The following is a 42,738-nucleotide window of genomic DNA, read 5'->3' on the forward strand; positions in this document are numbered from 1 at the left end:
CGCTTCCGGGCGGTCGCGCCGATATCAGGCAATCCGGATGCCTATGCCTTCTTTGGTCGCTATCCGCAGGACATCCGATTCAACACCAGGAACCCGCGCGAATACCAGATGCGCTCGCCTCTCTGCTATGCGCACAGCTTCAAGAGCCCTGTAAAGCTGTTCCACGGGACCGAAGAGGCGCATTTCGATTCGCGCTTGGCATTGCTTTCGAAGCGAGCGACAGCAGCAGGCGTGAAAATGGAAATGGCGACCGTGCCGGGCAGCCATAATTCGGCTTTGCCGGGCGAAATCGCTCAAAGTATCGAGTTCTTCAAGAGCGTAGCCGTCTAGACCAGCTCCCGTAAGAGCGGCACCGGAGATAAGCCACACCGCTCTGCTACTCGATGCTTACGCCATCAGCTTCTCGATCAGTGCCGCCGCCGCTTCCGCAATCACGGTTCCGGGCGGGAAGATCGCGTCGGCGCCGGCTGCCTCCAGCGCCGCAAAATCCTGCGGCGGGATGACGCCACCGACTGCGATCAGAATATTGCGGGCATGACGCCGGGTGAGCGCCTCCTTCAATTCCGGCACCAGCGTCAGATGGCCGGCGGCAAGCGACGATGCGCCGACGATATCGACGCCTTCGCGAACGGCGACGTCGGCGACTTCCTCAGGCGTCTGGAACATGGCGCCGACGACGACATCGAAGCCGAGATCGGCAAAGGCCGTAGCGATCACCTTTTGCCCGCGGTCGTGCCCATCCTGGCCCATCTTGGCGATGAGGATGCGGGGCTTTTCGCCGCGCACCGTGCGGAGGGCCTCGACCTTGGCGACAGCCTTGTTGAAAGCGGGATCGGCGTCGCCGACTTCTTGACGGTAGACGCCTGAGATGGTCCTGATCTCGGCGACATGCCGGCCATAGGCCTTTTCCAACGCGAGCGAGATTTCGCCGACGGTCGCTCTTGCCCTTGCTGCCTTCACGGCGAAGTCGAGCAGATTGCCGGTGCCGTTTCGCGCGGCATCCGTTAAGGCATCCAGGGCTGTTTCGACGGCTGTCGTCTCGCGCGTGCCCTTCAATTGCTGCAGCTTGGAAAGCTGGCGTGCCCGCACCTCGGAATTGTCGATCTTCAGAACGTCGACCTCGATATCTTTTTCCGGCCTGGAAAAATTGATGCCGACGAGGGTTTGATGGCCGCTGTCGATGCGTGCTTGCGTGCGGGCCGCCGCTTCCTCGATGCGAAGCTTGGGGATGCCTTTCTCGATCGCCTTTGCCATGCCGCCAAGTGCCTCGACTTCCTCGATATGGGCAAGGGCGCGCGCGGCGAGATCATGGGTCAGCCGTTCGACATAGGCCGAGCCGCCCCAGGGATCGATGATGCCTGTCGTTCCCGATTCCTTCTGCAGCAGGATCTGCGTGTTGCGGGCGATGCGGGCGGAATGATCCGTCGGCAGCGCCAGCGCCTCGTCGAAGGAATTGGTATGGAGCGACTGCGTGTGTCCCTGTGTGGCAGCCATCGCCTCGACCATAGTGCGGATGATGTTGTTCATCGGGTCCTGCGCCGTCAGCGACCAGCCGGAGGTCTGGCTGTGGGTTCTGAGCGCCAGGGATTTCTGGTCCTTCGGTGCGAAATTCTTCTGCATCAGCGCGGCCCAGATCAGCCGCCCCGCGCGCATCTTGGCGACTTCCATGAAGAAGTTCATGCCGACGGCCCAGAAGAAGGACAGGCGAGGCGCGAAGCTGTCTACATCGAGCCCGGCTGCGACGCCTGCCCGCGCATATTCGATGCCGTCGGCGATGGTGTAGGCGAGTTCCAGATCCGCCGTCGCGCCGGCCTCCTGCATGTGGTAGCCGGAGATCGAGATGGAGTTGAACTTCGGCATACGCTGGCTGGTATAGCTGAAAATGTCCGAAACGATCCGCATTGAGGGTTGGGGCGGATAGATATAGGTGTTTCGAACCATGAACTCCTTGAGGATGTCGTTCTGGATCGTGCCGGACAGCTTGTCCTCGGAAACACCCTGTTCCTCCGCCGCGACGATATAGAGCGCCATGATCGGCAGCACCGCGCCATTCATGGTCATCGAGACGCTCATCTCATCGAGTGGAATGCCATCGAAGAGCTGGCGCATATCGAGGATGGAATCGATCGCGACACCCGCCATGCCGACATCGCCTGATACCCTCGGATGATCGCTGTCATAGCCGCGATGCGTGGCAAGATCGAAGGCGACGGAGAGCCCTTTCTGGCCGGCGGCGAGATTGCGGCGATAGAAGGCGTTGGATTCTTCCGCCGTGGAGAAGCCGGCATATTGGCGTATAGTCCAGGGCTGCTGGACATACATGGTCGGGTAGGGGCCGCGCACAAATGGCGCAGCACCGGGATAGGTTTCAAGGAAGTTCAGGCCGGCGAGGTCGTTTTCGTCGTAAGCGCGCTTGACGCTGATGCCTTCGGGGGTTTCCCACGCACGGGCGGTGGTCGTTGGTGCCGTTGCTTGTAGCTTGGCCCAGGGGATGGTGGCGAAGTTGGGGATCTTGGTCATGGAGCGGATGCCTCCGTGGACGTCGAAAGTACGGCACCCCCCTCTGTCACTTCGTGACATCTCCCCCACAAGGGGGGAGATTGGCAGCTTGCTGTGCGTGTCTGCCCTAAAAATTCTTGCGCCTTGGTGACGTGGCATAGGGTTATGCCGTGAGGTGTGCGACACTCTCCGAACGATCTCCCCCCTTGTGGGGGAGATGTCGCGAAAGCGACAGAGGGGGGTATCGCACTTGTCTCGAACGCGATCTCCATTCTCATCCCTCCATCCCCTCATCCAGCCGCATCGGCACCAACCCCGTCCCGCCAGCAATCGGACTCAAAGGGCCCAAAACCGTCACTGGCCGCTCGGTCTTCATGGCAAACAGCGTCGTCCCTACGATCGGCTTGGCGATGCGGCTCTCGCGTGCCTCGGCAACCATCGCCGCCAACTCACCGCTGGGAATGACCCTCGCCAATCCGCCCTTGCTTTCGATCTCGACAAAGATATCCCAGGCCCGCTCACAAAGTGCATCGGTCAGCGTCTCGATTCCGCCGGCTCCGGCGGCAGGATCGACGACATGATCGAGGTGGCTTTCGGCAATCAAAATCGTCTGCATGTTGCGCGCCAGCCGCCGCGCCAGCGGGTCGGGTATGCCGTGCGTCAGGCTGTGCGGCAGGACGGAAATCTCGTCAGCGCCGCCGACGCCGGCTGAAAAGACCGCGATCGTGTTGCGCAGGATGTTCGTCTCCGGATCGAGGCGGGTCAGCATGCGATAGCTCGTCTCCGCAAAGAGATGCGCCGGTCGTGGGTCGGTGACTCCGCAGGCCTCGGCGATCCGGGTGAAGATCAGCCGTGCGGCGCGCATCTTCGCGGTTGTGACGAACTGGTTCTGATCGGCTGAAAGGCAGAGGCTGGTTGCCGCAAGCGCTGCTTCCGGCGACAGTCCCGCCTCCTCAAGCAGTCGTAAATGGCCGACGAGGCTTGCGGCCATGACCGCCAGTTCCTGCGCCTCGGTCCCGCCGGCGTTATGCACGGCACGGCCGTCTGCATTGACGATCGTATCTATCGACTTCAACTCTTTGAAGTATTTGATGTCGTTGGTAAAATTGGCGAAATGCACGGCTGTCAAGAAAGCGTCGAGCCCAAGGTGCAATCTCTGGGCACCACCGTCCGCAACCGAGGCCGCAACCATTTTGGCGATGCTGGAAGAAAAGCCATCGAGGCGCAGAGTTGTCGTCTTGGCGGATGCTGCTGCCAGCACTTCGGAAAAGGTTGGCGACTGAGCATCCATGCCGATGCCGAAAGCCGAAGCGGAACCGCTGGAAATCAAGCTGATACCACTTGCGCCGTTGGCAAGATCGTCACCGAGTTGCACGATCGCCCGCTCGGTGTCGGGATCGTCCATGCGCTGCGTCACCGTCCAGGGCAGCTCGGCCCGCTGACGAAATAGCGGCTTGCCGTCGCGCCGTCGCTCGTAAAGCGGCTCTATCGTGATGCCGTCATCGGTTCGCGAGACCAGTGCTTCCTGGAAATCCTTGCCTTTCAGCGCCCGTTCCACCAGCTTCAGCCAAGTCTTGTGGTCGGTCTGGCCGAAGATGCCCGGGTCGAGACTGTCGATATTCATGCGCTCCTCCGTACTGCATTGGTCTAGCCCATGATGCCGCAAGGGAAAACAGGAGTTTGGCTGATCGGTGCAATATCTTCGTTGGAACCGTCTGGCGATCGACGCCAGCCTCGCTCCAGCCGCGGCATTCATTATGCGGCCGATCCGATGTGTCCCAACTGGTTTCCGATAATGGCCGACCTGCTGCCTGTTTCCCGTCACCTGTTTGTCGCTGCCGCGCTGACGACATTGTCCGCCTGCAGCATCATTCCTGATACGGGCGCCACCGATCCGGATCGCTTTGTGCAGGAGACGACGCCCGTCTTCTATCGTCCGGAGGGTATCGAGCCGAACAGGGTAAGGCGCCTGCCGGTGCAGCCCGTGCCGCAATCACGCGATCTCTTCCGCACCCAATTCCATCAGACCTATGGCCTACCGACCTTCAATCCAGTGCATCAGGCCATGTATGCGCAGCGCAGCGAGGATGATTTCACGTTGCCGGCCATTCCCTACAAGCGCATCGATCCGCGCTTCCTGCGGCAGGAAGTGGACTACCAGACCAGGGAGCGCCCCGGCACTATCGTTGTCGATACGCGCGAACACTTCCTCTATTTCATCGAACCGGGCGGCAAGGCGATGCGCTATGGAGTCGGCCTCGGTGCGGCGGGATATGCCTGGCACGGAAGGGGCCTGATCCAATGGAAGCAGAAATGGCCGCGCTGGACCCCGCCCGCCGAAATGGTCGCGCGCGAACCGCAGATCAGGCCGCTATCGGCCGAGCGCGGCGGCATGAATCCGGGGCCGACCAACCCGCTCGGCGCGCGTGCGCTCTATATCTATCAGAACGGCCGGGATACGCTTTATCGGGTTCACGGCACGCCGGATTGGCAGTCGATCGGCAAGGCCGCATCTTCCGGATGTGTTCGGATGCTCAATCAAGATGTAATAGATCTCTACAGCCGGGTGCCCGATAAGGCAGAAATCGTCGTTCTGTAGCGGTATTTTACCACAAATTTTCGTGATGTTGCATAAGTGCGATAGTCGGGGTGGTTTGCGCTCTTTAGTTTTGCGTCTGTCTCTGCGAACCTCTCGGGGAGCCGAATCAGCCTGTTGTTACGGGTTTTCGCTTCCTCCACAAAAGGAACTATGCTGTCGACATGAGCCTTCCTTCATCCCTATCCCGACGTAACTTCCTCGCTCTAGCTGGTCTCGGCGCCGTTTCGACGCTTGCCAGCTGCGCCTCCACCATCGACAACGGCCCCGTCGTCAGTCCGGTTCAATATACCGGCTCCCCCCGGCCGTTCCGAACCTGGTTCTCCAGCTATGATGGCGAGCAGCCCGATCCGGCCGTAATCTATGCCTCCGTCGAGGATGGGGGCTTCATCATTCCGGCGGTTCCCTACCAGCAGATCGATCCACGCTTCTACCGTCAGCGGGTGGTCGACCCAACAGGCGAGGCACCCGGCAGCGTGATCGTCAATACAACGCAGCGCATGCTCTATGTGACCGAGCAGGGCGGAACGGCAATGCGCTATGGCATCGGCGTCGGCCGCGAAGGATTTGCCTGGCAGGGCCGCGGCGTCATTCAGTGGCGCAAGAAATGGCCGCGCTGGAATCCTCCGGATGAAATGGTCGCCCGTCAGCCGGAACTCGTGAAATATTCCATCGCCAACGGCGGCATGGACCCGGGCCTGAAGAACCCGCTGGGGGCGCGTGCTCTCTATATTTTCGAGGACAAGCAGGATTCGCTTTACCGCCTGCACGGCAACCCCGACTGGCGCTCCATCGGCAAGGCCGTTTCCTCTGGCTGTGTCCGCTTGCTGAACCAGGATGTCATCGATCTCTATGATCGTGTTCCCGAGCGAGCGCCGATCCTGGTCACGGCCTGATACCGTATCATTGAAAAAAGGGCGTCACTGGCGCCCTTTTTTGTTTGCGGTCCTGACCGGAAGTAGCCGGCATCCTGAAACCGATTTCAAACCATTGCCAACCTGACCTTCGGCTGTGGGCGCTGGTCGCGCGGATTGGCTATTAGCTCACATCGCGGGCCGTTGCCATCTTCCTATTGCCGGCATTGTCTCAATTCATTTTCCTAATCAAACCGCGAAATCTATATTGTGCGCGATTAAATCGTGATGTATATAAAGTTCATCCAAACCGAAGGAGACATGACATGCCTATTCTCTATACGACCAAAGCTTCCGCCACCGGTGGCCGCGCCGGCCATGCAGTTTCCGAAAATGGCGTCCTTGATGTCACGCTGACTGTTCCGAAGGAGCTCGGCGGCGATGGCGCTACCGGCACCAATCCGGAGCAGCTCTTTGCAGCCGGCTATTCCGCCTGCTTCTTGGGCGCTTTGAAATTTGTCGCAGGCCAGCAGAAGGTCAAGATTCCGGAAGACGCAAAGGTCACGGCAACCGTCGGCATCGGCCCGCGCGCGGATGGCACCGGTTTCGGCATCGAAGTGTCCCTAGCCGTCCACATTCCCGGCATGGACAAGGCCGAGGCTGAAAAGCTCGCCGCCGCCGCCCATATCGTGTGCCCCTACAGCCACGCCCTGCGCACTTCGACCGAAGTGCCGGTTGCTGTTGTCTGACGCGCCACCGCGCCGCCAGCCGATTGAAGGCCGGAAATACGGAATATATTGAAAAGGAGCGACAGTTTGATCTGTTGCTCCTTTTCTTTTGCAAGAAAAATGCTATATCTTTTCTTAGGAAAGGAAGTAGTCATGATAAAAGCCCAGGCAATAGGCCAGACGATGCCCGGCGAAGCACTCGTCATGACAAAGGCCGTCGTCAACGCTGCTGAAAGACTGGGATTGAACGCGCGTATCCTGGCGGCCATCATCGGCGTGTCGGAGGCGACGGTATCGCGCATGAAGCGGCAGGATCATCTGTTGGAGCGCGATAGCAAGCCTTTCGAACTTGCCGTGCTTCTCGTTCGTCTCTTCCGTTCGCTCGACGCTATCGTCGGCGGCGACGAGGCTGTGGCGCGGCAATGGCTGCGTAACGGCAATATCGCCTTTGGCGCAGCACCTATCGACAAGATCATCTCGATTTCTGGTTTGACCGATGTCCTTGCCTATCTGGACGCCCGCCGCGCTCTCGTCTGAGACAAGGGCCATTTCCGGCCAATATTGGCGGCTGGTGGAATCGCAGCATCAGGTCTCAACGCTAAAGCTTGTCGATACGCTGGAAGAGCAGGCGCTTCTTGAAAGCATCCTGGAAGAAAGCAAGCCGGTTCTGCCGCCGGAATGCGCAGGGCTCGACTATCTCCTTGCTACACCCTTCCGCTATGGCGCGATCTATCCCCACGGTTCCCGTTTTCGTCGCGCCGGCCGCACGCTTGGAGTCTTCTATGCCTCGGAGCAGGTGGAGACGGCACTGGCTGAAATGAGCTTCTATCGGTTGCTCTTTTTCCGTGATTCCCCCGATACGCCGTTGCCCACCAATGCCGCCGAATATACCGCCTTTGCTGCTGCGATTACGACGAAGGCGGCGATCGATCTGACCGCGTCTCCCTTGGATCGCGATCGGAAACTCTGGACCGATCCAATCAACTACGAGGCCTGCCAATCGCTTGCAGAGGCGGCGCGAACTGGCGGCATCGAGGCAATCCTCTATCGTTCCGTCCGCGATCCCAGTGGAGGCATGAACATAGCGCTGCTCACGGCCAGAGCCTTCTCCGCCCGCGAACCCGTTGAGCGCCAGACATGGCGTATCCGGCTGTCGCGGGTCGGCGTCCAGGCGCTGTGCGAATTCCCACGGCGCCGCATCGGCTTCGAAAGAAAGGATTTCGAGGGTGATGCGCGACTATCTGAGGCGCAGTTCAGAGCAGAATAGCAAGATCGCTGCGCAGACGGTCGCCATTGCCGTCGGGCAGCCGCTCTTCGAGGGCGGCGTGCGTCGTCTTCCAGATCGGCACGGCGGCGGCGAGCGCCGCCTTTCCCGATGGTGTGAGGCTGAGCAGGCGGGCGCGGCGATCTTTTGGATTGGGCACGATGCTCACCCATCCCCGCCGTTCCAGCGGCTTTAAGGCCGCCGTCAGCGTCGTCTGGTCTATTGCCAGGAGTGCCGTGACCGATCCCATGGATGCCGGCACGGGCCGGTTCAGGGACATCATCAGGGAGAACTGGCCGTTGGTAAGGCCGAACGGCCGCAGCGCCTCGTCAAAGCGACGGGCAAGAGCGCGCGCTGCTCGCTGAACATGCAGGCATAGGCAGGTGTCGCGCACTAACAGCGTGGTTTCAAAGGGGATTTCGACGGCGTTTGACATGATTCATTAATATTGATATCAATATATTTGTCAAGATTTGGAAATGAAAACGCCGGAGGAGGGCGCGGACAATGAACCAGGTCGTTTCCAGGGAAGTGTGGCTGGAGGCTCGCCGTCAACTGCTCGCCAGGGAAAAGGAGGCTACGCATCTTCGCGATCGCGTCAATGCGGAACGCCTGGCCTTGCCTTGGGTAAAGGTCGAGAAGGACTATGTTTTCGACACGCCGGCCGGCAAGAGGACGCTTGCCGATCTCTTCGACGGCCGCAGTCAGCTGATCATCTATCATTTCATGCTCGGTCCGGACTGGGATGCCGGATGCACCGGCTGCTCCTTCCTTGCCGATCATTTCGATGGAACGCTTCCCCATCTCAACCATCACGATGTCACGCTGGTCGCCGTTGCCCGCGCGCCAATCGAAAAGATAGAGGCCTATAAGAAACGCATGGGCTGGAAGTTCCCATGGGTGTCGTCCTTCTCCAACGATTTCAATTTCGACTATCACGTCTCTTTCACCAAAGAGCAGCTTGCCGGTGAAAAGGTGTTCTATAATTTCAGCGATATGGACGCCGCCAACGGCAATGACGAGTTGCCTGGTCTCAGCGCCTTCTACAAGGATGAAGCCGGCAATATCTTCCACACCTATTCCAGCTATGCCCGTGGAGGCGAGGAAATGATCGGTACGCTGATGATCCTCGACAATGCGCCGAAGGGCCGGAATGAAGGCCAGACCATGGATTTCGTGCGCCGTCACGACGAATATCAAGACGCGGCGAAGGCGGGCTCCTGCTGCCATTGAAGCATGACGAGACTGTCAAATTTACGTCATGCGGCGCAAGGGGTCGAATTATTACGTCTTGCGCCTAGTTAAGACCTGGAGCCTGCTCGCCGGGGAGCGACGGATCAACCGATTGACCATCGTTCGGCCGTCACCTTCATCGGCCATGATATACTTGCGCCGACATCAGGCTCAGGATGAGACGGATGACCGTCACAATCACAATAGGGAGAGAGATCATGGCAGAGAAGGGATATTTTGTCTGGTACGAGCTAATGACGACGGACATGAAGGCGGCGGAAGCTTTCTATACCAAGGTCGTCGGCTGGGATGCGGCGGATGCCGGCATGCCTGATGTCGGCATGGACTATACGCTGTTCAGCGCAGGCGCGGGCCCCGTTGCCGGTTTGATGATCCTGCCTGACGAGGCGAAGGCCATGGGGACGCCGCCTTGCTGGACCGGCTATATCGGCGTTCCCAATGTCGACGAAGCCACCAAGACCGTTGCCGGGAAGGGCGGCAAGACCTATCGCGAGCCTACGGATATTCCAGGCGTGGGCCGATTCTCCGTCGTCTCCGATCCCTACGGTGCAGCCTTCTGCCTGTTCACGCCGCTGCCGGGCCAGGATTGGGAGCCGCCTGCTCCTGCGACACCGGGCTATTTCGGCTGGCACGAGCTCTATTCCAACGACGGACCGAAGGCCTTCGATTTCTATAGCGAGATGTTCGGCTGGGAGCTAAGCTCCGATTTCGACATGGGGCCCATGGGCAAGTACAAGATCTTCAAGATCGGCGACCGCGACTTCGGCGGTATCATGACCAAGCCGGCGGAAATACCCGTGGCTGCCTGGAACTTTTATATCAACGTCCCGGCGATCGACGCCGCGATCACTCGCATCACGGAAGGCGGCGGCAGGATCGTCAATGGCCCGATGGAGGTTCCCGGCGGCAGCTGGATCGTGCAGGCGACCGATCCTCAGGGCGCGTTCTTCTCGCTCGTCGCGCCGGTGCGCTGATCTTTACCTCCCCTTGAGGGAAGGTCGCCGCAAAGCGGCGGGTGGGGGTGACACTCTGAGCTATAAAGAGTGTCGCAGATCACCCCACCCCGGATCTGCGGTCCGACCCTCCCCCTCAAAGGGAGGGTAAAACTTCTACCTTTTCAAACTGCCGAGAATACCCCGCACCAGTGCCCGCCCGACCTGCGTTGCCACCGTGCGCGCCATGCTTTTCATCGTCGCTTCGAGGATTGTCTCGCGCTGATAGCCCGAACGGCCGCGGCTTGCCGGCTTGCTGCTGTCGCCGCCGAAGCCGGGTAGGGTCCAGCCATCGCCAGCACTCTCGCTCTGCGGCGCAGCCGCCTTGCGTGCCCGCTCCGTCAGGATTTCATAGGCGGATTCGCGGTCGATCGTCTGATCATAGACGCCGGCAACCGGACTGCCGTTGATGATGGCTTGACGCTCGCCATCCGTGACGGGGCCGATACGGCCGGATGGCGGGCGGATCAGCGTGCGTTCGACGATGGAAGGCGCACCCTTGCCCTCGAGCATCGATACCAGCGCCTCGCCGGTGCCGAGCGTGGTAATGACGGTGGCGCAATCGAAAGCGGGATTGGGGCGGAAGGTCGAGGCCGCCGTCTGCACGGCCTTCTGCTCGCGCGGCGTATAGGCGCGAAGCGCATGCTGCACGCGATTGCCAAGCTGTGCCAGCACCGTTTCCGGCACGTCGAGCGGGTTCTGGGTGACGAAATAGACGCCGACTCCCTTGGAGCGGATCAGGCGCACCACCTGTTCGACGCGCTCGATCAGCACCTTCGGCGCGTCGTTGAAGAGCAGATGCGCCTCATCGAAGAAGAAGACCAGCTTCGGCTTTTCCGGATCACCGACTTCGGGCAATTCCTCGAACAGTTCTGAGAGCAGCCACAGCAGGAAGGTGGCATAGAGGCGCGGGTTCATCATCAGCTTGTCGGCTGCAAGCACCGAGACCTGCCCGTAGCCGTCATTGCTGACGCGCATGATGTCGGAGATTTTCAGCGCCGGTTCGCCGAAAAAGTTTTCCGCGCCCTGCTGCTCCAGCACGAGCATTGCCCGCTGGATCGAGCCGACGGACGATTTCGAGATCAGGCCGTATTTGCTGGAAAGCTCGCTGGCATTGTCGCTCATATAGTTCAGCAGCGCCTGCAGGTCCTTGAGGTCGAGCAGCGCCAGGCCGTTTTCATCGGCGATCTTGAAGGCGATGTTGAGCACGCCTTCCTGCGCCTCGGACGCATCCATCAAGCGTGCCAACAACAGTGGTCCCATCTCGGCGATGGTAGTGCGCACGCGGTGGCCCTTTTCGCCATAGAGGTCCCAGAAGATGACTGGGAACTGATCGAATTCATAGGGTGAGAGACCGATTTCCTCGGCGCGCTTCAGCAGGAAATCCTTGGGCTCGCCCTTGACGGCGATACCCGAAAGATCGCCCTTGATGTCGGCACAGAAGACAGGCACGCCGGCCTTGGAAAATCCTTCCGCCAGCACCTGCAGCGTCACCGTCTTGCCGGTGCCCGTCGCGCCGGTGACGAGACCATGACGGTTGCCGAATTTCAGCGTCAGGAACTCGTCCTTATTGATGCTTTCATCGGGGTTGCGGCTCGCGCCGACGAAAATCTGTCCATCCTGCTGCGGCATGGTGTCGTCTCCCTTTGGGCGGCGGCACAGCAGCTTTTAAGGCTGCCAGGGCCATTCATCGATTTGTCCTGACACTGTTATAAGAACTCACAGGACGGGGGACAACCATTCGCGTGGAGGTTCCGCTTCTGGTAGTATAACGAAGTCCGGCGCGGCTTGTGTCGGTTGCTCCATTCAGTTACGTTGACGTTAACGTTATAAAGGCAGGAGGCCACAGTGAACGAAGTTATTGATCAAATCGCGACCAAAGCCGGCATCGCTCCCGACCTTGCGGAAAAGGCCGTCGGCATGATTCTCGGCTTCCTGCAGCGCGAAGCTCCGGATGGTCCTGTCACCAAGATGATCGAATCCATCCCCGGCGCCTCCGATCTGGTTGCACAATATAACGGCGAGGAAACGGGTGGCGGCGGCCTGCTCGGCGGCCTGCTCAGCGCAGTTGGCGGTGGTGGCGGCCTGATGGCACTCGGCCAGCAGCTGATGAGCAGTGGTCTCAGCATGGGTGAAATCAGCTCGCTCGCCAAGGAGACGATTGCAACCGCCCGCCAGCATGCCGGCGACGAGGTCGTCGACCAGGTCGTCAATTCCGTTCCGGGCCTGCACCAATTCATTTAAGGCTGCTATGCCTTGATAAGAAAGCCGCCGGCCAAATCCCGGCGGCTTTTTGTTGTTCAGAAGGCAGGCCGACCTCGCCAAGTTGCGCCCTGTTAGAACGCAACAGCTGGCCTCTATCGGCTGATCTTCTTCAGGATCAGATCTTCCTGCCCTTCGGCGTCCCGTCGATCTCATGCCATTTGCGGCCGTCGCGTTCGATGAGTTCGTCGGCGCAGGCCGGGCCGGTGCTGCCGGGAGCGTAAGGATCGGGTTTGCCGCCCTCTGCCCAGAGGTCTAGGAAGGGCTGCACCGCCGCCCAGCCGGCTTCGATGCCGTCGGCGCGCTGGAAGAGCGTCTGGTCGCCGACGAAGAGTTCGTAGAACAGGCTTTCGTAACCGGTCTGCTTGCCGATATCGAAACTGTCGGCATAGCGGAAGTCGAGCGAAACCGGCGCTGTTTTCAGCACCAGCCCCGGCGATTTGATCGAGATTTCCATATCGAGGCCTTCGTCGGGCTGCACCTGGATAATAAGCCTGTTCGGTGGCAGCTCGGGGCGGGATTCGTGGCGCGGGAACTGGGCGAAGGGAACCGGCCGGAAGGTGATGACCACTTCCGTATCCCGCGCCTTCATCGCCTTGCCCGTGCGCAGATAGAAGGGCACACCAGCCCAGCGCCATGTATCGACCAGGAGTTTCAACGCCACGAAGGTTTCGGTGTTGCTGTCGGGCGCGACATCGGGTGTCTGGGTAAAGGCCGGCAGATCCCTGCCGGCAATAGGCCCGGCCGTATAGGCGCCGCGCACGCCGTTCTTGATTGCCTCCTCCCGCGAGTAGACGCGCAGGGCCTTCAGCACCTTGCCCTTTTCATTGCGGATGGATTCGGCATCGAAGCTGTTCGGCGGCTCCATCGCCACCATTGCCAGCAGCTGGAAGAGATGGTTCGGCACCATGTCGCGAAGCGCGCCGGTCGCATCGTAGAATTTGCCGCGCGTGCCGACGTCCACAAGCTCGGCCGCCGTGATCTGCACGTGGTCGATATAGTTGTTGTTCCATAATGCCTCGATCATCATGTTGGCGAAGCGTGTCGTCATGATGTTCTGCACGGTTTCCTTGCCGAGGAAATGGTCGATGCGATAGATCTGACTTTCGGACACATGGTTCAGCAACCGCGCATTCAAAGCCTGTGCCGAGGCAAGATCGTGGCCAAAGGGTTTTTCGATCGCGATGCGGCGGAAAGCCCCGGTGGCCTCGTTCATCAGCCCGTTTTCGGAGAGTTTCTCGGCGATATCGCCGAAGAAGCGGGGTGGCACGGCGAAATAAAAGGCCGCGTTGGCGCTCGGCGCATGCGAGAGATAATCCGAAATTTCCTTGTAGACGCCGTTCTGGGTGAAATCGCCGGAGATGTAGCTGATGCGCTTGCGCAGGCTCTGCCATGCCGCCTGCCGCTCAGAATCGTCCATGTCCCCCGATGTCTTCAGGAACGATTCCAGGCGATCTAGCAGCATCTCGACACCGCCGGTTTCGATGCCGATGCCGAGGATATGCAAGTCCTCGCCGATAAGCCCGCTGCGGGTCATGTTGATGAGCGTCGGGATCAGCAGGCGCCGGGTGAGATCGCCCGCGGCGCCGAAGATCACGAATGTCAGCGGCGGGGCCGGTGCGACGTCAGGGGTGGTCATGCGCGGATCTCCTTCTGACGGCCATATTCGGGGCTTCTGGACGACATCGACTATCTCCTCGGAGCTATTGCTGTTTCAGCTTTGGCTATGGATGTTCTAGCGCGGGCCGGCGCCGGTTGTCGATGGGATCGACGCATCGCCATCAGCCGGCATTTCGGGCTGATAAATGACTTATTTCTTCACCGCGACCAGGAAGAGCCGCGGGAAACGCAGCAACACCTTGCCGTCGACAAGCGGCGGATAGGCCCGCTCGATATGCTTCAAATATTTGGCGGTGAAGGCATCGCGATGCTCGGCACCGGCATGGTCAAGATAGGGGCGCAGGCCTGTGCCCTTCACCCATTCGACAATGGCTGCTGTGTTTTCCAGCGCGTGATTATAGTTCGTGTGCCAGATATCGACGCGAGCCGACTTGCCGATCAGCCTGTTGTAATAGACCGAGGGCGCGGGCAGGGGATTACGGCGCACGCTCTTCTTCGCAAAGGCATCGCTCCAAGGACCATTCTTGGCCGTCTCCTCCATCATCAGATGGCTCTGTTCGGTCAGATTGTCGGGCATCTGCACGGCAAGCACGCCGCCAGGCTTCAGCCCGTCCATCAGGTGGTCGAGGATGTCGAGATGATTGGGCAGCCACTGAAACACGGCATTGGCAAAGAGCAGATCCACGGGCTCTTCCGGCCGCCATGCGGCGAGATCAGCCTTGACGAAGCTTGTGCCCGGCAGGCGCTTGCGCGCCGCCTCCAGCATATTGTCGTCGCTGTCGAGGCCGGAAACGCCGGCGACGCCGTATCGTTCGACGATAAGTTCCGTCGAATTGCCTGGGCCGCAACCGAGGTCGATCGCGCGTTCGATACGCTCCAGCGGCACCTGTGCCAGCAGATCGCGCGCCGGGCGCGTGCGTTCATCCTCGAATTTCACATATTGGCCGGCAGACCATGCCATGAGCGTTTCCTCTTTCTGGATTGCCGTTTCTTCCGATGCGCATAGCACCGGGATATATCAAAACCGTGTAATGACGCTGATGCCCTTGCCCTCGGCCTTATCAAGCGACATCAGCGCCGGAACGGCTTCTTCCAGGGTGATTCTGCGGCCGATGAGCTTCTGCGGCGCGATTTTGCCGGCGGCGAGCATGTCGAGCATGGCATCATAGCGCCAGGCCTGCATGCCGTGGCTGCCATAGATTTCCAGCTCATGGCCGATGACCTGCGCCATAGGGATCTGCGGCGTCGCATAGTCACCGAGCATGAGGCCGACCTGCACATGCCGGCCGCGCCGGCGCAGGTTCTTGATAGAGTTGAAGCAGGTCGTGGGATGGCCGAGCGCATCGATCGAGACATGGGCGCCACCCTTGGTGATCTCGCGCACCGCCTCGGGCACATCGGCGACCTCAGCCGCATTGATCGTCGCCACCGCGCCGCATTCGCGGGCGAAGGCGAGCTTCTCGTCGGAAATGTCGATGGCAATGGCATTGGCGCCAAGGGCGCTGGCAATCATGATCGCCGACAGGCCGACGCCGCCGCAGCCATGCACGGCGATCCATTCGCCCGGCCGCGTCTTCGCCTGGTCGGCAACGGCGCGGAAGGAAGTAGCGAAGCGGCAGCCGAGGCTTGCCGCCGTCGCATCGTCGACCGTCTCTGGCAGGTGGACGAGATTGGTGTCGGCATAGTCGATCGCGACATATTCGGCGAAGGAACCCCAATGGGTGAAGCCCGGCTGGAACTGACTGGGGCAGACCTGCTGGTTGCCGGAGTGGCACTCGGCGCAGTGGCCACAGCCGGAGACGAAGGGAACGGTGACGCGATCACCGACTTTGAAGCGGACGACGCCGCGCCCGGTCGCCACCACCTTGCCGGCGAGCTCATGACCCGGCACATGCGGCAGCCTGATATCGGGATCATGACCCATCCAGCCGTGCCAGTCGCTACGGCAAAGGCCGGTGGCGCCGACGGCGATAACGACGCCATCTTCGCCGGGTGTCGGGTCGGGCAGGGTACGGATTTCGGGTGTTGCCTCGAAGGCCTCGTAATACATCGCTTTCATGGGAGTGCTCCCTCTCTCCTGACGATCCCTATGGTCCATCACTTCTGGTGATGGACCCATTCGTCAAGCTGTTGTTTCGACGCATGAAAATTGCGCTATGAATGCGATATCGGGCGCTTTGTTGCAAATGGATTTTGCCGCGCAGTTTCTGCTTGACCCTTAGGTTACGCGGTTATTTGTTCGTCGCCATCTCAAGCAATTCCGCCAAAGCGCGGTCACGGCTTTCCGTCCGGAGTTGCGAGAAAACAAAGAGATGGAGCGGTTCCGCAATCCCGCGAAAGCTGAACCGCTCAAAGGGAGGAAATACCATGTCCGTCGATACATCGCCCCGTACTGCCACCTGGACCTATGTCGAAGGAGAATGGCTCTCCGGCAATCCGCCGCTGATCGGACCGACCTCGCACGCCATGTGGCTCGGCTCGACCGTGTTCGACGGCGCGCGCTGGTTCGATGGCATTGCACCCGATCTCGACCTCCATTGCCAACGCATCAATCGTTCGGCCGTGGCCATGGGGCTGAAGCCAATCAAGACTGCTGGGGAGATCGAGGCGCTCGCCTGGGAAGGCATCAGGAAATTCGACGGCAAGACGCCGATCTACATCAAGCCGATGTATTGGGGCGAGCATGGCTCCCCGGGCAGCGTCGTTGCCGTCGACGCGGAATCGACGCGTTTCGCGCTCTGCCTGTTCGAAGCGCCGCTTGGCGGCAACGGCGGCATTATGCTCACGGTCTCGCCCTTCCGGCGCCCCTCTCCGGAAACGGCGATGACCGACGCCAAGGCCGGCTCGCTCTATCCGAACAGCGGCCGCATGATCCTGGAGGCGAGGGGGCGCGGTTTCAACAATGCGCTCGTCCGCGACATGAACGGCAATGTCGTCGAGACAGCGTCGTCCAACGTCTTCATGGTCAAGGACGGCATCGTTTATACGCCGGTCGCCAACCGCACCTTCCTTGCCGGCATCACTCGTGCCCGCGTCATCGGCCTGCTGCGCCAGGAAGGCTTCGATGTGCGTGAGGAAACCCTGTCCGTCGAGCAGTTCATGGGCGCCGACGAGATCTTCACGACCGGCAACTATTCCAAAGTCGTCAGCGTCAACCGACTGGACGACCGCGAATTCCAGGAGGGGCCGGTCGCCCGCAAGGCGCTGGAACTTTACATGGATTGGGCTCACGGCCGTAGCGCTAGCGAAGAGTGAGCTTCTGAGGTCCCCGGGCAATCCCTGTCTAAGGATTGCCCAGGCAAAAGGCCATGGACCGAGGTTTGCCCCCGATCAGCCTATGGATTCCGCCTGCTTCTTCGGGCTGACCCACCAGCAATAGATCGCGCCGATCGCCAGCAGCACGCAGGTTCCGAGGAACACGGCACGCATACCGATATGGCCGCCGACGAAGCCACCCATCACGGGACCCGCCACCTGGCCGACATATTGCGAGGAGATGGAGAGCCCGAGAATGCTGCCCGTCGCCGCATCGGGAACGTTGTGCCTGATAACGGCGGTGATGCAGGGTAGAAGGCCGCCAAGCGCCACACCCATCAGGAAGCGTAAGCCGATCAATTGCCAGGCCGAGGTCACGAAAGCCTGCGGTATCAACAGCAGCGCTGCGATGGCAAGCGCCGCCATGATGACGCTCCAGTAGCCGATGCGGTCGGCGAGCTTGCCGAGCCATGAGGATGACAGGATGCTGCCGAGCGCCGCAGCCGCCATGACGACGCCCGAGACCATCGTCACCTTGGCGTCCGTGACGAACTGCGCGACATAGACAGTGATGATCGGCTCGATTGACATATTGGCCAGCATCAGCAGCAGGCCGAGCGACAGCATGGCGAGGACGGGGCGTTTGTCCGGAATGGAGGCCCAGCTGCCGCTGGCCTTCGCAGCCTTCTTCCGCGCCGTGGATTTCTCTTCCTTGATGAGGAAGGTTGTCGCCAGGAAGGTGAAGAAGATCACGCCGCCTGCGAGCAGGAAGGTGCCGCGAATGCCGATAACAGGTGGCAGCGCGCCGCCGATCAGCGGCCCGACAAGGTTGCCGGCCATGATGCCAGCGGACAGCGTGCCCAGCGCCCAGGCGGAGCGATGCTTCGGCGTCTGCGCCGCCACCAGCACCATCGACCCCGAGGCATAGCCGCCGGCAAGGCCGGTGAAGAGGCGCAGCGCCACGAGTTGCCAGACATTGCCGGCCATGCCCATCAGCGAGATGGCGACCGTCATGCCGAGGCTCGCGCGGATCAGCATCAGCTTGCGGCCATAGATGTCGCCGAGCCGCCCCCAGAGCGGCGCGACGAAGGCGGCGGCAAAGAAGGTGGCGCCATAGGCGATGCCGGACCATTGCACGATCGCCGCTTTATCGGTGATGCCGAGTTCCTCGACATAGAGCGGCAGGAAGGGGAGCAGCAGCGTCATCGCCACGATCGTCGTGAACGAGCCGACAAGGCAGATGATCAGGTTCCGCATCCAATGAGCGGTTTCCGGCTCGGCCGGCGCTGCTGCATCCCATCTCGTCTCGGTCATTTCTCGGCCTTTGCATTCAATGTGTAAAACAGTTCCTGGCTGCCCGATGCGAGGATGTGACCCTTCGCGGCGGTGATGAGATCGGCGCGGGTAAAGAGGTCAGGCAGGTTCAGCCGGTCGACGTCGAGCGCATAGACGGTGACGTGATAGCTGTGGACACGCGCGTCATTCCAGGGCGGGCAGGCACCCATATAACCCCCATGTGGCCCGTCCTTCAAATTGCCACCGCCGGCGCCATTCTGGCCGCGCCGCCCATAGACCGTGCGCTCGAGCGGCAGGCCATTGGCTGAGGGGCCGCTTCCGTCCGTGCCTTCGGCAAGGCTGGTGCGCGACGCAGGGATATCGGCCAGCACCCAGTGGACGAATTCCATCCGCTTGAAATCCTTCGGGATGGATTTGTCCGCCTTGTTGAACAGTGAGAAATCGGCGGGCACGTCAGGGTCGACCATCGTCAGCGCATAGGATCGTGTGCCCTTCGGTCCTTTCGACCAGGAGACGGCAAGGCTCTTGTTGGGACCGGGGGCCGACTTGTCGGACCCTGTCGAAATGCAGGAGGCGTTTTCCGGCAGCAGCGCGCGGCCATTGCTCTTTGCGAATGTCACCTCGAGATCGGCCGATAGGGCCGGGGTGGCGACAACTGCTGTGATGATGGTGGCGTTCAGAAGGTTGAGCATGGTTTTCATGATTTGCCCTTTCGCATTTGGCTCGTGAGGGCAGGGTCTAACAAATCTGTGTCGAGCGCTGGCGTACGCAAACGCTCAAAATGCGGCCGGAAACGCTCACGCGCTGCGAAGTCGATCGGCGAAACGGCGCGGCGAGCGATAGCCTGTCGCAAGGGCGGCTTCGCGCAGCGAAAGCCCATCTTCGGCAAGGAGAGTCGTCGCTAGCGCCACGCGCTCGCTTGCCAGCACATCCCGCAGGGAAGCGCCCTCGCGTGACAGGCGGCGGCGCAGCGTGGCGTTGCTGGTGCCGAGCTCTGCGGCGATGAGATCGGCTGTCCAGGCTCGATCCGGCTGCCAGCGCACCAGCGCACGCACCGCCTCGGCTGTGGTCTCCGGCGAACCGGGCAGGGCGCCGCGCATGCCGAGCACCATGAGGATTTCGAGAAGCCGGTGCTCGATCAAAGGGATCGGCATATTGCCGCCGGCAATGCCTTCGCCTGCATGATTGATGGCGGCAGCCAGTAGCGGATCGAGCGGCAAGTCTATCTGAGAAGCGATACGGGCAGGCGGAAAAGCCTTTGCCGCCCGGCGCGTCAATTCCTCGGGGAAGGTGATGAAAATCGCCCGATAGACGCCGGTCTGCGGATCGGGGTCGTTGACTACATCGCCACTCCAGCCGGCCGGCAGCACGAGCACCGTACCGGCCGCAAAATGCCGCTGCCGTCCCATGCTGACGATTTCCTTGGAACCTTCGAGGATGGCGACGATTGAAACCTGTGAAAAGGCCGAGCCGGCAATGCGCTCGCGTTCGCGCGTGACGAAGGTAAAAAGCGTGGAATAACTGCCGATGCCGCTCGGTGCGATCGTCGGGCGGTTATCCTTTGCCGCTAGGCGGCGCAGCTTTTCCAACATGTGGTGATGAGCCTCGGACACTGCGATGGCTTCCTGCTGATTGGGGTGCTCGATGAGTTTGGACCACGCGGCCGGCATTGCCAAGTCCGCAAAGCGCCTTGTTAGTTCACCCGGCTGATGTTATAAACTGATTGCATTATGCAATTGGTTTACGGTTGGCGGATCAAAACCCGCACTGATGCAAAGGAGGAGGCAGATTATGAATTCCCTCGAAAATGCCCGTTGCGATGCGGTCAAGCGGCTGTTTGCAGCCTATGTCGCTCAGCATCCCGATATCGTCGACCCGATGCTGACCCGGGATTTCACCTTTTCCAGTCCGCGCGACGATCACATCGACCGGAAGCAGTATTTCGAGCACTGCTGGCCGAAGGAGAAGGTATTCCGCCATATTCATATCGAACATCTTGTGCCCGATGGTGATGATGTGATCGTCGGCTATCGCGCCGAAAAAATGGATGGCGGCAGCTTTCGCAATGTCGAACTGATCCGCTTTGCCGGCGACCGCATCGCCGAGGTGAACGTCTATTTTGGGCGCAACCTGTAATGCTTCAGCTACCCGCAATCTTCGCCATCGCCGCGGCAAGTGCGGCCGCCGGACCGGTCATAGGTTGCGGGCGGTTTCCCGGAAGAAGATGAACTGCATCGGTCATCGACGCCTGAGCGAAAGCGATCGTGACAGCGCCTTCGCCACCGGCCATTTTCACAGCATCGGCAATGGAAGCAAGATAGGCCGGCAGATCGCCGGCCCGGAAGTGCGCCCATGCGCCCGGCACCAGCCGGACCTCGATTTCGGCACCCGTCGCCTTAGCCGCTGCTTCGAAAAGTGCAGTCGTCGGGGCGATGGTCGTTTCGACGGTGCATAGCACGATAACCTTGCCGCCTGCCTTGACCGCTCGCTCGGCCAGCATCGCATCCGCCCGGATGATCGGGGCTCCGGCACCGGCTGCGATCCTCGCCGCCGCCGGACCGAGCGTCGAGCAGTTGAGCACGACGGCATCGGCATCCTCCGCCAGATGCCAGAGAAGCGCTGCCGTTTCCGCCGAAATCTCATCCGTCAGGCGCCCCGCCTTTTCGGCGGCGAGAAGAAGATCGGCGCGGACATGATGACGCAGCATGCCATCAGGCAACCCGAGTGCGTTTGCCGCCGCTTCATAGACGGCGATATTGCTTTCGGCGGTGTGTAGGCAGGCGATCGTCATGGGGTTCCCATCAAAGCTGAATATCCATGAACCTAGCCATGGCAGCCTTTCTTGTCGACGTTTTGCCGCGGGATTCCGCCCTGTATCGAAACATCATCATATGCAATAAGCTAAACTTCAAAGTCGATGCTATACCTACTTGAAAACTAGGGCAATTTTTACTCCCGAGTGCAACTTTTTTGGCATGTCGCCGGTTGCTCTTCCAGGCGACGGCTCCTATGTTCCGCTTCACCTGCCGACGCAATTTTTTGCCAAGAGGAGATATGACCATGGCTTTCGAATTGCCTGAACTTCCTTATGATTACGATGCACTTTCGCCCTTCATGTCGCGTGAGACCCTCGAGTATCACCATGACAAGCACCACAAGGCCTATGTCGACAACGGCAACAAGCTCGCTGCGGAAGCAGGTCTTGCCGATCTTTCGCTCGAAGAAATCGTGAAGAAGTCTTTCGGCACCAATGCAGGCCTCTTCAACAATGCAGCCCAGCACTACAACCACATCCATTTCTGGAAGTGGCTGAAGAAGGGTGGCGGCGGCAACAAGCTGCCGGGCAAGCTCGAAGCAGCCTTCGCCTCCGATCTCGGCGGCTACGACAAATTCAAGGCCGATTTCGCCGCTGCCGGTGCCACTCAGTTCGGCTCCGGCTGGGCATGGGTTTCCGTCAAGAACGGCAGGCTCGAAATCTCCAAGACCCCGAACGGCGAAAACCCGCTCGTTCATGGTGCCGACCCGATCCTCGGCGTCGACGTCTGGGAACATTCCTACTACATCGACTACCGCAACCTGCGTCCGAAGTACCTCGAAGCCTTCATCGACAGCCTGATCAACTGGGACTACGTCCTGGAGCGCTACGAAGCCGCTACGAAGTAAGGTTTGCCGCATAGGCTGGCTTTCGCACCCGGCGTCTTCCTGGCGTCGGGTGTTTTCTTATGAGCAGCCTTATTGATATATCCGTGTGTCGCATGACCGCCCAAGGAGGCTGAATGCCATCAGCACCGCTCTTCCGTTTTGGTGTCATCGCCGATCCGCAATATGCCGATCTTGTGCCTAATCTGACCCTCAATCGCTATCCGGCGAAAAGTCTCGACAAGCTTCGCGAGGCAATTGGGGAGTTCAATCGGCACGATCTCGCCTTTGTGGTGACCCTCGGCGATATCATCGATCGCGAATGGAAGAGCTTCGACGCCATTCTGCCTGTCTACGAAGCCTCGCGGCATCGCAAGCATTTCCTCCTCGGCAATCATGATTTCGCCGTGGCATCGGAACATCTCGGCGGCGTATCCGCCCGAGTGGGCATGCCCTCGGCCTATTACGATTTCGATCATTCCGGCTATCGATTCATCGCGCTCGACGGCAACGAGGTTAGCGTTTTCGCTCCGCCGGAAGGCGATCGGCGCCGGCAGGAAGCGAAGGATCTGATGAAGGCGCTGGAAACCGCCGGCGCGCTCAATGGCCAGCGATGGAACGGAGCGATAGGCGACACACAATATGACTGGCTTGCTGCAAAGCTCAGGGAAGCAAAGGCGGCAGGCGAGAAGGTCATCGTCATGAACCACTATCCGGTCTTCCCCGAAAATGCGCATAATGCCTTGAACAGCGACCGCATGCTTTCGCTTCTGGCTGAACACGACCATGTCGTCGCTTACCTCAATGGCCACAATCATGCTGGCAATTTCGGAGTGTCGGGCGGCACATACTTCGTCAACTTCAAGGGCATGGTCGATACCGAAGATACGAGCGCCTACGCGATCGTTGCCGTCTACAATGATCGGCTGGAGGTTACGGGCTTCGGGCGCGAGGATAGCCGGGTGCTGGCGCTGGCCGGCGTTTGATGAATCCCCTGTATCGTTCTACATGGGGAACGATCCGCATCGTTGAAAGTTTAGGAACTGAGGCTGCTGTGAGGCGGAGCCGATGTTTTCGGCATTGCAAATTCTGACAATCCTGGTCGTGGCAGTCGCCATGGCACTGGCACTGGCGCATCTGCTGGAGCTGCCCGGCAAAATGCGATTGTCCAAAAAAGACTATATGACGGTTCAGCGGATTTATTATCCCGGATTCACGATCGGCGGCGTTGCCGAGCCGATCGGCACTCTTTTGCTTCTGCTTCTCCTGTTCCTGACGCCAGCCAACATCATTGCGTTTTGGCTGTTTGCCGCTGCCTTTGCTGCCATGGCTGCCATGCATGCGGTCTTTTGGTTGCTGATACAGCCCGTAAACAATTTCTGGCTCAAGGATGCCGAGCTGAAAGGGTTGGGCGCAGGTTTCTTTTCCCAGGTTCCAGTCGGCGGTCATCGGATCGAGGCTGATGCCGAGGCAGATTGGACCATGCTGCGTGATCTCTGGGAATGGTCGCATGCCGCACGCGCTGTCTTGGGACTACTGGCTTTCATTCTGTTGGTGACTGCGATTTCTCTATAGCAGTGCGTGACGCCGGGACTTGACCTGTTATTATTCCGCCGCCATCCGCATCTCGGTCACGTCCCTTTTCGGCGGCGTGCCGAACATGCGGGCATATTCGCGGCTGAACTGCGAGGCGCTTTCGTAGCCGACGCGATAGGCAGCACTCTCCACATTGGCTTGACCGGCAACCATCAGGCGGCGCGCCTCGAGCAGCCGCATCTGCTTCTGGTACTGCAGCGGCGTCATCGAGGTCAGTGTCTTGAAATGCTGATGGAAGGAGGAGGGGCTCATGCGCGCGGCGGCCGCCAGTTGCTCGATGCGCACCGGCTCCGCGAAATTGTCGCGCAACAGGCGGATGGCGTCGGCGATGCGCCGGGTCTGTCCATCAGGCAGCACCAGCTTGCAGACCTCGCCGCCATTGGGACCGGTGAGCAGCCAGAAGCAGATTTCGCGCATGATCGCCGGATAGAGCACCGGAATGGCGCTTGGGTTCGACAGCAGGCGGGTCAATCGCAGGAGGCAATCTGCAAGCTCGTCGCCGAGATTCTCGACGAAGATGCCAAGCTGGGCGCCGCCTGTCGGTTTCGGCGGCCCCTCGAGCTGCTCCATCACCTCACGCATCATGCCGACATCGAATTCGAGTGAGATGGCCATATAGGGCTTCTCGACACTCGCCTCGATCACCCTGCCGGCGGCGGGCAGCTCGATGCTGATGATGAGCGCCTGCATCTCGGCATAGTCGATCACCCTGTCATTGAGCATCAATTGCTTCGCACCCTGCAGAATGACGCAGAGCGCAGGTCGATAGATCATCGCATGCGGCATTTTCGGCTCGGTCGAGCGCATGATCTGCAGGCCATCGATGCCCGTGGAAAAGACGCCAGTGCCTTCGCTGTCATGGGCTTCGATGAATTGTGTGATCGCATCCTTAAGGGCTGAGGACATAGGCGGTCTCCGGGGGCAGGTACCATTGTGGCATCATAGCAGCGGGGTACCAGCGGACAAGATAGTTGGAGGAATAGGCAAGAAATTCGAGAGTTCCGGCATTCAGGGAAATGGCTCCGTAGGCGTAGATTCCGGCCACCAAACATTCCCTGGAGAACGGCAATGATGACCGAAAATACCGATAAATCAAAGACAAAGATTGCGATCATCACCGGCGGCAGCCGCGGCCTCGGCCGCAATACCGCCATTCATCTCGCCGAGCGCGGTGTCGATGCCATCCTGACCTATAACGCGAATAAGGCAGAAGCCGATAGCGCCGTTGTCGAGATCGAAACGCTCGGTCAAAAGGCCGTCGCTTTGCGGCTCGACGCTGGCGATATCGCATCCTTCGACGCTTTCGTCGCCGAAGTCGGCCGCGTGCTGCAGCAGCGTTGGGGTCGCGATCGCTTCGATTTCCTCGTCAACAATGCCGGCACCTCTTATCATGCCTCCATCGCCGAAACGACGGAAGCCGAGTTCGACAAGCTCTACAATGTTCATCTCAAGGGAGTCTTCTTCCTGACGCAGAAGCTGTTGCCACACATCAATGATGGTGGCCGCATCGTCAATATCTCCTCCGGTCTTGCCCGCTTCAGCAATCCGGGCTCGTCCGCCTATGCAGCCATGAAGGGTGCGGTCGAAGTGCTGACGCGCTATCTCGCCAAGGAGCTCGGCTCACGCGGGATTACAGCCAACACCGTGGCGCCCGGTGCGATCCAGACGGATTTCAGCGGTGGCATCGTTCGCGACAATCCGGAGGTGAACAGAATGGTTGCGTCCATGACGGCGCTCGGCCGCCCGGGCCTGCCCGACGATATCGGTCCGATGATCGCTTCGTTGCTGTCGGATGACAATCGCTGGGTCAACGGCCAGCGCATCGAAGTCTCGGGCGGCATGATCCTCTAGAATCTGATCGTGTCCTGAGTGAGCGGCAGCACCTCAGCCGGCAGCGGCCGGGGTGTTTATCTGCCAGCCATTCACCCAGATCTGCCTGAGGCCATCGCCTTCGCCCTTGAACCACAATCCCGTCGCCTCGCAGCCTTCGATCCGATCGCTACGAAAGTTGCGGATAGCCTGGCGCAGCTCGCACCAGGCAACGATATTGGCGGTCTCCGAATAATAGATCAGCGCGATCGGCCGGATGATGCGCTCCGTGGGGCGGCCAAGTTCGTCGCGATAGGCAAGGTCGAGCTTTTCCTCATCGCGAATGGCGCGGCGAACCAGCGAAAGATCGATCGCAGCAGCCGAGGGTGCGGCAAAGCCCCAGGCATGCAGTGCGTTGGCATCGAGCGTCTGACGCAGCGGTGGAGGCACCGCGCCGGCAATCTTGGCCGTGACGCGCTTGGCTGCCTGCTTGAGTTCCGCATCGCCCGTGCGCTCCAATAGCGCCAGCGACAGCACGATCGCCTCCATCTCCTCGATCGAAAACATCAGTGGCGGCAGGTCGAAGCCGGGCCGCAGGATATAGCCGATGCCCCGCTCACCCTCGATCGGCACCCGCATTGCCTGAAGTGCTGCGATATCGCGATAGACCGAGCGCACCGTCACCTCCAGCCGGGCGGCAATATCGGCTCCCGTCACCGGCTTCTTGGCCAGCCGCAGGATCTGGATGATTTCGAACAGGCGTGACGCCTTGCGCATTTCTTGTCCTAAAGAGGAAGGCTACTGACAATACCCCGTCAGTTGGCTCATTTTATAAGACTACCTATCGACTTGAAAATCAACCATTTCCTCTCCTGCTTTCAAGGCGAGGGCGATAGGCAACTGACATGGGTTACGCAGAAAATCTCTGGCTCTTCTTCATCCTCCTATTGGGCATCATCATCGTACCGGGCATGGACATGCTGTTCGTGCTCGCCAATTCACTGACCGGCGGCAGCAATCGCGGTCTTGCCGCGACAGGCGGCATCATGCTCGGCGGTGCGGTGCACTCGCTGAATGGCGCCATCGGCATCGGCTTGCTGATGCATTTCGTGCCCATCCTTTTCAATCCGCTGCTTGTTATCGGCGGAGCCTACATGGCCTTCATCGGCTATACGCTGATGCGCAGTTCCATCACGGTGGGAGGCGACGGGCCGGCCGGCAGCCGCTCTGCCTGGAAAGCCTTCCGGCGGGGAGCGGTCACTTGCCTCATCAATCCCAAGGCCTATCTCTTCATCTTTGCCGTGTACCCGCAGTTTCTGAAGCCCGAATATGGTCCGATGTGGATACAGGCCGTCATCATGGGAGCCATGACCATCGCGACGCAATTTGCCATTTACGGCGGACTTGCCATTACTGCCGGGCGCAGCCGCGATCTGCTGGTCGCCAATCCCAGGGCAACCGCATTCGCAGGCCGCGCAGCTGGGCTGCTCCTTGTCGCAGTTTCGGTGTTCACAGTATGGGAGGGCCTGAAATTGGCGTGAGGGCTGATGCGGCGAATGCGTGTGTCTATTGCATGACACTGATTTCACTCAGCTCTCACTACTTTGTGACTTCATTGCCGGAAAGGAAATCGGCAAACATGTCGCCGTAATCATGCGCCGGGCCGCACGCGCGGTCCTGATCACTCGGAGAGAGGTAGGAGAACGAAATGAAGTGGAAAGCGATTGTGATGGCGACGGCCCTAGCCGGCATCGCACTGGGTTCGGTCGTCGCGGCCGATGGCACGCATGACTCCCGTATCGGCATGATGAAGAAGATCGGCGGCGCCACCGGGGCTCTTGGCGCGATCGCCAAGGGCGACAAGCCCTATGACGCCGATATCGTAAAGGCGTCGCTGACGACGATCGCCGAAACCGCCAAGGCCTTCCCGGATCAGTTCAATCCGCAGAGCGACAAGACCGATCCCGAGGTCAATCCGAAGATCTGGGACAATCTCGATGACTTCAAGGCCCATGCCGCCAAGCTTTCGACCGATGCCGAGACGGCGCTCGCCCAGCTTCCTGCCGATAAGGCCGGCGTCGGCGCGACGCTGAAGACCCTCGGCGCTAGCTGTGGCGCCTGTCATCAGGCCTATCGCATCAAGAAGGACTAAGCGGTAGGTCGGCCTCGCCCAGAGCAATTCTGGGAAAACTGCGCAGCGGTTTTCCGTCCGGAATTGCGTAAAGGCTCTAAATATCGATTTTGGCGTCCGCACCGGTTCTGCCGGCGCGGAGCCTTATAACCAGAGCTGAGGCGAGGGGTGGAATGATGGCGCGGTTTATTCGATGGCTGCTTTGCCTTTTCGGCGTGATCATCCTCGGCAGCGGCGCGTTTTACGTCATCACCGCGCCGTCGCCTTTGCCGGCGAGCCATTGGGCCAATCTCGGTGATCCAGATGTCAAGAACGGCGAGATGGTCTTCTGGGCGGGCGGCTGCACGAGCTGTCATGCCGCTCCCGGCGCGCAAGGCGACGCCAAGTTGGTGCTTTCGGGTGGTCTGGCGCTGACGAGTCCCTTCGGAACCTTCCATGTCCCGAATATCTCGCCGGATGAGAAGGCGGGGCTCGGAACCTGGACGCTTGCCGATTTCGGCAATGCCATGAAGCGCGGCGTCGGTAAAAACGGCGACCACCTCTACCCGTCCTTTCCCTACGGCTCCTACACCCGCATGAGCGACAAAGACATCAACGACCTCTGGGGCTTCCTGAAGACGTTGCCGAAGAGCAGCAATGTCGCGCCTCCGCACGAGCTGTCCTTTCCCTTCAATATTCGGCTGGCGCTGGGCGGCTGGAAGTTCCTCTATCTCAACGACCAGCCGCGCGTCGTGCTTGCCAATGCCGACGAGAGGGTCAAGCGTGGTCAGTATCTCGTGGAAGGGCCGGGCCATTGCGGCGAATGCCATACGCCACGTGACGGCCTCGGCGGCTTCGTGAGCGGCCAATGGCTGGCTGGCGCGCCCAATCCGGAGGGCAAGGGCCAGATCCCAGATATTACCCCGGATTCCAAGGCGATCGGCAGTTGGAGCGCCGGCGACATCGCCAACTACCTCGAAACCGGCTTCACCCCGGATTATGACTCGGCCGGCGGCTCGATGGCCGAAGTCCAGCAAAACATCGCCCACCTGCCGGCGACCGACCGCGAGGCGATCGCGGCCTATCTGAAGGCGTTGCCGGCGAAGTGAAGCTCAAGCGGCGCCCGAGCGCTTGGCGAGATAGAGATGCGTTTCGTAACGCAGCTCGAATACGCCGCCATGCGCGTTGATGGCATCAGCAAGCTCGGAAAGCAGCGTTTCCCGCTGATCCTCGGTCAAAAGCCGGTAGCTTGAGAGCGTCCGCAAAAGGTCGGTATAGCTTTGTGCCGTGTGCGAGCGGCTCCAGGAATAGCAATGATGCGCAGGAGCTTCGAAGTGGTCGGACTGCCGCAGCTCCCGAGCAAAGGGGCCATCCGGGAGATACCAGGCTTCCACGGGCGGGCCGGCGAGTTGCGGGGCATGGCGGGCATAAATCTCAGCGAACTTTTCTGACAGCGGCGGTTCCGGCTTCATCGGCACATTGCCGAAGACAGCGAGCGTTCCTTCCGGCGCGAGGAGGGCGGCAGTCCTGGCGAAGCGCAATCCCGGTGAAACCCAATGGAAGGATTGTGCCGCGAATATCAGCCTGAAGCTCTCCGGCTTGCCCGGCCATGCTTCGAAGGTGGTTTGCTCGAACCGCACTCGCGGAAATTCCGCCAATCTTTCCTGAGCAACTGCAATCAGTTCCGCGCCGGGATCAAGCGCGAGAACCGAGAGGCCATGGCGAGCAAAGCCCTCAGTCGCCTGTCCGGTGCCGCAGCCGATTTCGAGAACCTGATCCTTGGCGTCCAGCCCGGCAAAATCGATGACATCGGCAAAAAGCGCATCGGAATAGAGCGGGCGGGAAGCATTGTAGAGGCTGGCGACGCCATCGAATGTGAACCGTTGTTCCAAGTCGCATCTCCAGTTGCAGATCGAAGCCGACAGCCATTTTTCTAGCGCATTTCCGGTCAAGCTTGTAGCCACAGGATTCGGCAACAGGAAAGGGTAGTCGTGGACGCAAGGGTGGCGCGGAAGGTTCCTTATTTCAGCCAATGGGAAACGCCTGACATGACGCTGGCGGTCGTGGCTGAGGGTGCACAATCGGCCTTGCTGAAGGACCCGCTCTGGGCATCATCCGGCGCAAGCAGCATCGAGGATTATGCCCGCTGGGCCGGCAATCTCTGTGGCATGGCCTGCCTGAAGATGGTGCTTGCCGCCCGCACCGGCAAAACCATCCCGATCATGGATCTGGCAATGGGCTGCCGGGATTATGGCGGCTATGTCGAGGAGGCGGATGGCCGGATCAAGGGATTAATCTATGCGCCGTTCGTCCCATTCGTTAAGGCTCGCTTCGATCTGGATGCCCGGGTCGTCACTGGGATTTCCGTCGCCGACATCGCTGATATCCTCGACCAGTCGGAGTTCTTCATCGCGTCGGTGCATCATTCGATCCGCTGGCCAGAGACCGAGCCGCCGGCCAAAGGCGGCCATCTCGTGCTGGTGACGGCCATCGACGGAAACAGCATCCGCTTCCACAATCCCTCCGGTCACGTCGATGCGACGCGCGAGGATGCAGAGATGCCGCTGGAGGTATTCGAGAGGTTCTTTGCAGGCCGCGGGATCGCCATCGATCGCTAAAGCATTTCCAGGCACATACCAGAAAAGCGCTATAGTGAGTCTTCGAAGGCGATCCTCTTAAAGGCCGGCATCAGGCCAGAGCCTGCAGGTAGCGCATACCGGTGACCGGACGCGGCTTGAAATCCATGTTTTCGTAGAAGCGGTGGGCCTGGAGATTCCCCGTCGCGGCGCCGACCGAAAGATAGCTGCAGCCGGCCTTGCGGGCGATATCGCGGGCGCGGTCGACGAGATGCTGCCCGACGCCATGGCCGCGATGGCCGTCACGCACGAAGAGATGGTGCAGATCCATGCCACGCTGTCCCTCTTGCGCCTTGTAGAGCGGCACGAGGATGGCGTAGCCGATCAGCCCCTGTTCGCCTTCGGCAACAAGCGCCGTGATCCACGGCATAGGACCGAAGAGATCGCGCTCAAGCTGCTCGGGCGTGGTGCCGGAGGGGTCGCCATGATGGGCGGCGAGCAGCCGGATCATGTCGTTGAGCTCAGGCAGGTCGCGCGGCTGCGCATTGCGAATGGTCAGAACCGGAGGGCGGAGAAGTGAGATGTCGCTATCGTCTAGCATGGCATTTTGCGTCCTTGTTTTTCAAATGAGCCGTCAGGACGCTGCCGATACAACAAAGCCGCCTGACGGCGGCTTGTTGACATATGATCTGTCTTGGCCGCCCTCTACAGGTACAGCCAAAAATACGAGCAATTATGGAGCGCGTGCGTGATCATGGGCGCATCAATGATCTGGTTCAGCGCGTTTGTCAATGGGGCCTCAATGCTCGTGTTCGCACAGGCCGTGATCGGAGAGTGCGCGAATGACATAGCAGTCTTCGATGCTGTGGCCGTCGCAATGCGAAACGATGCGCTCCAGTTCGTGCTCCAGCTTCTTCAGGCGTGCGATCTTGGTACGAACGTCATCGAGATGCTCCTTGGCGATACGGTCGGCGCCGACGCAGGGACGGTCCGGATGCTGGCTGAGCGAGATCAGCTCCTTGATGGCGTCGATCGTCAGGCCGAGGTCGCGGCCGTGGCGGATAAAGGCGAGGCGCTCAAGATCGGCTTTGGAATAACGCCGCTGATTGCCTTCGCTGCGTTCCGGCTCCGAGATCAACCCCATCTGCTCGTAATAACGGATCGTCGGCACTTTCACGCCGGTCCGCCTGGATAGATCGCCGATCGTCAGCATTGCATGCCTCTCCAATACCTCTAGTCTCTAGAGAAATATATGCGGCTGTCGGCGCAAAATTGCAAGGTCAGGTGGAGCGCCAACCGGCCCCGGATAGTCCTCCGGCTTTTTCATTGCCCAGGCCGTCGCCGCAAGAAGGTGCTTCCAATGTGTCGTCATTAATACTATACCCCCCTATATTATAATTGAGGCCACGATGTCCCATACTATTCGTCAGCAAGCCAAGCTCCTCTCACGCGTCCGCCGCCTCAAAGGGCAGATGGAAGCGGTGGAGCGGGCGCTCGAGGCCGAGCGTCCCTGCGGGGAAATCTTGCAGTTGCTCGCCTCCATTCGCGGCGCCCTGACGGGACTGACCGGGGAGGTTCTGGAAGACCATCTGCAGGAGCATGTGCTGCATGCCGAAAGCGAAGAGGCCCGTCGTCAGGCGGTGGATGAGATAGCCGACGTGCTGAAGACCTATCTGCGGTGACCAAAGCATGTCGCGCAAAAGTGTGCGGCGGTTTTGCGATAACGACATGCGAAAAATCGAAGGCATAAAACGCTAGGAGCGCATCTGAAAGATCGCGACGCGTTTTATGGTTTCAGGCGTTCAACGAGAAAGTAAAGTCATGAGTATTTCCTCCGAAATGGGCCACAGCCACGTTTTTCTGGGCTCCGACCACCAGCGTAACGAACGCCGCATCTGGCTCGTTATCGCGCTCACAGCGGTCATGATGGTGGTCGAGATCGGCGCGGGCACGATCTATGGCTCGATGGCGCTGCTCGCCGATGGCTGGCATATGTCGACCCATGTCAGCGCCATGCTGATCTCGGCGCTTGCCTATCTCTACGCCCGCCGGCATGTGCATAATGCACGCTTTACCTTCGGCACCGGCAAGTTCGGCGATCTCGCGGGCTTTGCCAGCGCGATCGTGCTCGCGCTGATCGCGCTGATCATGGGCTGGGAGAGTATTCTGAGATTGCTCGACCCGGTGGCGATCAACTTCCGGGAAGCCATTGCCATTGCTGTTGTCGGCTTTATCGTCAATCTCGTCAGCGCATGGCTTCTGCGCGACGATCACAGCCATCACCACCACGGCCATGCCGGCCACGGGCACAGCCATGGCCACGCCCACGATCATGACCATCATCACGAGCATGGTGACGATCATCACCACCACGATCATGGTCAAAAAGGTGGTAGGGATAACAATCTGCGCTCTGTCTATGTCCATGTCATCGCCGACGCGATGACCTCGGTTCTCGCCATCATGGCCCTGCTGCTCGGCAGCCGTTTCGGCTGGACCTTCCTCGATCCGATCATGGGCATTGTCGGCGGCCTGGTCATTCTGCAATGGGCATGGAGCCTGCTGCGTAGTTCCGGCGCCGTTCTCCTGGATTTCATCCCGCAGGGTGAGGATCTGCCCGAGGAGATCCGTGAGGCGATCGAGACGGACGAAGATCGCATCACCGATCTCCATGTGTGGCAGGTCGGCCCCGGACATCATGCCGCGATCGTCGCGGTCGCAACGCCCGTCTCGCGCGATCCGTCCTTCTACAAGGCGCGGCTTGCCGAGATCCACGAACTCTCGCACGTGACGGTCGAAGTTACCGTCGACAAGGCGGCATAGAATCCGTTAGCAATCGGTCAGGTCAGAGGCTTGCCACATTCCTCGCATAGCCCAAGACCTGCCGATTCTGCTGGAGGCCTCTCACATGCCCACATTGCTCACGCGCCGCCGCCTCATGGCTGGCTCGGCGCTGCTTCTTCCCGCCGTGACGCTCGGCCCCGGTAGGCTTTTCGCTGAGGATAGCGGCGCATCGCCGCCTCCCGCGGCAACTGACAATTCGGCAACGCCCGACGCCGGCGGCCAGAGCCCGCAAGGCGACAGCGGAGCGCAGGACAATTCGCAGCTGTCCGACGATGTCGACAAGCAGCTTGCCGATCTGGAAAAGAAGACCGGCGGTCGTCTCGGCGTCTCCGTGCTCGATACCGAGACCAATATTTCCCTCGGCCATCGGGAAGAGGAGCATTTCCCTCTTTGCAGCACCTACAAGGCGCTTGCTGCCGGCTTCGTGCTGGCGCGCGTCGATCAGGGCACGGAAAAGCTCGACCGCCGTGTCACCTATGGCAAGGATAAGGTGGTCACCTATTCGCCGGAGACCGAAAAGCATGCCGGCGGCGATGGGATGACCATCGCCGAGCTCTGCGCAGCCGCGATCACGCTGAGCGACAATACGGCCGGCAATCTTCTGCTCGAAAGTTTCGGCGGACCTGCCGCGTTGACCTCGTGGCTGCGCACCACAGGCGATACCGAGACCCGCCTCGACCGCAACGAGCCGGATGTCAACCAGGCCGTCAAGGACGACCCTCGCGATACGACGACGCCGGATGCGATGCTGGATTCGATCGGCCTTCTGACACTCGGCAATACGCTGTCGGAAACATCGAGGGATCAGCTGGTCAACTGGCTGGTCGCCAACACGACGGGCAACAACCGCTTGCGCGCGGGCTTGCCGAAGGATTGGAAGGTCGGCGATAAGACCGGCACAGGCAACAACGGTTCCTATGCCGATATCGCCGTCATCTGGCCGCCGGATCGGGGTGCGATCTTGGTTACGACCTTTGTTGCCGAGGCGACCGCGCCTGCAAAGGATGTAGAGGCGGTGTTTGCCGAGATCGGCAAGATCGTCGTCGACATGGTAGGGCAATAGCGAGATATCGCTAATGAAAACAATAGGATGCGAGCGATATGTGAATCAGCTCGGCATTGCCTTCAAGTGGTTTGGCAATTGACTAAGACGAGCGCCAGTGTCGAGGCCGCACTGTTCGTTTCCTGATCGCTATCACCATCGGCATTGCCGGCGCCGAGCTTCTGCTTGATCTCATCGGCAATCTGGTCGTTGATTGCCTTCTGCTCGTCGGCCGGCAAGGACTTGAACGAATCTTCCGTCAGGCCATGTGCCTCGAGATATTGAGCGCGGATCTTCTGGGAAGGAGTCATATTCGCCCATTTGGCAAACTCCTCGAGAATATCCTGATCGGATTGCCCGCTAGACGATGCCGAGCTGCTTCCGTCTGCAGCCGTCGCGCTATTCTGATCGCTGCCACCATCCGATGTCGAGGACGAGTCGCTGCCGAACTGGCTGAGCCACAGGCCGGATGAAATGGAGGAGGGGACACCGCTGGACGCGATGGAGGGCCCCTGCGAATCATCCTGCTGGCCGTCGCTATCATCAGGCAGCGAGAAGGGCGTGCTGTCGTCGCCGTCGCTGCTCTGCGAGCTGCGGATCGGCGTGCTGAAATAGTTTTGAGTGCTGCTGTGCACTTTCATCGCAATATCTCCCCAGCGGTTGCGAGGACGATGACTCTGCAAGCCTGTGTGGAGCTTATCGCTCAAGCTTCCTCAAGTGCCGCAGAAAGTCTGAAGCACCCGTTCCGTCGGCAGTGGCGGCTCGGCAAAAGACGCAAAAGCAGGCTGATCCTGATAAGGAGTTGCCAGCACCTTCAGCAACGCTTCAAACAATGAGAAATCGCCATCCTCGACCGCAGCTCGGATGGCCTGCTCGATTCGGTGATTGCGGGGAATGAAGGCCGGATTGACCTTGCGCATCGCCGCCGCCCGTATTGCCGGCGTCTGCGGATCGCGAGCAAGCCGCTCCCGCCAGCGTTCGAGCCAAGGTGCTGCTGCTTGCGGATCGTTGAACGTGGCGGCAAAATCTGTCACCTCGTCGTCTGCGGTGAGTGCCGCAAGTTGGCGGAAGGTGAGGGTGAAATCAGCGCCCTGCTGCATCGTCGCCAACAGCGACTGGATCAGCTCGAGATCGCCGTCTTCCTCGCTCGCAAGCCCGATCTTGGCGCGCATGCCGGTAAGCCAATAGGCCTGAAAACGTTCGCCATAAGCTTTGATGACCGTGTTCGCTAGATCGATTGCCGCATCGACGGAGGGGTCGATCAGCGGAATCAGCGTTTCGCCGAGGCGCGCCAGATTCCATTGGCCAATGGCCGGCTGGTTGGCATAGGCATAGCGGCCGTTGCGGTCGATGGACGAGAACACGGTCGCCGGATCATAGGCATCCATGAAGGCGCAGGGGCCGAAATCGATCGTCTCGCCCGATACGGTCATATTGTCGGTGTTCATCACGCCGTGGATGAAGCCGACATGCAGCCAGCGCGCGATCAATGAAGCTTGCCGATCGGCTACGGCTTCCAGCAGTGCAAGATAAGGGTTCTTGCGGTCTCTGATTTCCGGGTAATGCCGGGCAATGACGTGATCCGCCACGGTCCGCACGCTCTCCGTATCGCCCCGCGCCGCAAAGAACTGGAAGGTGCCGACGCGGATATGACTTGCCGCCACGCGGGTAAATACCGCACCAGGCAGCACCTCTTCGCGATAGACAGGCTCGCCTGATATCACGGCAGCAAGCGCCCGCGTTGTCGGAATGCCGAGCGCATGCATGGCCTCGCTGACAATATATTCACGCAGAACCGGGCCGAGTGCCGCGCGCCCATCGCCGCGGCGGGAAAACGGCGTTGGCCCCGAACCCTTCAGCTGGATGTCGCGGCGCTTGCCGCTGCGATCCTTCACCTCGCCGAGAAGGATGGCACGGCCGTCGCCGAGCTGGGGAACGAAATTGCCGAACTGATGGCCGGCATAGGCCATGGCAATCGGCCGCGATCCCGGCAGCAGCTCGTTGCCCGAAAAGATCGCCGCCGCATTTTGCTTCAGCGTTTCCACATCCAGCCCGAGTTCCCGTGCCAGCACCTCGTTGAATTTGATCAACTGCGGTGCGGCAACCGGCGTCGGCGCCTGATCCGCGAAAAACTGCGGCGGCAGGCGCGCGTAGCTGTTGTCGAAGGCGACCGTCGGCGCCCGAAGCGCGGCATCATCGTGAAGAGGAGAGCTCATGCTCCTAAAGTAGGGCTGACCGGGTGGCGGCGCAAGGCGCTTGCCCCAGGTAGGAAATCATCCTACTTTATCCTACCAGATGAGGAATTTGCGATGAACGAGAAACTGAGTATCTCTCTCCCGAGCGAAATGGTTGCCGCGATCAAGGCCCGTGTCGATGCGGGCAGCTATGCCTCTACGAGCGAGGTGTTACGGGCGGCAGTCCGGGTCTGGCTACGGGAAGAAGAGGAATATCAGCAGCGGATTGCCGCGATCCGACAGAGAGTGAAAACATCGCTCGATGATCCCAGGCCGAATTTAAGTCTGCAGGATGTAGACGATTGGATCGAGACGCTGGGGGCGGAAAAACAATAACCGTATGAGCGATTTCTGTCGTATTTCGCGAAGCGGCGAAAGCTGATCTTCAGTCATATTCGACTACGTGTTGGAGCAAAGTAAAAGCAGGGGCGCGGCAGAGATTACGCAGCCCTCGTGGCGCGCCCCTAGCCGTTTTCCAACTCCCGCGCCATCTCCGCAAGCTTGCGCACCGTATTGAGATTTCTCGACGTTCCCGCCTTCAGCGCCGGCAGCTTCAGCTTCGATCGTCCCGAGCCATCGGGATAATGCACGTAGATTTCGCGGCCGGCGATATGCACTTCCTCGCCGCCGGGTGCGACGAGTTTGTCGAGTGCATCCGCCGGTGCAGCCTCCTGTAGGAAAGTCACCAGCAGGTAGTTCGGCTTGGCATGCGGGAAGGGCGAATTATCAGCCGCCCTTTCCAGAGCCTCGCGGCCGCGCAGGATCACGCCCGGAGACTTGCCCATCTTGGCCGCCAGCGCCTGTTCGAGCCGAGCCTGCACCGTCGCCTCGTCCTCCCCCGCGCGGAAGACCACGTTTCCGCTCTGGATATAGGTGCGCACATCCTGAAAGCCGATCTCTTCGCACAGGGTCTTGAGATCGGCCATGGATAGCATGCCGGTGCCGCCGACATTGACGGCACGCAGGAGGGCGACGAAAACAGTCATGGCTTCCTCCGCTGTTCGGCCTACATCTTCTCGGCGACCTTGACGGCGAAGGCATATTCGAACGCCACCTCCTCCAGGCGCTGGAAGCGGCCGGAAGCGCCGCCATGGCCGGCATCCATGTTCGTCTTCAGGAGAATAGGCGCGTTGCTCGTCGTCTTGTCGCGTAGCTTGGCGACCCACTTGGCCGGTTCCCAATAGGTGACGCGCGGATCGGTGAGGCCGCCGAGCGCGAGGATCGGCGGGTAGGGCTTCTCGCCGACGTTGTCGTAGGGACTATAGGCGGCGATCTGCTCGTACTCTTCCTTGCTCTCGATCGGATTGCCCCATTCCGGCCATTCCGGCGGCGTCAGCGGCAGCGTGTCGTCGAGCATCGTGTTGAGCACGTCGACGAAGGGCACGGCGGCGACGATGCCGGCGAATTTCTCCGGCGCCATGTTGGCGATGGCGCCCATCAGCATGCCGCCGGCCGATCCGCCCTCGGCAATGATCTTCGCGTAAGAGGTGAACTTCTCCTGATTCAAATAGTCGGCGGCTGCGATGAAGTCCTTGAAGGTATTGGTCTTCTTTTCCATCTTGCCGTCTTCGTACCAGGCGAAACCCTTATCCTTGCCGCCGCGGATATGGGCGATGGCATAGACGAAGCCGCGGTCTGCAAGCGACAGGCAGTTGGTGTTGAAACCGGCCGGGATGGTAACGCCATAGGCGCCGTAACCATAGAGAAGGCAGGGGGCTGAGCCGTCGAGAGGCGTGTCCTTGCGATAAAGCAGCGTCACCGGCACGGTCTCGCCATCCCATGCGGGTGCGAAGACGCGGCGCGTCACATAGTCTTCCGGATTGTGGCCAGAGGGCACTTCCTGCGTCTTCAGCAGGGTGCGCTCGCGCGTCACCATATTGTAATCGTAGAGCTGGCTCGGCGTCGTCATCGAGGAATAGGAGAAGCGGATGACATCCGTATCGTATTCCGCCGCGCCCTGCAGGCCGAGTGCATAGGCTTCCTCTTCGAAGGCGATCGCGTATTCTTCGCCAGTGCGGCGGTCGCGGATGACGATGCGCGGCAGGCCGTCCTTGCGCTCCAGCCAGAGGAGATGGCGGGCATAGGCGAGATGGCTGAGGATCAGAGTGCCCGGCTTATGGGGCACGACCTCACGCCAGTTTTCCTTGCCTGGGTTCTCCGCCGGCGCTTCCATGATCTTGAAATCCTTGGCGTCGCCGTCATTGGTGAGAATGTAGAAGACGTCGCCGCCCTCGCTGATCTCATATTCGATCTCGGTTTCGCGCTCGGCCACGATCTTGGGCTCGGCGGTCAGATCCGAGGTCGGGATGATGCGGTATTCGCTGGTCTCATGATCGTGGATGTCGATGAAGATGTAATCGTCGAGCAGCGAGCCGCCGACGCCCATGAAGAAGCCCGGATCCTCCTCCTCATAGACGAGCCGGTCGTCCGACTGCGGTGTGCCGATGATGTGATGGAAGATCTTCGAAGGGCGATGGTTCTCGTCTTGCAGCGTGTAGAAGAAGCTCTTGCCGTCGGGCGCCCAGACGGCATCGCCGCCGGTGTTCTCGATCACGTCGGGTAGATCTTCGCCGGTCTCGAAATTGCGGATCTTCAGCGTGAAATATTCAGAACCCTTGTCGTCATAGCCCCAGATGCCGAGGCTGTGATCGGAGGAGTGATCGAGGCCTGAAAGGCGGAAATAGGATTTTCCCTCGTTCTCCTTGTCACCATTCAGCAGCAGCTTGCGTTCGCCGCCGTTGCGCGGTTCGCGGAAGAAGTGGGGCTGTTCGCCGCCGGTAACGAAAAGCGTGCCGTAAGCGTAGGGCCCATCCTTCATCGGTATCGAGCTGTCGTCTTCCTTGATGCGGCCCTTCATCTCGGCAAAGAGAACCTTCTGCAGCTCCTTCGTGTCCGCCATTGCGGCGTTCATGTAGGTATTCTCCGCCTCCAGGTGTAACCGGATTTCCGGCGCCAGGATCGACGGGTCCTTGAACATCGCCTGCCAGTTGTCGGCCCGCAGCCACGCATAATCGTCGGTGCGGCTAATGCCGTGACGTGTATCCGTAAATGGCTTCTTCGGAGCTGCAGGCGGGGTGGGGAGATTCTTGAAAACTGACACGGGGGGCGCTTTCTTTGATGTGAAAGTCGGATGTGAAGTGAAGAGAGAAATAGAGGGCAGCGAGGTGAGGTTCAAGCGGCAAGTCTGTTCCTCAAGCTTCATGCAAGCAGCCGATATTAATCTTACTGAGCCCGGCAGCTTGTGGGAGACCCATCGGGGCGCTGCCTTGATGAGACCACATTCTTTATCGAAGTCGGCATACAGTGCGTCGACATAAAGGCGGTCAAAGCCTTCTCTGATGGAGTGAACGCACTCAAATCCAAAACAAAGCAAGGGACCGGTCTTCATGCTGAAACTCTTCGCCATCCTGATTCCACTGGCTAGTCTCGCCACCTCCGCCTTCGCCGTCGATGCGGCTATCAAGAAGCAGTTGGAGAAGCTCGATCCGTCGGAACGAATGGAACAGGCGTGCGACGCAGAGGCCATGAAGCGGATCGGCACGGACAAGACGGGTTTCAAGCCGGACAAGGTGATCGCCTATACATTCGGCGATCCGGATATGCAGCCGGATGCCATGAATGCGCCCGGCGCGGTCTTTCGCAGCAAGGGTGACTGGTATCACCTCTCATATACATGCGTGACCGGGCCGCAGCACATCCATGTCCGCGATCTAAGCTATCAAATCGGCGACAAGGTGCCGCGCGAGGCCTGGCAGGAGCATTATCTTTACGATTGAGCACCCGGATGAAGTATCAGGGCCGCCTCGGACATCACGTCATGGCGGCCATGCTCCGCCCCAGATTTTTTAGGCGCCTTATCGCCGTCTCAGCGATTCCACACGCGTCAGCTCCGACAGGATGTGTTCCTGCACATCGGGTGGCTGCCGGCAAACGGCGTCCGTCAGGTCTCGCAGCGTCGCTCTGAGGCTGTGAAGCTGATCGACCAGATCCATGACGACATCGACGCCAGGTTCATTGACGCCCATCGCGCTGCTGAGATCGAGGATGAGCTGGCCGCGGGCAATGTCGGCGTCACGGAAATTGCGGCCCTGATCGGTGACTTCGGGCACGACCCAGCCTTGAGATATCCAGACTTCCAGCACCGTGGTTTCGATCCGGAGGTGAAGTCGAAACTCGTTCTCGTTCATCGCTTATCCTCCCATGGTCTTTCTGGGATCTTGCTCCTTGCCTGCCTCCCATTCGGAAACGAAGCGCGTCAGCTCGGGGTCCGGCGCATCTGGCAGGACGATCTTCAGCGAGACATAGGCATCGCCGTTGTCCTTGCCGCGCACGGGCGCGCCCTTGCCCTTCAAACGCAGTACCTTGCCCGTATTGGAGTTCGGCGGCAGCGTGACGGTGACAGCTCCGGACGGCGTCGGGACGCGAATCTTGCCGCCGAGCACAGCTTCGGCCAGCGAGATCGGCACTTCCAACCGGATATCGTCGCCATCGCGGGTATAGAAGCGGTGCGGGCGAACATGTACCGCAATCAGTGCATCTCCCGGCTTGCCGCCGTTGAAACCTGGATCACCCTTGCCCTTCAGCCGAAGCGTTTGCCCATCGCGCGTTCCCGGCGGAATTTGAACGTCCAGCGCAGGCCCGTCCGGCAAGCTGATCTGCTTCTTGGCGCCATTGATGGCGTCGAGAAAATCGACTTCCATCGTATAGTGACGGTCTTGACCCTGCATTTGCGATTGGCCTCGGCTGCGACGCGAGAAGAAGCTGGAGAATATATCGTCGGCATCGCCAAAATCGGCAAAGCCGCCCGCATTCTGATAGCGGCCGCGCTGGCCTTCCTGCGCTGCATAATCGCGGTAGTAGTTGCGCGGCGCCTGTTCGGCGCCACTGCTGTCGATTTCGCCGCGGTCGAACCGCGCACGCTTCTCCTCGTCGCCGAGGATGCCATAGGCGGCCGAGACCTCCTTGAATTTGTCCTCGGCCTGCTTGTCGCCGGGGTTGAGGTCCGGATGCAGCTTCTTGGCAAGCTTGCGATAGGCGCTTTGAATATCCTTTTGCGGGGCGTCCCGCTTTACGCCCAAAATTTCATAGGGATCGCGACTCATACATGTCTCTCTTTAGGAGCACGGAAAGATACGCAGATAGTGCTAGGCTAAGCTCATATCAATCGTATCATAGACGCGGTCAGGTTGAAGCTCGTGCTTTGCAGCTTTCATGCCTGGCGCATTTCTGATGTGAAATGGCATGATGCTGCGAGTTTGCCATATTTCCGGCGTGTTGCCGGATGATGGCGAGCGTTGCGGTGGAGATGCATCATCTTCCTGCCGCCAGATTTCGTTTGCTTGACCGATCCGGTGGCCGCCCGATGAAACGCCTTTTGCTGACATCCACGATCCTGCTTGCCGCAAGTGCTGCTTTTGCCGCCCAGCCCGAGCAGCCGCCTGCCGGTTGGCCGCAGCTGCCGCCGAAGGCGCCGGTTTCGAAGGTCAAGCTCGTCGAGCCACATCTGCACGTCGATCGTGCCGGCAAGGGCACACCCCGCATTGCACTTACCTTCGATGCCTGCATGGGCAAGACAGATCCGCGCATCTTGAGCACGCTCGTCGATCAGCGCATCCCGGCGACCATCTTCGTCACCGCGCGCTGGCTTCGGACCAATCCGGACGCATTGAAGGTCTTCCTCGCCCATCCCGATCTCTTCGAACTGGAAAATCACGGGCAGAACCATATTCCGGCCGTCGATATCCCGGCCAAGGTTTACGGTATCGCCGCTGCTGGCTCGCCGCAGGCGGTCGCCCAGGAGGTAAAGGGCGGTGCGGACGCCATGATCGCAGCCGGTGTTCCGCAACCGCACTGGTTCCGCGGCGCGACCGCGAAATACACGCCTGCCGCCATCATGCAGATCCGCGGCATGGGCTATCGGATCGCCGGCTACTCGGTGAATGGCGACAGCGGTTCGCTGCTGCCGGCCAAGATGGTGGAAAAGCAATATGCCTCCGCCAAGGACGGCGATGTCATCATCTCCCACATCAACCAACCGACACATGCGGCAGGCGAGGGTGTCGCGGCCAGCATCCTCGCGCTAAAGGCCAGGGGCGTCGATTTCGTTCGTCTGCAGGATATTCCCGAAAAGGGCGACGACGACACGACCAACTGAGCGGTTGAGTGCTCAAGCAATTCCAGGAAAAGTGCGCAGTATCCGTCTTAGTCAAGCTTGTTGAGGCGTCCAAAAGCGATCTTCCCGGATGAGTGCGTTTGCCAGGACGATTAG

48 protein-coding genes (1 of these 48 cut by a window edge) are annotated in these 42,738 nt (G+C 60.1%); 25 read left to right on the plus strand and 23 right to left on the minus strand.

The window, feature by feature from the left end:
• On the plus strand, positions 1–330 hold the 3' portion of the coding sequence (locus PH562_RS25205) for an alpha/beta hydrolase family protein (protein ID WP_285176469.1). The gene continues 654 nt to the left of window position 1, outside the view; 330 of the gene's 984 nt are visible here — the last part of the coding sequence; the start codon falls outside the window, past its left edge; it ends in the stop codon at positions 328–330.
• Between the two features lie 57 nt (positions 331–387).
• Here the strand turns inward: PH562_RS25205 and scpA are convergent, their stop codons facing one another.
• Both scpA and PH562_RS25215 read right to left on the minus strand, forming a co-directional pair.
• Positions 388–2,520, minus strand: coding sequence for a methylmalonyl-CoA mutase (scpA, locus tag PH562_RS25210; RefSeq protein WP_285176470.1), 2,133 nt, complete (start codon positions 2,518–2,520; stop codon positions 388–390).
• Positions 2,521–2,773: 253 nt separating this feature from the next.
• A complete protein-coding gene (locus PH562_RS25215) occupies positions 2,774–4,123 on the minus strand; it encodes a methylmalonyl-CoA mutase family protein (RefSeq protein ID WP_285176471.1) in 1,350 nt (449 codons plus the stop codon).
• A gap of 171 nt (positions 4,124–4,294) precedes the next feature.
• Between PH562_RS25215 and PH562_RS25220 the strand changes: the two genes are divergently transcribed.
• The 5 genes from PH562_RS25220 to PH562_RS25240 all read left to right on the plus strand — a co-directional run bounded on the left by PH562_RS25220 (position 4,295) and on the right by PH562_RS25240 (position 7,944).
• On the plus strand, positions 4,295–5,098 hold the full coding sequence (locus tag PH562_RS25220; RefSeq protein WP_113232351.1) for a L,D-transpeptidase: 804 nt from the start codon (positions 4,295–4,297) through the stop codon (positions 5,096–5,098).
• A gap of 161 nt (positions 5,099–5,259) precedes the next feature.
• Entirely contained in the window at positions 5,260–5,991 is a 732-nt protein-coding gene (locus PH562_RS25225) for a L,D-transpeptidase family protein (RefSeq protein WP_113232352.1), read from the plus strand.
• 284 nt (positions 5,992–6,275) lie between these two features.
• Positions 6,276–6,698 (plus strand): organic hydroperoxide resistance protein, encoded by a 423-nt coding sequence (locus PH562_RS25230; protein ID WP_285176472.1) that lies wholly within the window; start codon positions 6,276–6,278, stop codon positions 6,696–6,698.
• Between the two features lie 132 nt (positions 6,699–6,830).
• Positions 6,831–7,214, plus strand: a complete 384-nt coding sequence (locus tag PH562_RS25235; RefSeq protein WP_132716092.1) for an MbcA/ParS/Xre antitoxin family protein — start codon at positions 6,831–6,833, stop codon at positions 7,212–7,214.
• Complete coding sequence (locus PH562_RS25240; protein ID WP_285176473.1) at positions 7,174–7,944, plus strand: RES family NAD+ phosphorylase; 771 nt, start codon at positions 7,174–7,176, stop codon at positions 7,942–7,944. Before PH562_RS25235 ends, PH562_RS25240 begins: the two co-directional genes overlap by 41 nt.
• Here PH562_RS25240 and PH562_RS25245 read toward each other — a convergent pair.
• Positions 7,931–8,377: a MarR family winged helix-turn-helix transcriptional regulator gene (locus tag PH562_RS25245; protein WP_285176474.1), complete on the minus strand. Its 447-nt coding sequence runs from the start codon at positions 8,375–8,377 to the stop codon at positions 7,931–7,933. The genes PH562_RS25240 and PH562_RS25245 overlap by 14 nt on opposite strands.
• Before the next feature lie 71 nt (positions 8,378–8,448).
• Here PH562_RS25245 and PH562_RS25250 point away from each other — a divergent pair, with 71 nt between their 5' ends.
• Positions 8,449–9,174, plus strand: a complete 726-nt coding sequence (locus PH562_RS25250; RefSeq protein ID WP_113232356.1) for a DUF899 domain-containing protein — start codon at positions 8,449–8,451, stop codon at positions 9,172–9,174.
• A 218-nt stretch (positions 9,175–9,392) separates the two neighbouring features.
• Complete coding sequence (locus PH562_RS25255; RefSeq protein WP_285176475.1) at positions 9,393–10,169, plus strand: VOC family protein; 777 nt, start codon at positions 9,393–9,395, stop codon at positions 10,167–10,169.
• 135 nt (positions 10,170–10,304) lie between these two features.
• Here PH562_RS25255 and PH562_RS25260 read toward each other — a convergent pair whose 3' ends face one another.
• The gene (locus PH562_RS25260; RefSeq protein WP_285176476.1) at positions 10,305–11,819 is read right to left on the minus strand and encodes a helicase HerA-like C-terminal domain-containing protein; all 1,515 of its coding nucleotides are present in this window, start codon (positions 11,817–11,819) and stop codon (positions 10,305–10,307) included.
• 216 nt (positions 11,820–12,035) lie between these two features.
• Between PH562_RS25260 and PH562_RS25265 the strand changes: the two genes are divergently transcribed.
• Positions 12,036–12,431 carry a hypothetical protein gene (locus tag PH562_RS25265; RefSeq protein ID WP_112398226.1) on the plus strand — a complete coding sequence of 132 codons (396 nt, stop codon included), beginning with the start codon at positions 12,036–12,038 and terminating at the stop codon, positions 12,429–12,431.
• A 136-nt stretch (positions 12,432–12,567) separates the two neighbouring features.
• Here the strand turns inward: PH562_RS25265 and zwf are convergent, their stop codons facing one another.
• From zwf to PH562_RS25280, 3 genes are all read right to left on the minus strand, one after another.
• A complete protein-coding gene (gene zwf / locus PH562_RS25270) occupies positions 12,568–14,088 on the minus strand; it encodes a glucose-6-phosphate dehydrogenase (RefSeq protein ID WP_285176477.1) in 1,521 nt (506 codons plus the stop codon).
• 171 nt (positions 14,089–14,259) lie between these two features.
• Positions 14,260–15,030: a trans-aconitate 2-methyltransferase gene (tam, locus tag PH562_RS25275; RefSeq protein ID WP_285176478.1), complete on the minus strand. Its 771-nt coding sequence runs from the start codon at positions 15,028–15,030 to the stop codon at positions 14,260–14,262.
• Positions 15,031–15,087: 57 nt separating this feature from the next.
• On the minus strand, positions 15,088–16,128 hold the full coding sequence (locus PH562_RS25280; protein WP_285176479.1) for a zinc-dependent alcohol dehydrogenase family protein: 1,041 nt from the start codon (positions 16,126–16,128) through the stop codon (positions 15,088–15,090).
• Between the two features lie 308 nt (positions 16,129–16,436).
• On the opposite strand from PH562_RS25280, the gene PH562_RS25285 reads away from it, so the two are divergent.
• Complete coding sequence (locus tag PH562_RS25285; RefSeq protein ID WP_285176480.1) at positions 16,437–17,324, plus strand: branched-chain amino acid aminotransferase; 888 nt, start codon at positions 16,437–16,439, stop codon at positions 17,322–17,324.
• 75 nt (positions 17,325–17,399) lie between these two features.
• Here PH562_RS25285 and PH562_RS25290 read toward each other — a convergent pair whose 3' ends face one another.
• The 3 genes from PH562_RS25290 to PH562_RS25300 all read right to left on the minus strand — a co-directional run bounded on the left by PH562_RS25290 (position 17,400) and on the right by PH562_RS25300 (position 20,233).
• Complete coding sequence (locus PH562_RS25290; RefSeq protein ID WP_285176481.1) at positions 17,400–18,638, minus strand: MFS transporter; 1,239 nt, start codon at positions 18,636–18,638, stop codon at positions 17,400–17,402.
• The gene (locus tag PH562_RS25295; protein ID WP_285176482.1) at positions 18,635–19,321 is read right to left on the minus strand and encodes a YbhB/YbcL family Raf kinase inhibitor-like protein; all 687 of its coding nucleotides are present in this window, start codon (positions 19,319–19,321) and stop codon (positions 18,635–18,637) included. The genes PH562_RS25290 and PH562_RS25295 overlap by 4 nt, the downstream gene beginning before the upstream one ends.
• Positions 19,322–19,417: 96 nt before the next feature.
• On the minus strand, positions 19,418–20,233 hold the full coding sequence (locus tag PH562_RS25300; RefSeq protein WP_350223786.1) for a helix-turn-helix domain-containing protein: 816 nt from the start codon (positions 20,231–20,233) through the stop codon (positions 19,418–19,420).
• A gap of 178 nt (positions 20,234–20,411) precedes the next feature.
• Between PH562_RS25300 and PH562_RS25305 the strand changes: the two genes are divergently transcribed.
• Positions 20,412–20,756: a nuclear transport factor 2 family protein gene (locus PH562_RS25305; RefSeq protein WP_285176484.1), complete on the plus strand. Its 345-nt coding sequence runs from the start codon at positions 20,412–20,414 to the stop codon at positions 20,754–20,756.
• A 4-nt stretch (positions 20,757–20,760) separates the two neighbouring features.
• Here PH562_RS25305 and PH562_RS25310 read toward each other — a convergent pair whose 3' ends face one another.
• Positions 20,761–21,411 (minus strand): Asp/Glu racemase, encoded by a 651-nt coding sequence (locus PH562_RS25310; protein WP_285176485.1) that lies wholly within the window; start codon positions 21,409–21,411, stop codon positions 20,761–20,763.
• Positions 21,412–21,680: 269 nt separating this feature from the next.
• Between PH562_RS25310 and PH562_RS25315 the strand changes: the two genes are divergently transcribed.
• From PH562_RS25315 to PH562_RS25325, 3 genes are all read left to right on the plus strand, one after another.
• Positions 21,681–22,283, plus strand: a complete 603-nt coding sequence (locus PH562_RS25315) for a superoxide dismutase (RefSeq protein ID WP_285176486.1) — start codon at positions 21,681–21,683, stop codon at positions 22,281–22,283.
• A 113-nt stretch (positions 22,284–22,396) separates the two neighbouring features.
• Positions 22,397–23,245, plus strand: coding sequence for a metallophosphoesterase (locus tag PH562_RS25320; RefSeq protein ID WP_285176487.1), 849 nt, complete (start codon positions 22,397–22,399; stop codon positions 23,243–23,245).
• 82 nt (positions 23,246–23,327) lie between these two features.
• Positions 23,328–23,834 (plus strand): anthrone oxygenase family protein, encoded by a 507-nt coding sequence (locus tag PH562_RS25325; protein ID WP_285176488.1) that lies wholly within the window; start codon positions 23,328–23,330, stop codon positions 23,832–23,834.
• A 30-nt stretch (positions 23,835–23,864) separates the two neighbouring features.
• Here PH562_RS25325 and PH562_RS25330 read toward each other — a convergent pair whose 3' ends face one another.
• Positions 23,865–24,761, minus strand: coding sequence for an AraC family transcriptional regulator (locus tag PH562_RS25330; RefSeq protein ID WP_285176489.1), 897 nt, complete (start codon positions 24,759–24,761; stop codon positions 23,865–23,867).
• 162 nt (positions 24,762–24,923) lie between these two features.
• On the opposite strand from PH562_RS25330, the gene PH562_RS25335 reads away from it, so the two are divergent.
• Entirely contained in the window at positions 24,924–25,706 is a 783-nt protein-coding gene (locus PH562_RS25335) for an SDR family NAD(P)-dependent oxidoreductase (protein WP_285176490.1), read from the plus strand.
• Between the two features lie 33 nt (positions 25,707–25,739).
• On the opposite strand, the gene PH562_RS25340 is transcribed toward PH562_RS25335, so the two are convergent.
• On the minus strand, positions 25,740–26,441 hold the full coding sequence (locus PH562_RS25340; protein ID WP_285176491.1) for a helix-turn-helix transcriptional regulator: 702 nt from the start codon (positions 26,439–26,441) through the stop codon (positions 25,740–25,742).
• A 128-nt stretch (positions 26,442–26,569) separates the two neighbouring features.
• Here PH562_RS25340 and PH562_RS25345 point away from each other — a divergent pair, with 128 nt between their 5' ends.
• The 3 genes from PH562_RS25345 to PH562_RS25355 all read left to right on the plus strand — a co-directional run bounded on the left by PH562_RS25345 (position 26,570) and on the right by PH562_RS25355 (position 28,883).
• Positions 26,570–27,205, plus strand: a complete 636-nt coding sequence (locus PH562_RS25345; RefSeq protein WP_285176492.1) for a LysE family translocator — start codon at positions 26,570–26,572, stop codon at positions 27,203–27,205.
• A gap of 167 nt (positions 27,206–27,372) precedes the next feature.
• Positions 27,373–27,816, plus strand: coding sequence for a c-type cytochrome (locus PH562_RS25350; RefSeq protein WP_069616043.1), 444 nt, complete (start codon positions 27,373–27,375; stop codon positions 27,814–27,816).
• Positions 27,817–27,968: 152 nt separating this feature from the next.
• A complete protein-coding gene (locus PH562_RS25355) occupies positions 27,969–28,883 on the plus strand; it encodes a c-type cytochrome (protein ID WP_285176493.1) in 915 nt (304 codons plus the stop codon).
• A 3-nt stretch (positions 28,884–28,886) separates the two neighbouring features.
• Here the strand turns inward: PH562_RS25355 and PH562_RS25360 are convergent, their stop codons facing one another.
• Positions 28,887–29,666: a class I SAM-dependent methyltransferase gene (locus PH562_RS25360; protein WP_285176494.1), complete on the minus strand. Its 780-nt coding sequence runs from the start codon at positions 29,664–29,666 to the stop codon at positions 28,887–28,889.
• Positions 29,667–29,765: 99 nt separating this feature from the next.
• On the opposite strand from PH562_RS25360, the gene PH562_RS25365 reads away from it, so the two are divergent.
• Positions 29,766–30,392, plus strand: a complete 627-nt coding sequence (locus tag PH562_RS25365) for a C39 family peptidase (protein WP_285176495.1) — start codon at positions 29,766–29,768, stop codon at positions 30,390–30,392.
• A gap of 70 nt (positions 30,393–30,462) precedes the next feature.
• On the opposite strand, the gene PH562_RS25370 is transcribed toward PH562_RS25365, so the two are convergent.
• A complete protein-coding gene (locus tag PH562_RS25370) occupies positions 30,463–30,951 on the minus strand; it encodes a GNAT family N-acetyltransferase (protein WP_285176496.1) in 489 nt (162 codons plus the stop codon).
• Positions 30,952–31,149: 198 nt separating this feature from the next.
• A complete protein-coding gene (locus PH562_RS25375; RefSeq protein WP_285176497.1) occupies positions 31,150–31,563 on the minus strand; it encodes a MerR family transcriptional regulator in 414 nt (137 codons plus the stop codon).
• Positions 31,564–31,759: 196 nt separating this feature from the next.
• Here PH562_RS25375 and dmeR point away from each other — a divergent pair, with 196 nt between their 5' ends.
• From dmeR to bla, 3 genes are all read left to right on the plus strand, one after another.
• On the plus strand, positions 31,760–32,032 hold the full coding sequence (dmeR, locus tag PH562_RS25380; RefSeq protein WP_015339187.1) for a Ni(II)/Co(II)-sensing transcriptional repressor DmeR: 273 nt from the start codon (positions 31,760–31,762) through the stop codon (positions 32,030–32,032).
• A gap of 139 nt (positions 32,033–32,171) precedes the next feature.
• On the plus strand, positions 32,172–33,173 hold the full coding sequence (dmeF, locus tag PH562_RS25385; protein WP_285176498.1) for a CDF family Co(II)/Ni(II) efflux transporter DmeF: 1,002 nt from the start codon (positions 32,172–32,174) through the stop codon (positions 33,171–33,173).
• Between the two features lie 85 nt (positions 33,174–33,258).
• Entirely contained in the window at positions 33,259–34,257 is a 999-nt protein-coding gene (gene bla, locus PH562_RS25390) for a class A beta-lactamase (protein WP_285176499.1), read from the plus strand.
• 62 nt (positions 34,258–34,319) lie between these two features.
• Here the strand turns inward: bla and PH562_RS25395 are convergent, their stop codons facing one another.
• Both PH562_RS25395 and PH562_RS25400 read right to left on the minus strand, forming a co-directional pair.
• Complete coding sequence (locus PH562_RS25395; RefSeq protein ID WP_285176500.1) at positions 34,320–34,877, minus strand: hypothetical protein; 558 nt, start codon at positions 34,875–34,877, stop codon at positions 34,320–34,322.
• 72 nt (positions 34,878–34,949) lie between these two features.
• Complete coding sequence (locus PH562_RS25400) at positions 34,950–36,452, minus strand: protein adenylyltransferase SelO (RefSeq protein ID WP_285176501.1); 1,503 nt, start codon at positions 36,450–36,452, stop codon at positions 34,950–34,952.
• A gap of 93 nt (positions 36,453–36,545) precedes the next feature.
• Between PH562_RS25400 and PH562_RS25405 the strand changes: the two genes are divergently transcribed.
• Complete coding sequence (locus tag PH562_RS25405; protein ID WP_285176502.1) at positions 36,546–36,806, plus strand: ribbon-helix-helix domain-containing protein; 261 nt, start codon at positions 36,546–36,548, stop codon at positions 36,804–36,806.
• A gap of 128 nt (positions 36,807–36,934) precedes the next feature.
• On the opposite strand, the gene PH562_RS25410 is transcribed toward PH562_RS25405, so the two are convergent.
• Entirely contained in the window at positions 36,935–37,456 is a 522-nt protein-coding gene (locus PH562_RS25410; RefSeq protein ID WP_285176503.1) for a DUF1697 domain-containing protein, read from the minus strand.
• A 20-nt stretch (positions 37,457–37,476) separates the two neighbouring features.
• Complete coding sequence (locus PH562_RS25415) at positions 37,477–39,570, minus strand: S9 family peptidase (RefSeq protein WP_285176504.1); 2,094 nt, start codon at positions 39,568–39,570, stop codon at positions 37,477–37,479.
• Between the two features lie 286 nt (positions 39,571–39,856).
• Here PH562_RS25415 and PH562_RS25420 point away from each other — a divergent pair, with 286 nt between their 5' ends.
• Positions 39,857–40,246 (plus strand): DUF930 domain-containing protein, encoded by a 390-nt coding sequence (locus tag PH562_RS25420; RefSeq protein WP_285176505.1) that lies wholly within the window; start codon positions 39,857–39,859, stop codon positions 40,244–40,246.
• Between the two features lie 78 nt (positions 40,247–40,324).
• Here PH562_RS25420 and PH562_RS25425 read toward each other — a convergent pair whose 3' ends face one another.
• Genes PH562_RS25425 through PH562_RS25435 form a run of 3 tightly spaced genes read right to left on the minus strand, consistent with a single transcriptional unit; the run spans position 40,325 to position 41,854 of the window.
• Positions 40,325–40,657, minus strand: a complete 333-nt coding sequence (locus tag PH562_RS25425) for a chaperone modulator CbpM (RefSeq protein ID WP_285176506.1) — start codon at positions 40,655–40,657, stop codon at positions 40,325–40,327.
• Positions 40,658–40,660: 3 nt separating this feature from the next.
• Positions 40,661–41,572: a DnaJ C-terminal domain-containing protein gene (locus tag PH562_RS25430; protein WP_285176507.1), complete on the minus strand. Its 912-nt coding sequence runs from the start codon at positions 41,570–41,572 to the stop codon at positions 40,661–40,663.
• 42 nt (positions 41,573–41,614) lie between these two features.
• The gene (locus tag PH562_RS25435; RefSeq protein WP_285176508.1) at positions 41,615–41,854 is read right to left on the minus strand and encodes a hypothetical protein; all 240 of its coding nucleotides are present in this window, start codon (positions 41,852–41,854) and stop codon (positions 41,615–41,617) included.
• On the opposite strand from PH562_RS25435, the gene PH562_RS25440 reads away from it, so the two are divergent.
• Positions 41,833–42,624 carry a polysaccharide deacetylase family protein gene (locus PH562_RS25440; RefSeq protein ID WP_285176509.1) on the plus strand — a complete coding sequence of 264 codons (792 nt, stop codon included), beginning with the start codon at positions 41,833–41,835 and terminating at the stop codon, positions 42,622–42,624. The genes PH562_RS25435 and PH562_RS25440 overlap by 22 nt on opposite strands.
• The last annotated feature ends 114 nt before the right edge of the window (positions 42,625–42,738 follow it).

Source organism: Rhizobium centroccidentale (genome assembly GCF_030182565.1).
Taxonomy (GTDB): domain Bacteria; phylum Pseudomonadota; class Alphaproteobacteria; order Rhizobiales; family Rhizobiaceae; genus Rhizobium.

Bases quoted from the DNA above. Each gene is read 5' to 3' on its own strand.
- PH562_RS25235 (WP_132716092.1), top strand. From the start codon at position 6,831: ATGATAAAAGCCCAGGCAATAGGCCAGACGATGCCCGGCGAAGCACTC.
- PH562_RS25430 (WP_285176507.1), bottom strand. From the start codon at position 41,572: ATGAGTCGCGATCCCTATGAAATTTTGGGCGTAAAGCGGGACGCCCCG.
- PH562_RS25280 (WP_285176479.1), bottom strand. From the start codon at position 16,128: ATGAAAGCGATGTATTACGAGGCCTTCGAGGCAACACCCGAAATCCGT.
- PH562_RS25405 (WP_285176502.1), top strand. From the start codon at position 36,546: ATGAACGAGAAACTGAGTATCTCTCTCCCGAGCGAAATGGTTGCCGCG.
- PH562_RS25260 (WP_285176476.1), bottom strand. From the start codon at position 11,819: ATGCCGCAGCAGGATGGACAGATTTTCGTCGGCGCGAGCCGCAACCCC.
- PH562_RS25290 (WP_285176481.1), bottom strand. From the start codon at position 18,638: ATGACCGAGACGAGATGGGATGCAGCAGCGCCGGCCGAGCCGGAAACC.
- PH562_RS25225 (WP_113232352.1), top strand. From the start codon at position 5,260: ATGAGCCTTCCTTCATCCCTATCCCGACGTAACTTCCTCGCTCTAGCT.
- PH562_RS25255 (WP_285176475.1), top strand. From the start codon at position 9,393: ATGGCAGAGAAGGGATATTTTGTCTGGTACGAGCTAATGACGACGGAC.
- PH562_RS25350 (WP_069616043.1), top strand. From the start codon at position 27,373: ATGAAGTGGAAAGCGATTGTGATGGCGACGGCCCTAGCCGGCATCGCA.
- PH562_RS25215 (WP_285176471.1), bottom strand. From the start codon at position 4,123: ATGAATATCGACAGTCTCGACCCGGGCATCTTCGGCCAGACCGACCAC.
- PH562_RS25395 (WP_285176500.1), bottom strand. From the start codon at position 34,877: ATGAAAGTGCACAGCAGCACTCAAAACTATTTCAGCACGCCGATCCGC.
- PH562_RS25315 (WP_285176486.1), top strand. From the start codon at position 21,681: ATGGCTTTCGAATTGCCTGAACTTCCTTATGATTACGATGCACTTTCG.
- PH562_RS25440 (WP_285176509.1), top strand. From the start codon at position 41,833: ATGAAACGCCTTTTGCTGACATCCACGATCCTGCTTGCCGCAAGTGCT.
- PH562_RS25220 (WP_113232351.1), top strand. From the start codon at position 4,295: ATGGCCGACCTGCTGCCTGTTTCCCGTCACCTGTTTGTCGCTGCCGCG.
- PH562_RS25245 (WP_285176474.1), bottom strand. From the start codon at position 8,377: ATGTCAAACGCCGTCGAAATCCCCTTTGAAACCACGCTGTTAGTGCGC.
- PH562_RS25250 (WP_113232356.1), top strand. From the start codon at position 8,449: ATGAACCAGGTCGTTTCCAGGGAAGTGTGGCTGGAGGCTCGCCGTCAA.
- PH562_RS25330 (WP_285176489.1), bottom strand. From the start codon at position 24,761: ATGTCCTCAGCCCTTAAGGATGCGATCACACAATTCATCGAAGCCCAT.
- PH562_RS25305 (WP_285176484.1), top strand. From the start codon at position 20,412: ATGAATTCCCTCGAAAATGCCCGTTGCGATGCGGTCAAGCGGCTGTTT.
- PH562_RS25320 (WP_285176487.1), top strand. From the start codon at position 22,397: ATGCCATCAGCACCGCTCTTCCGTTTTGGTGTCATCGCCGATCCGCAA.
- bla (WP_285176499.1), top strand. From the start codon at position 33,259: ATGCCCACATTGCTCACGCGCCGCCGCCTCATGGCTGGCTCGGCGCTG.
- PH562_RS25295 (WP_285176482.1), bottom strand. From the start codon at position 19,321: ATGAAAACCATGCTCAACCTTCTGAACGCCACCATCATCACAGCAGTT.
- PH562_RS25310 (WP_285176485.1), bottom strand. From the start codon at position 21,411: ATGACGATCGCCTGCCTACACACCGCCGAAAGCAATATCGCCGTCTAT.
- PH562_RS25400 (WP_285176501.1), bottom strand. From the start codon at position 36,452: ATGAGCTCTCCTCTTCACGATGATGCCGCGCTTCGGGCGCCGACGGTC.
- zwf (WP_285176477.1), bottom strand. From the start codon at position 14,088: ATGACCACCCCTGACGTCGCACCGGCCCCGCCGCTGACATTCGTGATC.
- PH562_RS25325 (WP_285176488.1), top strand. From the start codon at position 23,328: ATGTTTTCGGCATTGCAAATTCTGACAATCCTGGTCGTGGCAGTCGCC.
- PH562_RS25355 (WP_285176493.1), top strand. From the start codon at position 27,969: ATGATGGCGCGGTTTATTCGATGGCTGCTTTGCCTTTTCGGCGTGATC.
- PH562_RS25335 (WP_285176490.1), top strand. From the start codon at position 24,924: ATGATGACCGAAAATACCGATAAATCAAAGACAAAGATTGCGATCATC.
- dmeR (WP_015339187.1), top strand. From the start codon at position 31,760: ATGTCCCATACTATTCGTCAGCAAGCCAAGCTCCTCTCACGCGTCCGC.
- tam (WP_285176478.1), bottom strand. From the start codon at position 15,030: ATGGCATGGTCTGCCGGCCAATATGTGAAATTCGAGGATGAACGCACG.
- PH562_RS25285 (WP_285176480.1), top strand. From the start codon at position 16,437: ATGTCCGTCGATACATCGCCCCGTACTGCCACCTGGACCTATGTCGAA.
- PH562_RS25420 (WP_285176505.1), top strand. From the start codon at position 39,857: ATGCTGAAACTCTTCGCCATCCTGATTCCACTGGCTAGTCTCGCCACC.
- PH562_RS25345 (WP_285176492.1), top strand. From the start codon at position 26,570: ATGGGTTACGCAGAAAATCTCTGGCTCTTCTTCATCCTCCTATTGGGC.
- PH562_RS25340 (WP_285176491.1), bottom strand. From the start codon at position 26,441: ATGCGCAAGGCGTCACGCCTGTTCGAAATCATCCAGATCCTGCGGCTG.
- PH562_RS25410 (WP_285176503.1), bottom strand. From the start codon at position 37,456: ATGACTGTTTTCGTCGCCCTCCTGCGTGCCGTCAATGTCGGCGGCACC.
- PH562_RS25435 (WP_285176508.1), bottom strand. From the start codon at position 41,854: ATGTCAGCAAAAGGCGTTTCATCGGGCGGCCACCGGATCGGTCAAGCA.
- PH562_RS25240 (WP_285176473.1), top strand. From the start codon at position 7,174: ATGTCCTTGCCTATCTGGACGCCCGCCGCGCTCTCGTCTGAGACAAGG.
- PH562_RS25425 (WP_285176506.1), bottom strand. From the start codon at position 40,657: ATGAACGAGAACGAGTTTCGACTTCACCTCCGGATCGAAACCACGGTG.
- scpA (WP_285176470.1), bottom strand. From the start codon at position 2,520: ATGACCAAGATCCCCAACTTCGCCACCATCCCCTGGGCCAAGCTACAA.
- PH562_RS25230 (WP_285176472.1), top strand. From the start codon at position 6,276: ATGCCTATTCTCTATACGACCAAAGCTTCCGCCACCGGTGGCCGCGCC.
- dmeF (WP_285176498.1), top strand. From the start codon at position 32,172: ATGAGTATTTCCTCCGAAATGGGCCACAGCCACGTTTTTCTGGGCTCC.
- PH562_RS25375 (WP_285176497.1), bottom strand. From the start codon at position 31,563: ATGCTGACGATCGGCGATCTATCCAGGCGGACCGGCGTGAAAGTGCCG.
- PH562_RS25370 (WP_285176496.1), bottom strand. From the start codon at position 30,951: ATGCTAGACGATAGCGACATCTCACTTCTCCGCCCTCCGGTTCTGACC.